The organism is Allorhodopirellula heiligendammensis (genome assembly GCF_007860105.1).
In the GTDB taxonomy this organism is placed as follows: domain Bacteria; phylum Planctomycetota; class Planctomycetia; order Pirellulales; family Pirellulaceae; genus Rhodopirellula; species Rhodopirellula heiligendammensis.
The window spans coordinates 880,090-937,760 of the sequence record NZ_SJPU01000001.1; the positions used below are offsets into that span (position 1 = coordinate 880,090).

Consider the following 57,671-nt stretch of genomic DNA (forward strand, 5'->3'; position numbering starts at 1 on the left):
CCGAGGGGCGTGGCGTTGTCGCAGCGGCAAACTACGAGGCGCGTAAATTTGGCGTGCATAGTGCCATGCCAATGGCGACAGCGTTGCGGCTCTGCCCCGATGTCGTCGTCTTGCCCGTTCGGATGAGCTATTACGCCGAAGTCTCGCGCCAGATCCGGGACATCTTCTTTCGCTACACACCGCTCGTTGAACCGCTATCGCTTGATGAAGCCTTTCTCGACGTTACCGGATGTGAGTCACTGTTTGGCACCGCCGCAAATATCGCTCGCCTGATTAAAGACGAGATCATGGAGGAAACGTCGCTCGTCGCATCTGTCGGTGTTGCCCCGAACAAATTCCTAGCGAAGATCGCCAGTGACGTGAGAAAGCCTGACGGCCTCGTCGTCGTCCCGCCCGATCAAATCCAATCTTTCCTGGATCCGTTGCCGGTGGGACGGATTTGGGGCGTCGGGAAGGTCACCGGTGGCTTGTTCGATCGACTTGGCATTCACACGATCGAGCAACTTCGCCAACGCTCGGTTGAAACACTCAAGCAAGACTTCGGAAGTCAGGGCGAGCACTTTTGGAAGCTGGCTCGCGGGATCGACGATCGTGCCGTTGTGTCAGACCGTGAAGCGAAGTCGATCTCCCACGAGACAACGTTTGCAACAGACATCGCTGACCGAGATCTGTCACGGGCGTGGTTGCTGGATCTGACTGAGCAGATCATGCGACGATTGCGGCGGAAGAACGAGCAAGCGAGAACGGTCCATTTGAAAATCCGCTTTGCCACCCTTCGGACGATTACGCGATCTCGGACGCTCTCGCGTTCTACAGACGTGACGGCCGAGGTTTGGCAAGTTGCGAAAGAGTTGCATGATGCAGCCCTTTCAGGCAATCGTTCGAGCATCCGCTTGATCGGTGTCGGAGTCAGCAATTTCAGCGGCGATCAGTTGGTCCAACAGACCCTGTTTGATGCGGACCCGGAAAGCCAAGAACACGCGAAGCAACGGAAACTGGATGCGGTTAGCGATGCGGTGCGTGATAAGTTCGGCAGTTCATCGCTGAGCAAGGGAAACACGCGGCCGCGAACTCAAGCAGAGAGTCGCTGAACCTAGTGCCGTATCGGCTGTGTCAGGATCCTCTTATGAGAGAAAAAGATCACTTGGGCTCAGATCCCAGGATCTCTGGGTTCTCTGCGACACGGTCGTCCACTCTCGGTTTGAAAGCTGTCCGTTGGACTCCCGCGACCAATTGGGAAGGGGCCTGGAACGCAGGCCGAGTCACCCGTGGCCTCTGAACCGACGCGTCCCCGAGAACACCGTTCCAAATCCGGATTTTAGCAATCTCTTCCAAAGAGTTCCCTGCCCGGGCGACATTGCCCGCCACGCCCTTTGTTCTCCTTCCTGGCTGCATCCCTCAGCGGACCCTGAGTCACACACTCTCCACATGATGTTCGTGCATGCGGTCGCCTGTTCGCCCCTCGCGACCCGTGCCGCTGGATTCTGCTTACAACCGGCCCCCGAACTTGCCATGCTATACCGAGACAGACGGGGGCCTGCGATAAGTTCCCGCCGAACCGGCGAGAGCACGCCTGATCGCTGAAGAAGTCGAAGGCACACCCGGCGATAATTCGTTTCTCTCGCCCTTATCTCCGGTCCAACCGGGGATGATTCCCGACCCGATCCAATACCGAGAACCCACTGGAAGCTCGAGTTGATGTACGCTGCGGCTCAGGCCGTGATACGTGGCGTGTCGCCCATCGGAGACGACGAACATTTCGATCCACGGCAGCGGGCAAGACGCCTCTTTTGAACTTCAAGATTACAATGGCCGCCACGTGATCGGCGGCGTTCCCCGACTGAAGAACCAAGGACATGACGCGATTCGCGACCACTGCTGAGATTCGAGCTGTAAACGATTCGTCGGCGTTCAACTACGCGTTCCGATATGCTGCATTCTATATTGCTGCAATCGCACTCAGCTTTGTTCTCCAGGTATTCAAACTCACTTCCACGAACCCAACGTTCTTTGCCGTGATGGTTGCCTATCTCTGCACAAGGCCCAGTACGAAGCCACGGTTTCGAGCGTTGTCAAGATTTGCAGTTGCAGTCGTTCTCTCTGCAATATTGTCGCTGTTGTCGTGGTTGGTTTACCGCTACCTCGGCAAGACTGAATCGACATCTGCTGCCTGGGTATTTGCTGCCGTGTTCTACACCGTCATCTTCGGCAACATCGAAAGCTTGTCGTATTGGTGGACTTGCCTTGTAACGCCAGGTCGATCACCTGAAACGAAAAACGAAAGATAACGATACTGTTTAACCCGGACGGTTCAGCTGAGCTTGGTTGTTGGGGCGTTGTCGCTAATGAATGAGTGGCCTGAATTGTGTGCATTGGCGAACAGGCGTTTTGCTCATGCCCTGCGGCGAGCCCCAGTGACGCACGAGAAAGCTTGCACTTCCGGGACGATTCAGACGCCCCGGTTCGCGTTCCCAATGATATGATCTTTGGGATTACTCGCGTCAGGCAATCGACCTCAGCGTGAGGTGATCCAATTCGAGATTCAATACAATGCAAAACAACAGAGATGTCGTCAATGGATTCGTCGAAAGTGTGCTGAATCGGGGACAATTCGATGCCACCAGTGAATACTTTTGGGAGGATGTGGTGGAGCAGGCTCCCTTTCCTGGGCAAGCTCCCGGAATCGAAGGGCTCAAGGATGTGGTACGTGGCCTTAGAATCTCCTTTCCTGACATGCATTGGACCATTGACGAGCAGATCACTGAGGGCGAAAAGGTCTTGTCAAGATTTCATTGGAAAGGCACCCACCGAGGCGAATTTCTCGGAGTACCCGCTACCAATCGTCCTGTATCTGTTTGGGGCATGGTAATCGATCGTGTCGAGGACGGACGAATCAAGGAGACACGCATCATCATGGATACCCTTGGCCTCATGACGCAGTTAGGAGTTCTGCTACCGCCTCCCAGGTGACTCGGCCCCAAAAGTGGCTACTCAAATCCATTGGACAGAAGAAATGACGGACTGTAAATCAGCGATGCCAATGAACCAGCGGCGTCGCAGAGAGTTCATCGGTGACCCCGAACCTAAACCTGTTCCTGGGCGCGTGCATCGACCTTGGGCTCGATCCCTCAGCCTGGATTTACGCTGAGGACCGCGGCCATCGCCTTACGTGGCCGGCCGCATCCGGCAAACTCGGCCCCATTGTCGTTCACGAGGACGGCGACGAGTTCATTGTCGATGTTGGCACCATCCACCACACGCACTTTCGCGGATTTCAATACCCGGCCACAACTGACGTTTTCAGGGCAGCGATTGACGCGGCTCGCTTCGTTCTCGCGGTGATGTCTGACGGTGTTTGTGTGACCGTCGACTACCTCGATGGTCGCTGCATTTGCTCCAGTCACTTTTTTCTTGACTCAGAGAATCTAACCCCGGATACTATCGGCAATTCGCCGGTGGGCGTCCGGGGTGGCAACATTCACACCGAACGCTTTCTTTGGTCCGGTCCTGTGTAATGAAAACGAGCGGAGGCGAATGAAAAACGTCGATCGAGAAATAGTATCACCCTACCATCCGCCGCCATCCGATTCGTCATCCGAAGCTCCTCGGTCTCCGGGATTTGGTCTGTATGTGGTGTTGGTGGCCGCACTTGGAGCCGTCATTTCACTGACGCTTCCTGAAGCGGCGAACCACGACAACATTTTTGGCCCTGGTACGAGATACTGGATAGCAGTGATCAACAACCATCGTTGGTTCACTCCGACCGTGATTCTGGGACCGCCTGTGCTGCTGGTGGTCCTGTTTGCATTGACGAAATGGTTTCTGCCTGATCATTGGAGCAGACGATTTCACTGGTGGACGGAACCGATCGAGGTTATCGCCGCCCGCCATCGTGTCTCTCCGAACGTCGCCGACGATGACAACGATAAACGACCACAGTTCTAAAATCCGGAATTTGTCGCGAGCTTCCTCTCGACTGACGAGTCCATTGAGCGAGTGAAAACGATCAGCACGTTCCCCGTCGAAATGTCCACTCGGACTGGAGTTTCTGCACGATTCTGCTGAATTCCTATGCCATCTACACCGATTCTCCCCTACAGTTTAGGCGTCAATGCGAAATGATTCTTCGCGGCACTGGTCTCAGCCACCGTGCAGGGTGTGTAGGGTGTGCCCTGAAACTGTCCGTTCAGCTCACCTGAATCATCCTCCACGCTCATCCCGCACCTGCAGCAACATCGTGCTGATTTTTCGCGCCTATGCCGGACAGGTCAATCCATTCGTGGAAAACTGGGATCACATTTGCTTGACCGACGTTGTGGGATCGCCCATATTCGGTAAGCGCTCAACCGGTGATAGGCCCCGTCAATCCGGCGACAACACTCGACAGGTCACCATAAGCACCGAAGGTCCAACCGCTGGTGACAATCCCTGGACCGACTTGCCTCCGCCTAAGCTGGCAGTGCTTGCCTCATTATTCGACAGAAATCTCCGCTGCGGTAACGTCACGTTGATTCGATCCACGCACCATAGTCTGCTCTTTATCGGCGACGCGATCAATGCTCGCGATTTGCGTCAACTCTACGATCGTGAAGTTGCCGCCGTCGTTGATCTCGCCGCGAATGAACCTCCTGCACAACTTGGGCGTGACCTAATCTATTGCCGATTTCCGTTGCACGATGATGGATCCAACTCGCCGCACTTGTTGCGTGCTGCCATCGATTGCGTGAGGTCACTCTTGCTTAACGACGTTCGTCTTCTTGTTGCCTGTTCCGCAGGCATGAGCCGGTCGCCCGTGGTCGCGTCCGCCGCTGTTTCGTTGCTGACTGGTGCTTCGCTCGACGATTCGCTTTCCACGATCGTTCAGGACTCGCCGCACGATGTTTCGCCAGCGTTCCTGTCATCTGTCGCGGAAATTCACGCTACAATGCTCGGTGCGGACGTGAGCCAAGCCGGCGATTAACGCACCTAAACCGCACTTCGAAGACGACTGATAGCCAAAGTATTGGACTGGAGCGGCGACAACTTCTGTTTTGATTTCAATGAATTGGATCTCCGCCTGGAGAACACACCGTTCGCCAACCGATTGAATGGTCGCACCGCAGACTCGTTCACAAAATGCATGCCGGAGACAACAATTAATAAATTGCTGATACGCCGCAATTTGCGTTTGCTTGGTGCCGTCACATTGATTGCGTTTGCTTGCATGTTTCTTTCGACTGCTGGACCTTTCCGATCCGTGTATGGCCATGGGGTTAGTGCAGAGGAGGCAAACGCGAGGCTGTGGCACTGCCACCTCCCTATGGATGCCAAGAACGTTTGGTTTGAATCAGGGTATCGTATGACGCGTGTCGAATGCGAACTTGGTCAGGATGCGTTCCGTTCATGGTGCGACTCCGTCGACTGGAAGCCAATCGTGATCGTCGATGACGTGCCAGAATGGGTGTTTTCCATGCGTATCAAGTCGTGGGTCGAAGTTCGACGAGGCCTTGAGTTCAGCAACAGGGACGGCGACGTTGGATATCGAGCAACTTTTGATGCTGACACACAAACGGCTTATGCCGTCTATAGCGGCGGGTAACGCTTTTCGAGAATTCCGTCCACGACACGGACGGCGAACCTTGCGATGATGACCGAGCGGCCGTGATTGCCGCTGACAATTGGAAAGCCGTCTTCTGCCCCAGTGATCTCTAACGCTCTGTCACCGACTATTTCTCATGAGTGGAACCTCCAAAAGAAGCCAGGAGTCCCGTGTAGATTTCGACGCGGATGTCAACTGGACCGAAATCCAACTGGTGGAACGCGATATCTGCCTGCTTTATCATCAGCTAGCTGATTACTCATGCATCATGGGGGATCTCTACTACGAAGAGGTGTTTTCGCTACCGTATTGGGAGTACCTTCACCTCGAAGAGTTGACTCCCGATCGCCAGCGATTTATTTGCGACGGCTGCTTGGTCATGCTATATGCCATGGCAGTGGAAGTCCTCGATGGAAGCGGAACCTATCTGACAATGGATCGTAATCGCTATGACGCGGTGCGTGATGCGTTGGCTTGCCTGCAGCCCAGCGGCTGCGATACGGATCGACTTGCTTCCGCTTTAAAGGCATTAATACGGCTGATAGACTGTCCCTCTTCGGACACCCAAGGATCCGTGTATTTGATGGAAGAGGCTGCCGACCTGACATGGGTGCATGAACGCTTTGTTCGCGGCTACTTCACTGACCGGGCAAGTGGATTTTTGCGAAAATGAATGCCGTTACCTCCATTATTGATAGCCAGTGCAAGAAATAACACTCCGCATCATGACAGGTCCATGGTTATTCGGGACCGCTGAATGACCATGAAGCATCAATTATTGAACGATCCAACGATTACCCGATCCGACTGGCGTGGTTTCTTTTGAATAACGCAAGATCCGAGAACGCATTGTAAAATCCGGATTTTAAACCTCTGTTTCGAGAGTCTGTCGGCCACCATCGAGGCGACTCGTCCCGAGCATAACCTGCCCGGAAAGTTGCATGCCAAACGTTCACGAGCTTGGGAATGCGTCGAGTCAAGCTACCGCCTCGTCTGAGGGGAGTGCTATCTCACGTCATTGTTGACGGAGGGGTGGGCGCCAGTGAGAATGGATGTGATCACCTGCGTCGGTGAGACCAGTCTGTTGGATCGATGAGAATACGCGAGGGTCACTCACCACCCCAACGTGAAGCTGGCGAGAATGCTGGGCTGCGGTGTGCTCACCGGATTGACGGCTCAAACGCAAGGTATCGGACTGAAATGAACCGATCTCAACACAATGCCGCCACCACTGGCAGCTCCGCATTGCGTACGAGAGAGTAGCAGACAACCGCTGCGATGAACCGTAGTGATGCGTTCTCAGTTATGCCAGATGGATTCGCTATTTCACCTCCTCTGTTGCAATGCCACGTTCCCAGTGACCTCCACGTGATTCCATGCTATGACGCGTACTGCAGACGCCTTTTCGGACTACGTGCTCCACCCTCGCTACGGGCGGGGGCCACGGATCACCGGCATGACAGTTCAACCCGGCACTTACTCGGAAGTCCGGCTTGGATGGTGGGCATCACCGGAAGACCGCATACCTGAAACTGCTATTGAAGCTCGACCGTCCCAACAAATCAAAGCGACAATCCCGGTCACGCACTACGTCGACCTCAAGCGACGATGTCGCGACTGTTCTCGGCCGTTCATCTTTTTCGCAGAGGAGCAGCAGTACTGGTGCGAGACACTCCACTTTTACGTCGGGGCAGACTGTGTTCGCTGCACCGAGTGCCGTAAGGAACAGCGTCGCGTGAATGGGCTGGCCGAGAAAAAGGTGGCCGGAGCCGAAAAGATCGGTTCCGGCCACCTTTTCAGTCCCCGCGCTCAAGCTCGCCTATCGGCTCGGAGCGTGCGCGGTCGTCCAGCGTGGCGGGCTTCCGGCCCGATTGTTGCGACGACTTCGTGTCGTCGCGGCAGTCGCTTCGCGACCCGCCAAGAACGCAAGCGATCACCAAGCGACGTTGGGGTTCCAACGGCTTGCGAGGGCGCTCGGATGGTGAATCGCTTGGCCGTCGGTCTCAAAATTACTTGCGACGAGCGAAGTTCAACGTAATTTGGCAGTGACTCTGATTTGTCGGACAGTAAACTCCCGGTGGATTGCCGCTCACCTTCGCCGCCTCCGGCGTCAAAGCCACTTGCAACCTCACGCCACATTTCGCACAGATAGGATGCTTGCCTTCCTCGATCAACGGACGAACGTCGAAAAGTTCATCTTCCAACCCATCGAAAACGAACTCGTCAGCTTGGAGCTTAGCTTCAACTGCTTCTCGATGATTCATAACTCAATATCCCAGGTCGATTATTTCTTGAATGATGCTGTAACGCTCCGATTGGCTCGGTCGGCGTCCTTCACGGAAGAAGAACTCGCGAGCACGCGCGGCGTATTCGCCTTTGCGAATACCTCGAAGACCGTTCAAATCGCCGGTAGTGCGAAGGAGATCAACGTGCTTGCTCTCATGCACCAGTGTTTCCAATGCATCTTGGACCGAACCGTTGTAACGACGATTGATATTTACAACACCCTTCAGCGATGTTTGGCCAGCAAGATCATCAGCACGATTTACGATCCTGATATCGAATCCCATTTGCTGTAGCTTCTGATACGCTCGTGCCGCTTGAGGGTTGGAACTGATTGCTTCGCCCAACTCACGCGCCGTAAAACTACCAGGACTTCCGGCATCAATAATCTTGCCTGCACCCTTTGGGGTAACCGCCTTCTTCACATCAGACACGGCATCGACGGCGTCGTCAACCAAGCCGAGAGCGCCCTTGCCAATGATGCCGAGGCCGCCTCCTACGCGGCGGATGGTGGAGCCCATAGGCAGGACTCCCAGGCCTGCCCCGGCGCGGTCAGCAAATGAGAGTTCGCCGAATCGGGCGTCGTAGCCGGTGCCAGCTTCCAGCCCTCCTTTGATGCTGCCGAATATGGGTACTTCATCGGCGACGGCGTTGGCGACCTGGTAGGCTCCTTCGGCCATGAACGCCTTGAAACCCGCCCAGGCGGCGCTGCCGCCACCGTCGTCGTTGTAGGGTACTGGTTCGCTGCCGCCGCCCTCATCGTCGTCATCAGGCGGTGAGTCTTCTTCATCGGGATCGTCAGAGGATTCCTCTTCGCCCGAATCGAACGGGTTGCGTTCGCTCTCCTCAAATTCGACACCGACATAGTGCTCCGGTGTGATGCCGAAGTCGGCCTCGTCCGTCCAGTCCACCAGTTCGTCGCGTTCACGTAGCAGCGGTTCGGAATTCTCATCAGCCGTGAAGTGCCACGTGTAAGTTGACTGCTCGCCTTTCACATACGTTGCCATGCCTGGTTGATCACCGGGAATAATCATCCAGGTATACCCGGCGAACTCGTTGAAACTCTGGCCGATGCCGCGGTCCTCTACCGAGTAGGTATCGATCAGTGAGCTTTCATTTTCGCCTGCCGTCCACTCGAACTTGCTGCGGATCTTTGTCGTGGAGAAGAATACTCCGCCCGAGGTGTCGCCGTTCTGATGAAAATGTTCCTCATCCGATCCGATTGACCGAGCGTCACTGCCGAACAGGTGCAGCAGGGCTTCATCAAATTGATCCTCATCGCTGAGTTTAATTCCGTCATCCGGCGAAACGGAGAATTCGTATTGGCTCGATCCGCTACGCGTTCCAGCAAAGCGTTCGAATTCATTTTCGTGCCCGTGCAGCGAGCTGCGACGGGCTTGACTGGCGAAGATCAGTTTGCTGGCGAAGTCGACGCCCTGATCGGTGCTGTAATGAAGCGTGAAGTCAACGTCGATCGGCAGATCATCATCGCCGTCATCAGGCTCTGCGTCACTGCCGGAATCCTCTTCGGGATCGTCGTCAGATTGCGCCTCCAACTGAGACCTCAGCAGTGCTGCCAGATCGTCCAGCTCGGCAGTGAAACCGACGCCAAAATCGGTTTGACCGTGCCCCTTGGCGAGGTCAGCGAAATACAGCGATTCGTCGCTGTAGTTCGGAGTCAGTTCTCCCTCATCTTCATCCGCCAATGCTCCCTCCAGAGCATCGCGTCCCAATTCCGGGTCGGTGCTGGCGTCGGGCACGCTCGGACCCGCCGCAGGATCGCCTGAGGAGGTCTGGAAAGCGACGAAGAGTGCATCCGACCAGGCTGAGCCTGACTGGACGCGGAAGTCCGACGAGACGGTGAGCGTACCGGATTGCGGCAGCAAGGGTTCATCCTCCTCTTCGCCGCCTTCTTCGCCCTCGTCTGGAAGATTCAGGTCAGTGGTGGGTAACACGAGCGCGACGGTGAGGCTGAGTTTTTCAGAAACAATTTGATAGGACCGAGCCCGGGACGCGAGTTCCAGGTACAGGCCATTGCCGCCCGGTTGGATTCCATTGAGACTGTCTTGCAGGCCTGCCGAGCCAGCCAATGCATTGGCGTTATTGGCTGCACCGTCCCCCTCAGGCTCGTCCCCTGCGTCATCCACAGGTGCGAGCGAGTTGAGATCTCCTTCGCTGACTATGAACGTGAACGAGCCGCCCATCATCAGTGTCGAAACGCGAGAAGTCGCTATCGTGACCGTGCGTGATATACCCGGCGTCCCATCGGGCAGCACGACATCGGATTCCACGACCGTGACGGTCGTCGAGACGTCGATGCGGAATCGCACGCCCGATTGATTTCCGTCATTGCCGCCGATGGGCTGGGGGGCGGGGCCGGGGCCGTCATCGGGCTCAGCGTCGGGGTCGCCACCGCCCGCTGCATCGCCGGTGAACCGTGAGAATGGATCGGACGAACCACTCGATGTATTCGAACCGGCGTTCTGTCCTGACTGCGAACCGCTTTCAATGCTGGCGTCATCCACAGAGCCACCAGCATCGTCAATCCAACTTTCGGGAACCTGCCAGTACGCCGGATCATCGCTGGTTGCATCCGAATCAGGCAGCGTCCCGGTATCGAACGTAAATGTGTCGGCGATGGTGTAGATCGTGGTGGTTTGTTTCCCATCGACGATACTGATGCTCAGAGACTCTGTACCGGTTCGTTGAAACGTGACGGTTTGACCATCCGCATTGGTCGACTGTTCGTTGCTGGAGTAGGTTCGCTGTACCGACTCGTGAATCGACCATTGATCTGGCCCAGTGAATTGCTGGGACGAAGTCGATTGACGATCGCTGCTGACGGTTTTCGTACCAGTACCAAGGTCAGGGTCGGTCGTCGACTCCTGTGGATCGGATGCCTCGTCAGTGACGACGTCAACTGTTTCGTTGTTCTCAGGTGAAACAGTTTGGTGATCGTCACCGAAATCGAGAGTCGGAAGTTGCAGTTCAAATTCCAGTGGCCCGTCGATGAAGTCGAACGCCTCCCAATCAAACCGGGGATCAGTTTCAGCGGGCGATTCCGGATCCGGCGTCGGATCGGAATCCTCTTCGCTGTCGTCGATCGCCTCGTCCGGGTCTTCTTCATCACCGTCCTCGGACTCATCCTCATCATCGGCAGCTTGTTCTTCCTCTTCTTCGGCCTCGTCCCATTCGTTCTCGAAATACTCTGATGCGGAATCTTCAGCGTTGTTAAACTCGTCTTCGTAGTCTTCGATGTCGGACGCCACTGGACTATTCTGGGCAGCATCCCAGTAGTCAGGGTCCTCGAAGCTTTCCGTCATCGCCGCCAATTCATCATCGCTATAGGCATACTCAGCGTCACCGTATCCCGGATCATTTCCGTCGTTGGTTTGTGTGTACTGATCCGCGTAGCCTTGCGCCACCTCTTCGTATTGATCATAGATGTCGGGTTCTTCATCAGGGGGCACTCCTGGTGGAGAATCGGCCGCCATCAATCGACGCGACTCACACCTTTCGACTCTCAGGAGTCGATGACGGCGATGTCGTCGCGTCGCCGAGTGAAGTGGTTGTTCGCAGCGCCAGCTCACGCTTCGCTGGGCGACGCTACAGACCCACTGATAGAGAACTGCGATTGCACGAAATGACATTGATGGTCCTTGCTGACCTCACCGAGAGGATGGGTTTGCAGGACGCTCTGCTGAGCGATGCGGCAGCAATCTACATGTCTACGGAGTCAGTGCAATATCGATCTGGCAAAGTTAACTATAGCTTCACCCATTGAACATATTAGATGAGTCGACGCATAGTTCGCACGCGTCAAGACGCCAGGGTGAGCGCATTTAATTGACGACGGGCACCGAGTTTAGAATTTCCAGCAAGAACTCGAAGTCGTATCCAGCGCGAAGTCGCTTTTGACGGATGTGGATGTTTGGCTCGGGGACAGCATTCAACTCGACGCCCTTTCGGTTCTGAGCGGACTTTCCGTTGAATCTGGTCGCGAAATCGAGCAGTTCGTCGAAGAGCATGCCAGCCGCAAGTGAACCGACGGATGCGAATGATCAATGGATTCCACTCGCCTTTTCCTCCGCGACGCCATGTCGGCTGTGTAGGCCGGCAGGGGCCTCTTATGGGAGCGCACAATATGAACGGGGCTCTGCTCCCGGGAGCCTCCGACTTCACCGTGGCACAATCTGGATGCTGGAATTGCTCGGCCGGACGCTCTCGATGCTATCATGAAGTCGCTTCCAACGCAGTCCGAGTCACCGGTGACCCAACTGACGTTGATTCTTTGATTAAAGATATGTCAGAAAACGTGTTGTAAAATCCGGCTTTTAAACCGCCGTTCTGAAGGTTTGGCGGCCGGCGTCGAGGCTACACGTTAGCGAACATTGCCTGTCGGAAAGATGCATTTCAAACGTTCTGATCATTAAAATGCATCCCACCGACGAAGACACTGCTGAGCCCTCTGTAGCGTCTGACGCGACTGTTCTGAAACCGCAAGACGGCGAATAGCGATTCCGTGTGCACTGGATCAGAGCAGTCAGATCTTTCTGGAAATCGTAATTTCCTTGTCGCGACCTCACGATCGGTGACGGCATTCCCCGGCATGCCCAATGTGAAGATAGCGAGAGCGCTGCTGTCTGCTGTTCTCACACGACCGACCGCTGAAAAGCAAGTTGTTTGACTGAAGCCCATTTACTGCGAGTTTGACACTGCCTGCTGTACTTCGATTATCTGGCAACCGCCAAGCGATCGCAAACATCTTGAGCGACTGCTCGCTTTCGTTCAAGGAATCTCACGCTTCAACACGTAGGCGACGTATTGATCCAACCGGACAATACCCAACTACAACGTTCAACTTGACGATATCGGACGCATCCGGTGACTCTGTTCCGCTTCAACTTGACGAAAGCCTCGCCTTCCTTCGAGCGAACATCGCGGCGATATCGCGATTGGCCGACGTCGCCGCGGACTGCAAACTGACGCTCGATCTGTCTTGGAACTTCCCTCGTGGCACCATCGGGCAATACAATACGCTACCGGCAGAGTTGATGGGCGTGATGTCGTCCCTCGGCATCGACTTGATGCTCTCGGTGTATGACATCGCCTCACGTCCCAAATCCCCAAACAGTGATTAGCGAGGCGATAAACCGGAATAATTTGCTCACCGCTACAGCGGTTGGTTTCGCCATTTTTGACGCGTTCGCTGGGATCACCTTTCTCGGGTATCGCCGACGCACTCCCATGAAGGCGCTGACATTGCTGTGACATCAAACCCATACGCTCCGCCCACGACAGAGTTGACGCTTGTGGCGCCGAACGCGGCGACTCAGCGGGCTCGTCGTGGACCTGCCCTCTATATAGTCGGTTTAGGATTTCTGGGAGGGGTTGGTTCGATACCGTTTCTCGCACTTCAGAATCCGATTGGATTCGTCGTAGTGCTCACCGGGTGCATCCTAGGCGGACTGGTCTATCGCATTCGGTCACGCGATTGGCCGCACGACCCGACAATTCGTCAAAAGCAAATCCTCTACTCGGCACTTGCTGTCGCGTTGCCTCCTGCGGTCTTGTTTCTGTTCGCAGGGCCCAATGGACAAGGACCCGCAATCGTGATGATCGGATTGATTGTTGGCGTGTCGGTTGCCTGTGGTATTTTCATCAGTGGAACACGACGCCTCAACATACCGCTGAAGGCAGCACAATGACGTGCCCAGGCGGAGGGCTTGCGGCGTCTGCTAGAATGGGTGATCAGCTCACTGTCCGCCGTGATTTGCCGGAAACCCTCACAACTGCAATGGAGCGTTCGCATCGACATCCGCTGATGACGTGGCTCATCCGTTTTCTCGGATGGGATGGGCTCGTGCCAGCGGCAATCTGGCTCCTACCATTTGCGGTTAGATTGCTAGTGCCGAAGGTCCCACTACTCATCGAAGTAATGGCTGTCATCCTGCCGATTGTCGCGTTCTTTCTTCGTTTCAAAGTCGGCGTCTGGCACATCTCCATAAACCGATGCGGACGTATCGTTCGATCTGGCCAATTTGTTGCGTTGTGCTGTGCGATACTTGTGCTCGCTTTGGTTGACGCGGTCATCATCCTCACCAACGTGATGCCGGAGGGTGCTTTAACCAGATCGGATCTAGTGTTTCTTGGCTACATCTACGTCTTTTACCTATCGTGTATGATTTTTGCACTTTATCCTGGATTGACAAATAGCCCGAAACCACCACACGAGTACTGCGAATAGAAAAGCCATGCAACGGGACCGCGTGTCAAGGTTTTTTCGCAGTGGATGAACCTGAATCGCTCGTCGCGGCCCGCTGCTGGCGAGCGTCGTCCGACTGAAATCCGACTCCCCACCTATTGAGCTGGAACGATCGATGAGACTCTTGATCTGCATTTGCTTGCTCGCTGTCACTGGCCTCGTTCACGCAGAGGATCCGACATCAGCACCCGAAGCCGAAAAAGCAAGCGATTGATCAGCCTGATAGGAAGCCTGCGGCAATGGGGGCGAGACTGATATGAAACCAGCATTTGCAAATCTTGAAATCGATCTCTGGGTCCATTGTGGAAAGCTCGGCTTCACAGAACCTTCGCTTTGCCTACATCACGATTCACTGGATTCCGGATCACCGATTCTCAATGCCCTGAACGAACTGACGGGCGAGAAGTGCCCAGCACAACGCAAGCTCACAGTCGCCGCTTGTTCTCGCGAACGAGCCATGTCGAACTTGCGGCTGATGGTTGTTCCCAAGCGTGAAGACTTACGGGTCATGAGCGTCCGGCATGACTCTGATACTGCGACAATTGAAATGACTGGCGCGGGCCTGAGATTACTGATTGAAGCGTTCACTTCTTGGCTCAACGGAGCGGAGGATTTTGGCATCTCACCGCGACATTCTAGCATGAAGCCAAAAGCTTTCGGTAAACTGGATCGTGAGTCAGGCGAGCTATGGTTTTGGGGGCCGAGCTTGGCTGGACCGTAGGCGACTTGCAGCAAGCGAAATGGTCGAGATCGCCCCCAAACAATCGTTGGATTGGCGAGCGGAGGAGACGGATCTCTGGACTGCGGTATACTCGAAAACGCTCCTTAAAAGCCGGATTTGAAAAACGCATTTCCGAAGGTCCGTCTGTCATCGCCGAGACCGCACGCTCGCGAGCATTGCCTGCTCGGCAACGTGCAGGAGTCGGTTTACTAAGGTGGAAACTCAGTCGTAACGAGCGATGACCACGGAGGGTGCTTTCCCGGTTCTTGTTGACGGGTGACCCGCTCACCGGCGTTCATGCAACCATCGAAACTCGACTCGGTAAGTACGAGGAGATCGACAGCATTCCGGTGCCAATGGCATTCTCGGCAACATCCGACGGTACAAAAATGCTTGAAGTGGAGATCACGCGCGTGGAATTCAAAGATTCGCTGCCAGCATCAACTTTCGCTAATCCGATGTAGTCGGAACTATGGCAGACACCGGAGGACAGGTGGCCTATTTGCTGCTCAGCATGCAAGCCATTCGCACTTCCTCCGTGATCTCTAGCTTTGGTCCCTGAAATCCATTGAACATGATGCGTCGACTCCTCCTTTGCACTGCCGTTGCGATCGTACTGGGCGTCATCGCGATTGTCGGTGCTGCTATCGCTTCGCTGAACCGTCTTGACGATGCTTACGCTCAATGGGGTGCCGCCGACATGCTCGTTGACTACATGAGCGACCACGATGGCGACTGGCCAAGCCAATGGGCTGACCTAAAACCCTATTTCGACGCTGGTGGAGGCCGTGTCTCTGGCTGGGACTTCAACCGGTTCACCGAACATGTTTGGATCGATTTCACTGCGAACGCCGACGATCTGCGTGCCGCGTCTGCTTCTTCGGACTCCGCTCCGTTTGACGTTGTCGGCTCAACGTCCATTTTCGGCCCATGCTTCGGGGATGGGCCAGATGGTATGCTGCATCGTCATTTTAATCCCGACGCACCTAACCCGAACCCACCAACAACCGCAACCGTCGTGTCGACCGTCCCTCAACGCGGCAGATGACGAGAAGGTTAAACTGCTATCGCTGTGCCGTCAGACTGTTCTCGTCGCAACGACAACTGGCAGATAAGTTAGTCGCTCAAACCTGGAACCAGCACCCCGCATGCCCGATCCCAAGACGCTTCAGGTTGGCGACCGCATTCAGATCCTGCGTGTTCCCGAGAACGACTTGCGACAACGCGAACGAGAACTTGCCGAGAAGACGGACATGGCGGGCTGGACGGCTGACAGTATTGAATGCATCATCGAACAATCGCCGGTCGTCAGGGTTTCACGCATCGATGAATACGGATGCGTCTGGTACGACGCGGCAGTAGTTGGCCCCGACGGTGTCGAGGAAGAGCATTCACTGATCGTGTACGATGATGACACTTGGGAACGCCTGGATCCTTTCAGGGAGTGACGCATCATCGGTTGCATGTGAGTCGCCACGTCAAGTTTCCTGAAGTGTGCAGTCCGGCCCAGCGACCACGTGAGCCGTAGCGTAATCACCAAGAAGCCTAGCTCTTTGGACAGATTTTGCATCGGGTTGATTGTCACCGTATTCCTGGCGGGGTGTAACTCGCAAGGAAAGAGCCTTCAGGGCACGGACGTTTCAGAGAATTGTTCACCATCCGTACTGGCTGACCGCCAGCGAGACCTTTTCAGCTTCTTGCTCACGAAAATCGATGAACCTGAAAAGTACGTGGATAAGGATGAGCCGAACGGCAGAATCTATCTTCTGACGTTGACTCCAATGGATCAATGGGGAGACTCAGGTGACTGGTAAGATCTCCCCAAGGAGTACCTTGCGATAAATCCACGACTGGAAAAGTGGTATTGAAATACACGGATGTCTCAGCACTGACGCTGAACCAGGAATTGCATTTCAAAATCCGGATTTTAAACGCAGTTCTGAAAGCCTGGTAGCCATCATCGAGTCCGTTCGTCACGCACTTCGACTGAGCTTCCTGCTTCTCAATTGAACAATGCAATGAGTCTTGTTCCCGGAGAAGCGATGCCTGGGCGGTTCATGCAGACACACTGCCAGGATGCCCGCAATGAACCCACCGAGCCCCGCTGAGCGGTTCAGGGCCTTCTTGAGCGATTCTCGCTATCGAGCACCAGTGACCTTGCGGGAGCGTCAGGACTGGCAGGCAGTTTTCGTGCGTACCACGTGAGTGAATCGTTCATGTTGACGATGTGATCGTTTTCGATGATCGCGTGAGTGATGCGTGGAGTTTTGGTTGGTTCAGCAAGGAACGATATCCAAACTCCTGTTTGCAGTCGTCGACAGAACATGTGGCTCGAGAAGCCAAAGAAGGATCAGCATCGCACTGTGCAAAGAGCAGTGTGAGGAGGTTGCTGCATCGCTTCTGTCCAGAGTTGATCCCCTGGTGAGTGCTCGTCTTGGCTTTCAGTTCGTGAGGGTCATTGAGGCTCAGAATCCGATTGAATTTCTCTAGCGACGTGGCAGTAGTTCAGTGCCGATGTGACTCACTCGATCGGCTTTCGTTTTGAGAGAGTATTTTTTGCAATCTTGTTGACCACGTAATGCGCCACGGTATATTGAGCACCTACGTTTAATTAGTGCCGCGAAGGCATTGAGGTCACGAGAATTATAACTAAAGGCTGAACGATGAAAACGAACAAAAGCAGCGACGTGAAGAAACCCAATCGATTGATGAAAGTCTTATTCACACCGGACGAACAGACATTCGTGAAACTCGTGGCGAGCATGAATAGAATACCGGCAAACCAGTACATGCGAGCAACCGTTATCGCCCAAGCAAAATTGGATATCCAGGCGATGGAAGGCAAGATCAGCAAGTTGGTCGACTCCATTTAAAATCCGGCTTTTAGAACTGGAGTGAAAGTTAAAGCAGGAGTGAAACAGATTTTACATTTTGACTGAAGCATGCATCTGATTCGAAACACTTCTCCATGAATTGTTCAAGTGCTGATCCAGAGATGGACCGGCCAAGGTTAGCGAGAGCAACCGGAGAACAGTTACTTCTTTCCACTGACACAGAAACGAAAAAGCGATTTGGAAACAGAGACAGGGAAACGAAGGAGAGAGGACAATGAAGCAATGCATAACCAACAACGAGAAACAAAGAGGAGGTGGTAAACGTTCCCGTAACAGCGAGGGAATCCAGAACAAATTTGAAGACGTACCTTTTACGTCGCTGTTAGATTTTCAATCGGCCCTTAGAACGCTGAAGAGAGCACAGTTGATCTTTCCTTTTACTAGGGGATCAATAGAGATCTCGGAATTCGTCTTGGTCGGTTGAAGGGAGGAAGCATCAGAGGCTTTTCGGGCCTTGGCTCCGCCGTAAGACCCATTGCAAAATTTTATGGCCTTACCTCCGCCGTAAGGCCAATCGCAGATTTCTTGCCCACGCCTTGAACGCAGTGATTTTCTGTCCGCGTTCAGTCCGGGTACCACAAATCGTTTTCAACACTGCAGCATACGCATGCCAAAGCAAACGATAGGACCTCCATTCAACCCGCTCGCTCTCGCCAAAGAGACACAGGTAGCGGTCGAGCTATTACTGCTGGAGGATCAGACAAAATCCCAGGCTCAGACTTCGGAGCCTGCTGCAGAGTTCGAGGCGAAGCGACAGTACTCGCGTTTGCAAAGCTGCTATCTCAGCAATCGTGTCCGAGGACTTTATGGGCCACTCGAGGCTTATAGGCTGGCCGTCAAGGAATGGGCTTTGGTTTCCGCTGACAAAAAACATGAGCACTGTCAGACGTTGCTTGCGGCGGTCGCCAATCCGATGATGCTCAATATCTCGCTGGAAAAGCTGATGCCCAAGCTGATCCGTCGTGATGCAGATTTGGAACTGTTTCTTCACGATTCTTCCGCGAAGTGGAACTGGCTTCGTGGACTTCAGCGTGACCTGACTGAGAACCGTTTTCGCCGAGGCAAGTACGAAAAGTACAAGATCGCCAAGCCGGGCAATTCTGGATTCCGCACGATCGAAGTGCCCAACTCCGAAGCCCGCATTGTCGCCCGCACCTTGGCGAGTGTCTTGCAGCCGCTAGTTGATCCATTGTTTTACCCACTGAGCGTCGGTTTCCGCCCAGGTCGCTCCGTTTTGCACGGCATCGCTGCTGCCGAGCAACTGTTGCAAAGAGGTTTAACCCACTGGGTGGCATGTGACATTCGCGATGCTTTTGGCCAGGTGCCCAAGCAACCGCTGCTGGACGTACTCACCTCTCGCCTGCACGGTTCATCAGTGATGTGCTTAGTGCGAGAAATCCTGGACACTCATCGTAAACGAGGGATCCCCCAAGGGATCGCGATTAGCCCGCTGGCAATGAACGTGTACCTCGATCATTTCCTGGATCGTTGGTGGACTGAACGTTTCCCTCACACCTGCCTGGTCCGATACGCTGACGACATCATGATCGCGTGCCCCAGCCGTCAGTTGGCCATCGCTGCCTTCGAGGCATTGGAAACACGAGGCACAGCAATCGGGATGCCCATAAAGGAGACGCAGACGGATGCCGTCTTGGATCTGACGAAAGGCGACGTGGTGGATTGGCTGGGATTTCGGATTCGGCTGTGCGGCGACGATATGAAGGTGACGCTTGGCACCAAGAGCTGGGAAAATCTGGAATTCAAACTCAAAGAAGTGCAGTCTCGTAAATGCAGGGGCGAAACCTATTCGCGCGAAGATATCGCCTCGATTGGATTTGGACGCATGCTGGAAAAGGCAATTGCCTTCGGCGAGCAGCAAGTGCCAGCAGCCGCAGTTAAGATCCGCGATCTTGCCAATGAATTGAATCTCGACATGTCAGCGTTTACCAACGAGCGAGCTCAGTCAGCATGGTCGGTCGGTCAGCAAAAGTGGCAGGAGGCACGTGAGAAAGTCACTGACTGGCTGCCATTGAATTGATCAATCTATCGGACGTGCTCAAGCGAGAGACGGCGTGCTTTGTGATCCACCCGGTGGCCTACCGCGTACGACTTTCCGAGCGAGACGGACCGTCAGGCCCAGGCTTTGACTTCAGTCACGAAGCGGCGATCGGCATCGTTGCGATAGAAACCGTGAACGCCTTTGAATTTCACGTTTCCTATAGTAGTACCCGACACACCCTGCACACCCGACACGCCCGTCACACGCCCACGCTCTGCCTCAAACCAAAATCCCGCCAACTGCGAATGATCGCAGCCAGCGGGCCGACAGATGTGGCCTGGGCCATCATTCAGGTGATGATGGCACCGACACGCGATCGGCTTGTGACGAGGCATCACAGCGGTGAATATCAGCGGCAACTACACCACCCAAGCCAGAGACGACATCGCGACTTTGGATTGGTTGATGGACGCCACCGCCGTCGAAGCGGCATCGCTGATCGCTTTTGCACCCCCAACGACGTTGACTATCCCTTCAGGCCCCGTCAGGCCGGGCTCCTGGCCGCGGGAAGCCGAACGGAGCAAAGAGGCCCGGCCACGAGAAGTCCCCTGGCGGCCTCAGGGAGGCGATGGATCGGCCATTGTCGAGGAATGCACTTTCGGCCCATCAGGCCTGACGCCTCCATGTTCGCCCAGGCCTCCTGATTCAGTGTCCAATCAAAAAGGGCACTCAGCGTCCAGAACAGTTGCTCCGGGCTTGTCGAGTCCTTCGGAAACGGGGGTGAGTCAATCTCCATGGAGATATCCTTAGGGTTTGTATCGGCTGATCCGCAGTAGTTGCTTCCGCGGGTACATGTCGAGTAAGTCAATGAAGTGAGGGAAGTTGTCAGGCTCGTACAGATCCATCCAAGGGATCCGCGATGAGGCCTTAAGTGCCATCAAGATGCCAGCATGGGTACACGAAGGTGCCTCCTTAACGTGCAACGGCGGTCCGTCGTTCTTATGGTTCACCTTGTCGATGACGCCGGTAGTGGTTTTCGGGACCACCTGAATCCCAACGTGGGATAGGTAGAACGACTGAGTATGAGGGTTGAAGGTCGGTATCATCAGCTGAGCGGTCGCCAAGGCTTTACACCGTTGGTGTGGTCCACGGGTCGAAGGGAGGAACGGGAGTTCGTCAGTCAACGGAAGGCTACGCTTCCAGATCACCATCTTGCTCACCTTCCGGACTCTAAGTGAAGGCTCGGTCAGTACTCTGAACACATCAAACATCCGACGAGAGAAGCACCAAGGGCACACCCGAGAGTTCCCGCACAGCTTGGTGTACGGGGTGACGTCGAACCCGCTAGGCGGGCAGTTCATGTCGTACGTGTACTTCTTCGCCAGTTTGTAGTTGTACGTTATGGCCTTGAGGTAGTGACCGCGAATCGCGAACTGCAATGCCAGCGTCGCCCCGAGATGCTTGTGAATCCAGCGTAACTCAGGGTTGGCTATCATCGCGTCAGTAACGCAAGATCGTGTGACCTGAGCGAGAGCCGGGTACGAGGATTTAGCGAACGCGTGTCTGACGACCCCTTTCAAGGGAGTAGGGTCGACAAGGCGAGGGGACTCAACCATAGGAACCTTCAGGGTTAGAGGGATAGTTTTGTAGAATTAGCGTAGTATGTCATTTATAATGACATAGTGGGGCACGTTAAGATGCCCATACGATTGTGTTGGTATTGATAGACGTCGTCAAACAGAGTTCAAGATTGGGTGTTTCAAAAGCCGGAATTTAAACGGCTTTCAGTACTCCAAGTTTGACCGCCTGAAAGTTAGGTTAAATGGCACGCCTCTAAAAAACGTGTCATCTAACCTAACTTTCAGGCCAGACGACACGGGTTAAAAGCCGGAATTGAAAGAGGTATCTGAAAGCGACTCACTATCAATACCAACACAATCGTATGGGCATCTTAACGTGCCCCACTATGTCATTGTAAATGACATACTACGCTAATTCTACATAACCCGGCGGCAGGACCCGTGAAAGTCAGGTCCTGCCGCTCAGCGGTTAGTCTTAGCGTTTCACGATGATGCGAAAGCCGTCCTGATCGTAGTCACCTGGGGCTTGGTGGGCGTACTGAACGCCGTGAGTGGAGAAGTGCTCTCCTGACTCCACCTCGACAACGTCACCGAGTGCGGCGGCCGTGGTCTCGGCGAGTCCACCCCAGCAGCTCTTCGTGATTATTGCGATGTCATCGATGCCGACCTCGTCAGTGTGACTCCAGGCCAGACATTGGTTCGGACTGACGAGGCATCCAGGGGCCTCCAGTGCGACGGGATTCGCGTGTTCGCTGGACGACGGATGATGATGACGACCACGCCATAATCCGTGACGACGTGCTGTCGAGATGCAGTCGCTCGACGATTGCCGTAGTTGATCAGCGAGTTGTTGCTGATGCATTAAAACTACCTTCGTTTAATGAGGGTTTGAAACGTCCATCAGGTTTGGACGGCGTAGCGTGACACGCTTGATTTCCGCGTCTGGCCAGTCGTCTTCGCCTGCGACACCCAATACCTATCGCAGGGGCGTAACACGAAGTGCCAGAATTTTCCAAGGGTGCCGTGCTGGCAGAGCTAGAGAGGCGGGTTAAAAGGCCTGCAATGGCTTCATCTAGCCTATTTCCTTTGATTCTGATCGCCGACTTCGGATTGCCTGGTTAGTAGCAGTGCCGAAGCCCCTGAGACGCAGTTGAGAGCTTCAGGGCCGTGATTGGCTCCAACTGGCGGAATCTGCTGCCTCGGGGCAGTCTCAGTACTCACAGAAGCTCCAGCGGCCTCAGACGGGATAAGGACACCCTTAGCGATGGGAGCCAACTAAGCTGACGCCAACTTCGCAATTGATAATGACGAAATGCAAGCTTTGTCCGGATTCGCCGCTGCTGCATTCGCGGTGAACGAGGCAGCAACGGCTACAGCAACTGGAAATCGAAAAGGAAGCCGAGTCGAGCGAACTACATGAGTTGGTCGAGGAGCACGCGGGCGAAGAGGGCTTGATGGCTGAAGTGACGGGCGACAACGGCAAGTTCAGCAAAGGGAATGTCGACAGGCGAGCCAAAGCACTCATTAAGGCAATCCGTGCTGAAGATCTCCGGGACCGGCCGGTGTGTCCGGGCTCCTCAGAGCAAACGAAAACTCAGGTATCTTTACCGCCTGCTTGCCGGACGGTTTCCCGAATGCACGCCGCGTCGGATTGAGGCAAGACTGGTCCCCACGATTGCCTTCGATCCGGGTTTAAAAGCCAGGTTTTGAAGTGCCGTCTCAGATTAAAATCCGCCGACAGGCAGCCGAGCAGTCAAAGCGTCACTGAGCCCAATCCGGCTGCGTGACGTCGGTGGGCGCCGAACACTTTACCTCGAAGCACCCTGCTTCCGGACGCGAGGCGTAGTCGATGTATGCGACGGGATATTTGCAGACGAGGCCGAAGTGATGGCTGACGGGCATGCGGCGGCAATACAAGGACTCCCTGGGATTCGGGCCTCAGGTACTGGAGGGCCGGCCCTTCCTTGCTGTGTTCCTCCGCAGACTCTGTTACCCTTTGGGGGGCAGAAACCACGACGGTCTCACTCCACTGACGGGGGAAGAGATGAGCGAGAAACTGAGCGATTACTTGATGACGGCAGAGGCGGCGGAATTCCTGGGCGTCTCGTAGAACACGCTACGGGCCTGGGTCAAGCAGGGAAAGATTGCAGTGCAGGTCAATCCAGTGAACAACTACCGGTTGTTTCGTCGCAGGGACCTGCAGACATTCCTCGACTCAGTGGCCAAACCGGTGACGCGAAAAGCGAAGTGATGGCAATTGTGCCGCAGGCCGTGGCACAATTGCCCGCCCAGCCGGATCAGCCGTCTTCCTCGTTCTTGCTTGGCATTCCTTGGTATCACAATGTCGTTTTGATTGAGAAAATCATCGACGCGATGGATGTGCAGGTCGACCTGAGCGGCAATGCATTGAACTCAGCGGAAGTCCACGAAAGCCTGTAAGGTCTGATGCTGAATCAACTGGGGCTGTACGAGAAACTCAAATCCCGAGCGACAGGAGCGTGAGCATGACGAGAAGCGAGAGACCAGGGAAAGATGAACTTAGTGGGGTTCCGATGCGACTTGATGACCATTCCACGCCGTCATCGCACTCTCAATCTCAGTCCAGATTGGCAACTCGATCCAGCATGATCGTTGACTTGAAGGGGCTTTCGCCAGAGCGGTGGAATGAGTTTGTTGCGGTCTACTCGAAATGGCTGAGGTATTACATTCGGCACGAGGGGGTGCCACGCGAGGCAGTCGACGATGTGCTACAGGACGTTTTGAACTCACTTTACGGGAGTATCGGTAAATTCGAACGAGATCCCAAGCTGGGCAAGTTTCGGGGCTGGATGCGGAACATCATCCGTTGGAAGGCTGCCGATTACCGCCGAAAACGGCCCGAGGGCAAACTCGAGTTTGACCCTGCTTACTTTGACGCGGTGGAGGATCCCTTGGTCGAATCCATGCTGGACCATTCCGCTGGCGAAGAGGGCCAAAGCAACGACGAGGATTTGAAGATACTCAGAGAGGCGGTCAGTGCCGCGATGAACATCGTTCGGAGCAAGGTCAAACCCAAGACCTGGGAGATGTTTGAGCGACGAGAGTTGAATGATGAGGATCCTGCCGACATTGCATCGGATCTGGGCGTGACGCTGGAAAACATCCGCATGAGCGTGAGTCGAGTCAAAGCGAAACTGCGAGAAATCCTCAGGGATGATTTTGCCCCGAAGTCATAGTTTGCTCAATTTCGTGTTACGGTCACGCGATAGGCATGTGCTAGGGCATTTCCTCGAAGACTGAAAACTCAAACACGTTGTCTGCAAATGATCGCATCACCAACTTGCCCTGAGCGGGAGCACTTGATTCGCCTTAGCAGGGGAGAAATCTACGGCGATGAAATTGACCAGTTGTATGACCATTTGGATTCTTGCCCGGAATGCCAGCAGATCTTCTTTGGAATCGAGAAACCAGACGATAACTTTCGCAACTTGATCGCTGGGATCACCCCGGAAGACCTGAAACAAGCGAAAGTCTTCACTGATAGGGAGTTACTCAACGAAACAGCAGTTTCGGTCGTTGATTTCTTCTCGAACAAGGTCAATGCGTCCCGGCGAGAACCTGTCCTCCAATTGCCGTGCACGATTCGGCAATACAACGTCACTCGGCTGATTGGCATGGGCGGCATGGGTGAGGTGTACGAGGCACAGCACACGAAGCTGAAACGGCGGGCCGCCGTCAAAGTCATTCGCAGTTTCCGACAGGAAGATCCGGCGGCCTACGACCAGTTCATTAAAGAGATTGAGACCGCTGGCCAATTGGGTCATCCCAACCTGGTGCTGGCCCACGATGCCTGGGAGGACAAAGGGTGTCACTACCTGATCCAGGAATACTTAGAAGGCGAGTCGCTTCACGAGTTAGGGCAGCACCAGAAGATCGGCGCGACTGCCGAGGTCATTGAGATTCTGCTCGGTACTTGCCGGGGTCTGGATCAACTTCACGCACAGGGCTTCGTGCATCGGGACGTCACGCCGCGAAACGTCATGCGGCTCCATGACGGCACGATCAAGCTGATTGATTTCGGACTGACTTTGGCGACTGAATCCGGAAAGACGGTCCCGCGATCTCGGGCCGGGACCCCGGGGTACATGTCGCCCGAACAGACGCTGGGGAATGTTTCGATCGACCACCGGTCAGATATTTACTCAGTGGGCCGCGTGCTGATGTATTTACTCAGTAAGTTGCCTGAAGTTGTCGCAGAAACGAGGCGAACCGAGCCCGTCCAGAAGCTCACCACACTCGCGGAGCGATTGACGCAGCAGAAACCGAAGGATCGCCTTCAAAGCGTCTACGCCGTCATCGTGCTGCTGGAGCAACTCGAGTATCCGGACCTGCCAGCGCACGCGCCGTTGAAAGTGGACGCTCCTCCGATCGTTCCGCCACCTCCGCCGGTTTCACGTACTCAAGAGACCGAGCGGGCATTCCCTCGCATACGCACAGCTGTACCGGCAGACGCTGCAAAACCGAAACCGAAACCGAAACCGAAGCCAAAACGTCGCGGCATCGGCGGGCTAATTTTGGTCGCGTTGATGCTCGCAGCGGGTGGATTCGCCGCGTTTCAGATCATCTTCAAGACTGACCGCCAAGCCACCGTTTTTGTCGAGAATCACCAACCCGGTGACGTCGTTCGGATCACCAGCGAGGATGGGGAAGTTCGATCGGTTGAACTTGGGGATCAGGCGAAGTTCGTCGTTGATCGAGGTACTTACAAGCTGTCACTCAAGGGCCCCGACAATCGTCGACTCAGCCCCGCCAGCATCACGGTCACAGGCCAAGACCAGCTGACGGTACGAATCGAGGACCGCATCGCCAAAAACAACGATATCGAGCCGACCATTGCTGCGCCGATGGTTGCTGAGAATACCGCGCAGACCCCGAATGAGCAGGAGCCGATCAGCCAAGGGACCAGCACCGGTTCGGCTCCGTTAACGGCACCTCTCACCGCGACGGACATTCCAACCGTTCGCCAGGCTTGGAGCAACGACCGAAAGCTTCCCGAGATGATCACGGTTGGGATGCCCAACGATCGAGCCTTTCAGCTTGAGTTCGTTCTCATTCCGCCGGGCACTTTTGAAATGGGCATGCCGGCAACGCTGCCGATGATGCCAGGAAACAAGCAGGAATGGGCTGCCGCCAGTCGACCGGTTCATCAGGTCACGATCACGCAGCCGTTCTACCTGAGCCCCTACGAAGTGACGCAAAAGCAGTTCCGTGATGTCATGGGAGGCGGATTGACACCCGTCACGGGCGACGGAACCAAATTTCCCGCCACACAGATTCCGTGGGACGCCTGCGTCGACTTTTGCGATCGCTTATCAAATTCCGGAACGAACATCCCGGAGGGCGGTAAAGTCCGTCTGCCCACCGAAGCCGAATGGGAGTATGCCTGCCGAGCCGGCACGACGACTCGATTTTGGAGCGGTGACGAGATCGGGCCGCATCAGGCCACCCTCAGGATCAGCGGTCGCGAGATGAAGTTGGAACCCGTTAACTCATTCCAACCCAATCCGTTCGGCCTCTACCAGGTGCACGGGAACGTTGCCGAATGGTGCTCAGACTGGTTTTCCCCGGGTTTCTACGCCTCATCCGGCAAAGCCGACCCCAGAGGCCCAACCGATGGCTCCCGCAAGGTGATCCGCGGCGGCGGCTATTCCAACCCGCCATTCTCTGCGACGTCTTATTGGCGGCAAAGTTCCGAGCCCGACACCCGCAGCGGCAACATCGGTCTGCGGCCCGTCATTGAGCTGCCTGCCCGGTAACCGTCTGCCCTCGGTGGCACCGGATTTCGCTAAATTTCAGGGCGATTCCCATTTTCTGCAGTCTCCGTGTTACGCGTTTGAGATAGGTAGACACCCTGCCTTCAAACGCGATGCTCGATAGGCAGCACCGCACGTCGACCGGTCCACGCTTGAGGTCGTCAATCAGGGAGGTAGCTTCGCCAAACGATATGTTTTCGAGACGGTCGACGTTCAATCGTTCGCGAACCAGACGTGAGGGATCGACTTTTTACACTCTGTTAAAGGCGAAGATACTTGAAATATAAGATGGAATTTTCATTCCCTGGACGGGCGCAACCGCCGGTGCATCTGCGTTCCCAAAGTGGTCACCAGTTCATGCCGGTACTAGAATCCCGCGGATACTATGCAATAGAATGATATTCGTCGCAGCTGCTGCATTACTCGTCACACAGGCCAGAGTGTGGTGCGAAAGTTCAATGCTCGATCTATCCGCAAGTCAGGCGGCCAGTCCAACCAGCAAGTTGGCTTTTTTATCACGTGACCAGCGGATAGATCGCAATTCGTCACGCATGGCAATCCGCTACGCATGACGGGATCCAGGACTCGATCAGTCAATGTTCCGCAGTCTAGGTCACGTCCGTCTAGGCAGACGGTCGCCTGCAATCGATCTTTTAAAATCCGGCTTTTACCGCGCTCTTCGATACGCCTGGCAGCGGAGAGGGGAGCCACACCTCTTACTTGGAATTTGGCTTGCTCGCCCCGATGTCGGGTCCAACCTGGAGACCTGTGGCAACCTTTTTGACCAGCAGTAAGTCTTGCTGCTTGATCTTCGAGAGGCGGAAGTGGGGCATGTCCACTGACGCCAAGTCGATGGGTTCATCACTGGCGGCATCCTCGCGAAGCAGTGGTGCGAGGTGTCGTGCGCACAGATTCAGTTACTCGAGGTTGGTGCTGTCGTAATCGACGATTTGAGACAGGAATTCGTAGTAGCGAGTGAACGAGATGAGATCGGCGCGGAAGATCACCAAGGGGCGTTGTTCACGAGCACCGAGAGGCAGCACGTCGGAACTCGTATCGGTGCCACTGCGGCAGAGCCTAACGCGATCGATGCGGAAAACTGGAGATGCAGACGATTGGCGATAGTTGCCGAGAATATTCAGAAGGCTGATTCGGACGACGAACGTCTTGAGTACGTCGCGACACAATCATGGCTTCCTCAATAGAGACCGGAGCGAATGCCTCTCTCGCCAGGAGATGCACCGGTCGAATCGGAACGGGGCGAGGAGCCCTTGCTTGCCGAGCTGCTTCGGCCAGCGGGAATCGGGCCCAACGATTGGCAACAGATGGCCAAGGACTCGACGACGATGACGGCGAAGACGACGAGTTCATTTTTGCGGCGATGCGGAACGTTTTTCACATCGGATACCTGGAAGGGCTCAGCGCACGCGACCGAGAGTGACCATACACAATCGCAAAAGCTCTGCCGGAACTACCTCCTAGTCATCGACGCGATGCCGCAGTCGGTCCCGTGGATCGTCATCGCCGTGGCCCGTCATTTCTTGGTTGCTGATTCCCGCGACGAAGCCGCAACGATGATCATGGAAGCCGTCACAGAGCGTTTCGGTGAAGATCATCGCCATGGACCGATTCCATCACGGAGACGTGACGCTGGCCCGCTCCTTGGCTGTCTCATCTAGATTGACAGCGGTGATGTTGACGAGATCACCGGGGATGTTCGCACTGCCTATCCGTCATAAATGGTCGATAATCAACGACCATCGTACACAGCCAGTTCACTGAAAAAGTCTTTCCAATCGTCCGCGGTAGACTCCATCGACCAGTGTGACGCGAGCCAATTCCGGGCTTCACGAATCATCGCTTTCCGCTCCTCGACCTCGTAAGCGGCTCGCGAAGCGTAGTACACGAAGTCGCGTTGGTCCGAACAGAGGAATCCAGTCTTGCCGTGTTGAACTAAGTCGCGCCAGCCACCGCGGTCGTCCACGATCAGCAGGCATCCGCTCGCCATCGCTTCGAAGCCCACGCGAGGAAGGTTCTCGTAAGTCTCGGTGGCTTGGATGATGCAGTGAGACTGTTTGTAGACAGCCTGCGGCGTCAGTTCTCCTGGCGGATAGGCACGGATCCAGTCTGGTTCTTGTCCGATTTTTGCACGCACGCCCGCGTCGACGCCCAACATGATCCCGCTTTTCAGCACAGGTGCCACCATCGTTTCATAAATCCACAACTGAGCCGGATGAAACTTCCCCGGATCTGCGCGAGAAAGACGGGCGAACCGAAAGGTCTCTTCGTCGCGATCTTCGATAAATGGAAAGGCATCCAAGTGAAAGTGTGGCCGCACCTTAATCGGCCGGTAGGTGTCGTTGATCGACCTCAACTCAGAGGAGACCTTCTCCATGGCGTGGTCCGTTTGGTAGAGAAAGAAGTCAATCATGCCACGGGCGTGCATCGCTTTTTCCTTTTCAAACAACCACGTCATGCAGTTGACGAAAGTGGTTGACTTGGCATGTGACCGGATCGCATCGAGGTTATCCAAGAACCCTGCATTGCAATAGGAAATGACGTGTTTCCCCGCACACGCGTTCCAGTCGCAGGGCTCGTGGACGATGCAACCGCGTTCGCTCATCCCCATCAGGTGGCAATTGTGATCCATCGGGCCGGTGTGAACCAGGTGCACCTTCACGCCCAGTTTCTGCCAAACATGGATCTGATGATCTAGTTCTGTATCAGCCCCGCCAAGGCGGGATGGATACCCAATCACGCAAATTTCATCGATCAACGAATCTTCCCTGGCTTTCAGATGAGCTAACGCGGGTAGAGAAAGAATGGCTTTGTGGGGTCGCGATAGGCAGATGTGGAGTCCTTGCGAACGAGAACCTCTGGCGCCCACCGATCCCAGAAAAGCGCTATTCCATGGTCCTCGATTTTCTCGTAGCGTCCTTCGTCAACGCCCGGCCTGCTCATCCGCCCGTCCGAGAAAAAATGGACGGGACCTGACCAACTCGGATGCTCACCATGGTAGACAACCACTGAGTCGTCGGTGAAATCTAGATTCACATTGAACATCGGAAATTCATCAGCCAAGTCTGCGATTCTACGTCGTTCAGATGGTTCGCTATAGGAGCCTTCGGAGCGATGGCTATAGTTACTTGAGGACGGCTGGCGGTTCCAGTAAGGATAAATCTGGTTTAAGAGAGTCTCGGGGGATTTGGGAACCGGAAGCTGCAAAGGCCCGAAACTCACTTTTTGCAATGGCAGCACAGCCGATTTCTCGACGACAGCGAAGAAACGATGGTACATATACTCGATGATGATCGTCGACGAAGTTTCATCATAGAGAGTGATATCAGCAAACGGCCAGCTCCAATCGGCCCCGGTCTGGTACATGGCAGCTCGTGGATTCCAGATCTTTGCAAGGAAGGGCCCTAGGCGACGGAATTCCCAGCCGTTCGCTGCTGCCGTCGCTTGCAATTCAGAGATTCTTTCGCGAGGAAATGCTACGTCCAAGTCGTCATCCCAGGGAATGACATCGTGATGTCGCCACGCTCCGAGTAGCGTCCCGTGAGAGAGCCACCATGGATAACCGAGAGCATCAAGCAGGCTACCCGCCTGCGTCACAGTCTCGTAAAGACACTGTTTTTCAGTATCACTCATTCGGGTAGTGAACATGGTCGACTCTGCCTGTATTAGTAGTGTCACGATACGCAACCGCCTCAGTACATCTGCGGCGACTAGGTGATTTCACGAGGGTTCGATTTTGCAATTAGTTCTTCAATTACGAAATGATACTCGGCACTCTTCCATTGATTACTTTCGTCGTCATGGAACAGCGTTTCCGCCGGCCAATCGTCCCACAGAAGGCTCAACACGTTCTGATCGGACCATTCGTAACGTCCTCGGTCGCCGTGGCACGCCTGCATCGTGCCATCAGGATACAAGGAAATCTTTCCGGCCCAGTCCTTATGCGAGACGGAAAAATGCCTGACCTCACGGTCTGCTGCCCGGCTGTCTACAAAGGCATGGAAATCGCTTTGCGGCGGGTTTTGATAGTTCTCGTGTCGACAGCGTTCTGGATGCCACTGGTGATAGAAGCCAGCTCCCTCGTCACGGCGAATATTCGCGATCCTGCGTACTCGCTCGTAAAAGATGTCGTCCTCGCCGCCCCAGCTTTGGAACTCGGGAACCCCTCCAGACGCGGCGAACATTTGTTTGGATAGAAACACATTACCGAAGCTCGCGTGCTCCAAGTCGAGCAAGCCTCCGTGAATGTTCAGATAGCGGAAAACGGGGAAATACGCCGTCGCCTGATCGATCGCTTCGATTCCATCACGCATCAACTGGGCCGTCACCAGCATGTCAGCATCCAGGAATAACAATCGATCGCTCGAAGCATGCATCGCAGCCATATTGAGACCACGCCCCCGGGAAAAGCCTTCCGTCAAGTTGAAGTGCTTTAGCGTCAAGCTATCTGCGGTATTTGCAAGCCACTGAGAAAGTGGCCAGTCGTCTGAGTTGAAATCTGCGACTACCAACTCCACGGCCGCACGATGTGAAGGCAGCGATCCCTGCGGACTGGGCTCATCCCAAGTTTCCATAAGCTCTCGGGACGCTGCGACGATCGCCTCCACACACTTTGGAAATAGCTCCAACAGATGATCCTGATGGGCAATCCGAGAACGGTTTTTGAGGCTGACGCATACCGATAACGCTGGAAGATTCGAACAGAGCGAATCTTTGGTGGACAGCTCCCCCGATTTCGTAGCGGCTTCAGTGTGAGTTGCGATAATAGACTCAGCGGCCTGGCGAAGACATGTGTCCGCGATGGGTATTGGGCGAACGTTGAACTCCCCAGGTGCCGAATCGAGTGATTTTTGGCCGCCGTTGATCGAGAGATGCTGGTAGGGCGACGCACCCCGCAAAATCCCTGGTCGCTTGTACTTCAGTACCGGCATCGTAATGAACGGCAGCCCGAGAAACTCGTGTATCCGCTTAAAGAATACCGCATCTTCACCCAAACTCTGTTGCGGATATCCCCCAACGGTCTCCCAGAGTTTCTTCGTAAAGCAACAAAATCCATGACTTACCCAGCCGGGCGTGGATTGATTGTCGTGCAAATTGGCGTCACCCCAGTACGCCCAAAATTCGCTCGGTCGGTAGAAGGCTGCTTGGCGGGACAACATTTCGCGCACTGCATCTGAGAATCTCCACGGCAGATAAACGTCATCGTCGTCCCATACGGCAATGACCTCCCCCACGGCGAGTTCGATGCAAGCATTGCGTTTCTCGCCCAGTGTTGCATACCGTTGAGACTGGTTGACGACGCGCACCTGCGGATGGTCAAAGCGAAAGATCTGTCCGTCACAATCGTTCAGGATGATGAGCTCTTTTTGCGGATAGTCTTGAGCCAAAAACATCGCAACGGATTCACTGACTAACTCAGGGCGTCCAAACGTTGGCATGATTGCCGACACCACTGGTTTGTTGCCCGTGGACAGGCATGCAGCCGATTTCTGAGAATCCGACAGATCCGAAATTGGCGCGAGAGAGTGGTCAGTCTGTCGTGGTTGCATGCTAAGAACACGTAATGGCACGGACGCGATATTGGCTCAGGGATCACGAGGTCAATGAGCAACGGTGCCCCTGTGCCTGGTGTTACGCATGGCTTCGCCACGTCGAGCCAGAAGGGCGTCTACTCTCGCAGTCGCCAAGCCGAGTGTCAATCTCATCAGAGCAAGTCTTCGATCACCGATCACCGCGAACCGTATGGCTATCTCGTTAAGTTGGTGGCCCGTTATTGAATGCGATTCTCACAGGCGATTGCGTCTTCGGCACAAGTGTCCAGAAACATTGGTTGTGAATTAAAACGCTATTTGCGGAAAAACGCACCCCCCATTAGCTTTAGCGTTTGACACTGCTCCTTCACGATTCAACACTGGCTTCAACTCACGCCTTCCCCGCATCGAAAGAGTCGATCGATGAGTACTAGTAGCAGCAGTGGTTTTTCGAGTTCCAGCAGTTCTTCGTCTGGATCTTCGTCGTCGAGTAGCTCTCATTCGACGAGCAGCTCATCCTCCAGCAACTCGCTCAGTTCATCTTCATCGGGTTCGCACTCGAGCTCTTCTTCGGGTGGTAACTCGTCGAGCAGTTCAACAGGATCCTCGTCGTCCAGTAGCTCGCTCAGTTCTTCGTCTTCGAGCGGGGGCTCGTCAAGCAGTTCGTGGCCATCGAGTTCATCATCCAGTCCCTGGCAAGGCCCGGGTCCTTTGCCCGATCCAGGACCACCCGACGAGCCCTGCGATCTCCCTCCAAGTGATTCGATGACATCGTCCGGCGGCGGGGCGAGTATGGCAAGATCGGCAGGTAGTGGTTCTGACGATGCTGGCACGTGTCCGCTACCGCCAGAGAACCCGTGTTCAACAGACGTTGATGGCGTGCCGAACCAGAGTGGTGCCCCTGTCCGCTACTTCAACGGCGAGTTGCAGCTGGCTGTCACGGACCTGCAGGCGTTTGGAGCCGGTGGCCCCTGGGCGCAGCGACGCCAGTACAGCAATCAACTCCAAGGTCAGAACGAAGTGGGTCTGGGCTATAACTGGCTCGTTGAAGCCTGGCCTTACTTGCTCAAAGGGCCGGACGGGACGATCGCGTTTGTTCGCAGTACCCGCAATGCGATGTGGTTCGACCGCGTCGAATCCGGTGGTGACGTCTCGTTCGTAGCACGCTACGGCGGTAAATCCACACTGACGCACGACTGCGATTCGCGTCGATACGTCCTCACGCAGCCCTCCGGTGAGATTTGGTTCTTCAAAGACTTTGGTGACGAACCCTGCGGCTCAACATCATCCTCGAGCGCTTCGGGTGCCCAGCCGCTGCCAGGTCAGTTGACCAGCATGATCGACGTATCAGGACAGCAGACCGATGTGGTTGCCTACTCTGCCTCGGGGCGGATCCAGACCATTCAGCGTGAAACGGTTGTGGGCAGCGACACTACCACGACTCAATTTGAATATGAATTCAACGGCATGGGACTCACCACCTCGGTGACCTACCGCCGCCAGGTCAACACGGACGGCTGGGTCAACATCCGCCGCGTGACGTACGAATACTACGATGGCTCGAACAGCTTCGGCTCTTCGGGTGACCTGATGCGTGTGCGTATTCAGGTGCCTTCGGGGGCCACCTGGGTCAATGTCAAGCAGAGCTACTATCGCTACTACAAAACGGGTGACGCCAAAGGCTTTCAGCATGGTTTGCGATATGTCGTCGAGCCAGATGGTTACGAAGACCTGCTGGCTGATTCGCTCGATCCAACCACGGTCAGCAACGGAGTGCTCCTGCAATACGCCAAGTACTGCTTTGAGTATGACGCTCAGCACCGAGTGACGAAAGAGATTGTTGATCGGGGATCACTCACATACACCTTTGCTTATGAGCAGAGCCTGAATGCCGATGGCTACAACAACTGGAGCCGCAAGACCACCGAGACGCGTCCGGGAGGTTCCGTCAATACGGTTTACACCAACTTCATCGGACAGGGCCTGCTCAGTGAGCTCACCTCTGGGGCCGATCAGTGGCTACGTGCTAACGCGTACGATGACGCGGGGCGACTTCTGCAAGTGGCATTGCCCTCGGCCGTGATCAGTTTTGATGAGGGTGAGGCAGACCTCGGGATCACGCTGCGATCCACAGAGGGTCTGATCAAGCTGCGTAGTTACTACTCGACCACGGGAAGCGGTGCAGTTGAAGGTTACCTGGAGTCGACATCACTGAAGCAGGGCAGCGGCGGCACCCCAGTACTCCAAAGCGAATTGGAATACACCCAACGAACCGGTGGCGGGGCGACGATCTATCCGGTCGCCAAGCAGACTCGGTACCGTGACGATGCCGGGGCCGAACCACTTGAAACGACCTACGCCTACCAGTGGTACACCGACACGGTCCAAGTCAAGCAGCGAACGGTCACGCTGCCAGTAGTGACAACAGCCCAGAACGGTCCCAATACCGCGACCACTCAAAAGCAGTTTTATGATGAACGGGGTAACCTGACGTGGTCGATGGACGCCCGCGGGTTCATCACGCGAATGTTCTACGACCAAGTTCTCGGAGCGATGCTGCAGCAAATTGACGATGCCGACACCTCGTTGCTCTCCGGCGTGCCAGCGGGCTGGAGCACACCGAGCGGCGGTGGAAAACACTTGATTTCTGATTACGAGATCGATTCACGGGGGCGCACCACCCAGCAACTGGGTCCTGTCCACACGGTCGACATCGGCGGTACAGCCACTGCGGTGCGACGTGCCCACTGGACAGTTTACAAAGATGCCGAGCACGCGACTTGGACCGCCAGTGGCTACGCCACCGGAACGGCACCTGCTTACACTTACACGCTGATCAACCCGGTCAACATCCAGCAACGGGATGCACGCGGGAATATTCTGGATCAGATCCAAGTGCCGCGTGGATCGACCTCGGGCCGTCTGCAGCCCACCGATACGTTCTCGCAAGCGTCGTTCACGAGCTGGACGACTTGGCAGTACACCGATTGCTGCTTGGTTTCGTCGACACGCGTCTACCACACCATCCCGGCCTCTGGCGAAGGAACCAGTGGGACCAACTACGACCAGACAACCTACGGCTACGACAGCCAGAAGCGGCAGAACCTGCAGATTTCGCCCGGCGGCACCATTAGCCAACGCGTTCATGACGTTCGCGACAACGTCATCGCGATCTTTGTGGGCACCAATGACACTGGGTCTACCGAGTCCGACCCAACCGGCGGCGGTGCCTCGGGCAACAACATGGTGCAGGTCAGTGGCTATGTCTTCGACAACGGCAATGACGGGGGCGATAACAACCTCACCAGCCAGATCGCTTACGTCGATGGCGTCAACACCCGCACCACCGCGTTCACCTATGACTGGCGCAATCGCCGCGTGGACACCAACGGGGAGCTCGATCTCTTCCTGCGAGTTACCTATGACAACCTGAACCGGGTGATCCAGTCCGACCGCTATGATACTTCAGCAAGTGGTAATCTGGTCTCCCGAAATTTGACCAAGTACGACAACCTGGGACGGGTTTACCAGTCCATCGGCTATGCAGTCGATCCCAACACGGGCACGGTCGGCAACCCGATCACCGGCAATACCTGGTTCGATGCGGTCGGCAACCCGGTCAAATCGATGCCGGGAGGTTCGAGCCGCTTTACCAAACAGGTCTTCGACAGCACGGGCTGGATGATTCATTCGTACGTCGGCTATGGCAACGACACGACCTATGCCGACGCCTTGAACGTCACCGGCGACGTGATTCTCTCGCAATCGGACATGGCTTACGATGATGCGGGAAACTCGATCCAATCCACCACACGGCAGCGATACCACAATGCCCCGGCCGCCCAGACCGGTGAGTTGGGCTCGCCCTCGGCGACGCCCAATGCACGCGTTCAGTACTCAGCGAGCTACCCGGACGCCGTGGGCCGCATGATCGCCTCGGCCGAGTATGGAACGAACGGTGGCACCGCCCTGACCCGTTCGGCCACGATTCCCGCCAGCAGCGATACGATCCTGGTCTCCCGGCAAGTCTACGATAACGCGGGTCGACTGCGCGACAATATCGACCCTGCCGGCAAGATTTCGCGGACAATTTACGATGCGGCCAGTCGTCAAATCGAGACGATCGATAACGTGGTCGATCCTCCGGCCAGTTCGAGCACCGGCACTGCTTGCACTGCATCAGACGATCAGAACCAAACCGTGCAGTTCACCTACACACCCGATGGTGATCTCAAAACACTCACCGCCGTAAACGCCTCCACCGGCAATCAGGTGACGCAGTACATCTACGGCACCACGCTTTCAGACAGCGCGATCGCCTCGAGCAGCCTGCTGCGTCGAGAGATCTATCCGGATTCAACCGGCACGTCCGATAGCGTCAGCTACACGTATAACCGCCAGTCCCAGCGGACCAGCCTCACGGATCAAAACGGTTCGACCCGCCAGTACGACTTCGACGCCCTCGGTCGTCAGACGCAAGACCGGGTGACGACCTTGGGTGCAGGCGTCGACGGAACCATTCGCCGCGTAGAGCAAACCTACGATGTTCGCGGGAATGTCTCGGCGGTGACTTGCTATAATAACCCGTCGGTCGGCAGCGGCTCGATCGTAAATCAAATCACCCGACAGTTCGATGGGTTCGGACAAGTGACCAACACGTTCCAATCGCACAGCGGCGCGGTCAACCCCGCCTCGACACCCAGCGTGGGACGGTCGTATACCGACGGCAGCGGCAACGTGCTGCGTCCCACCGCCACGCTCTATCCCAACGGGCGAGAAGTCACGCTCGACTACGGCAGCAGTGGATCGATCACCGATAAAATGAACCAGGTGTCCAGCCTGATCGATGATGATGCGACCGTCTTGGCCGCCTACGAATACCTGGGTTTAGGCACCTTCGTCCAACAGGACAGCACACAGGCCGATCTCCGTTACACGCTGATCTCGCCAACCCTGTCGACCGACCCCGACACTGGCGACATCTACAGCGGTCTAGATCGCTTCGGTCGGGTAAAAGACGTTCGCTGGCGAGATGTCTCGGCAGGCACCGATCTATCCCGGATCGAGTACGGCTACGATCGGGCCAGCAACCGCACTTGGCGAGAGAACCCGTCGGATCCCAACCGGGAACACGACTGGCTGTATCAGTATGACGGGCTCAATCGCCTGCAGTCTGCCCAACGTGGCCAGCTCAGTGGCACGCACACCGCGATCACTTCGCTCGACGCCGCCCAGTGCTGGACACTCGATCCGACGGGTAACTGGAAAGAATTCCGGCAGGACAAGAACGGCGACGGTACCTGGGATTTCAATCAAACTCGTACTGCGAACGAAGTCAACGAGATCACCGACATCAGCAACACGCCGAGCGACATCTGGGCGACACCCGTTTACGACAGGAACGGGAACACGACAACGAACCCGCGTCCGGACCTGGGCACCGATGCGACAATGACGGCGACGTTTGACGCCTGGAACCGAATGACGAAGCTGGTTGATGACGCGACTTCGAACGTGCTCCTAGAAAACCAGTTCGACGGCCGCAACTTCCGCGTCGCTGCCAAGGAATGCACCTCGGGAACACTCGCGAGGACGCGTGAGTACTACTTCACCGACGACTGGCAGTGTGTCGAAGAACACGTCGACACGTCGAACACGCCTCGCCGACAGTATGTGTGGGGCATGCGTTACATCGACGATCTCGTACTCCGCGACCGTGACATCTCGCCGTCGGGTGGACTCTTGACTGAGCGACTGTATTACCTGGCCGACGCGAACTGGAATACGACGGCGGTGGTGAGTGATTCGGGGAGCGTTCAAGAACGCTATGAGTACGACCCCTACGGCAACCTAAGTATCTTCGCGGCCAACTTCACACCGCGAGCGGTCAGTAATTACGCCGTCCACTACACGTATACCAGTCGCGAGTGGACACCGAATGCCGGACTGTATTACTTCCGTAACCGCTGGTACGATGCTCAACTGGGCAGGTTTAGCTCCAGAGATCCTATCGGGTATGAGGGAAGTCCTTGGAACTTATCTGAATTCCTGGATTCATCACCGTTGTTATACATAGACCCTTTAGGTGCCAAAGTTCATTTTGCTGCGGGCGAAGCGTGCAATAAATCAAAAGATCAATGCGCAATTGTCTGGAGCGACCAATTTGGCTTTAGGATCCTTGGCCCGGAAAAGTGTATAACTCGTGGCAATACTGGCCCCGATCCGGTCGACTGGATTTACGTTGATGGAGAATGGTATAAGATTCCGGCACTTCTTTTCGACACGCGGGTCTATTTGGATGACCAGCTAGTGTGCACCAAATGGAAGTCGACCCCTTATAAAACAAGCCGAGGTACCCGCTACAAAAAGACTTGCGTTTCTTGGGGAATTCGACCTTACTACGATGGAAGGAAAGCACGAATAAGCTTGCCCCCTGGCCCCTACAAGAGATTCCCTTGGTCAGATCCCTGGAAACCGGGTGGCCCAAATAACGAAACTCCGACACTTGAATTGTGCGAGGAATACTGTCAGTGCTCGTTCGCAAGTTCAGTTGTGGAGCAACGTCGAGACTGCACAAGCATGTCGGACTGTCTTCTGCGATGTCAGCAGTAGAATCACTCCTGCTTAATACTGATAAGATTGATATATGAAATCAAAAATCGCGAAACAATTCTGGTTTGCAAACGCTCTCCTGTTCGTGCTTTCTGGCATGATATGGTACACACATGTAGCCGCCGAGCCCATTTTTGGTTTCTTTGATATCGTCGACTGTGTGATCTTTGTCGGTGGAACATCGATCTTGATAATGTGGTGGGCGATCCTGGATTGTTGCATTGCTGTCAACATTTGCAGCCGGCGAGTGAGCTTTGTTCACAGCGTGGTTCTTTTGTTTTCGTTTCTGGGTATCGCTATGAATATCTATACGATTCAGGAATATGCTGATGATCGAACGAATTTTGAGCGCTCGCTCGATCCCGAAACCGCTAAGGCTAGGAACTCAGAATGGGGGCGCACTTCAGGTAATCTTTAAAGCGGCCCAAATGGGTCAGGGCTCTTTGTTGAGTGAACAGCCCTCTGCACCGGAGTGAACGACGCTTGACGAGGCCACCTCAGGGTGGCCTTTCTTGTTGACGGACAGGAAGTCTGCCACACTTGCGGCACGAAGCCGCCCAGGCGTCGGTTCTTCCGGCAACCGCCCCGGCAGACTATGGCATCGACTTAGCCGTGATCCTCGACGAAGTTCGTCTGTTACCGGCCTTTTTGATGTCGCATTTTTGGCCGAATTGAGACTGTAGGGATTTGGCGGTGATTTTGGCGTGTTGGCCGAATTGTTGCGAATTTTGGAGAAGGATTTCGCCTCTCTCCTCTTGGCCGATTTGGCGTCAGGGAATTGGATAATCCGGAACGTCCCGACGGGCTGCGCGAAGGATGGTGCCCCCCCGTGAATCTGCTCGGCGATTCGGACTCTTGATCGAAATCCGATTGCGATCGCTAGGGAACGATCAATGCCAACTGCGCAGCAAAAAGCTAACTGCGCAGCAAAAATGCGATCGTTCTGAGCGAACGATCGCATGGACGTGGGTTCCAATTCGATGATGCTGAACCGATGCTCGGACTCAACTCACGATGTCAGCATTCGCGCACAGTGACTGCCATCACTCACGATGTCTGCAAGGAATCGGAGTTGGCCGGTGGCGTCGGATCGCCGAGGTCATCTCGGTAGTCTTCCAACCAACGACGCAGAATCGTGACCGCTGGGACGAAGTCGTGACCCTGCAGTAGCATCAGGTCGATGTTGTTGGTGTTCTTCTGACAACAGAAGCAATGGGCCAAGTTGTTCTTCGGATTCACGGTCGCTCGCAACTCTTTGCAATGGGGACACTGAAAACGAAAGTAGCCATCGCTCTGCTTTGAAATCGGACCGTGCTGACCAAGTCGAGTGACCGTCAATTTCATCGGTAAGTCATTGCGAATCGCTCGCAGCAGTTCCTGCGTTATCATAGTATTTCCTGGGTGTGTGTAAAGGTGTTTGAGTTGATTTTCAATCGTTAGAAGTCCGTTAGGTCGACTTCTTTTTGCCAGTGCGGTTGAAGTAACACTCGGTTGACCACGTCGATGTCGATCGTGGTTCCAGAGGCGCTACGGACCGCTTCGAGCATCGAAGCCAAACACAGATTGCGGCAACGGCGCAGCACGCCATCTGCGGTGCGGACAATCAGTTCGGTCGCTCCGGTGGTGAACGTGTTGTGGGCTAAGCCGATCCGATCCAACTGGCCTTCGATGAACTCTCGCATCGCATCGTCGTTCAGACGCTTGGTGATGACGGAGTACGTCACGCGGCTTTTGATGTCTTGATTGACCGCCAGATCCAAGCTGGCCATCAGTTCGACTTGACCGACCAGAATCAAGTTGTGGTTCTTCGGAAAATCCTCCAACAACAGTCGCAATCGACGAAGATTTTCCATTTCCATAAGATGGGCGTCGTCGATCACTGTGACCAACATCTTGCCGCTGCGATTCAGAGCGAAGGCTTGCTGGATCAGTTTGCGTTCGCACTTGAACGCTGAACTTTCGAACTCGATTTTGAATGCTTCGCAGAGGATTTTTACCGTGTTGGTGTAGGTATGCAGGGTGCGGGCGACGGTGGCGACCAAGTAATCTTTGTCGGGCAGAACCCGCAGAGATTCTTTGATAACACTCTTGCCGGTGCCGGGGCGTCCGACGACCAAACACAAGCCGCCTTGTTGGCTGTGAACGCGAAGCGTGTCATGGATCTCTTGTTGATGGCTCAGAAGCCGGATGTCACGCAGAGTGAATGGGTCTTCGCTGAGACCGAAGTAGGAACGAATCATGCTTGGAAGTTTGAAGGGTGAAGGGTGAAGGGTGAAGTTTGAAAAGATGAGGCGTGAGGTTTGGTTGGCTAACAGCTAACCAACTACGATTCCGTTCGCCTCAACAGGCCGTTGGCGACGGCATCCAATGGGCGCGCTTTGCCGATCCGGCGACCGCCTTGGTAGACGATCACGGCACCGTCGCGATGACGTTCGTAACGCAAGTCAATCTTGCGACCGCGGAGGTCGATGGGCGTTTCGTAGCGTTGGCCTCGGAAGCTGAACGTGTTGTCTTTTTTGACCTGACGTTCCGCTTCGGCATAGAACAACTCGTCAGTGTCTTCACTGGGTGTGAGAAAACGAATTCGTGAAAGATCGACGCCGAAGCGGTCGATCGGTTTCATGCCCAGGGTTGAGTGAACGGTCGAGTTGTAGTCGCCTTCGACCCAGGCACTGAACTGTTTGTTAAGGCTTTCGATCGAAGAGAGATCCAGGTTGCGGATCAAGAACTGGTCACGGACTCGGCGGAAGAAGCGTTCAATTTTCCCTTTCGCCGCCGCGTCTCGCACCGCCGTGTGACGCAGGATGCAGCCTACACGCGCCGCTATCAGCGTGATTTCCTGGCAACAGTAGATCGAGCCGTTATCAACGTAGAGCTGTTCGGGAAGACCGCGTTTGTAAAACGCACAGCGGATTGCCTTGACCATCGAGTCGACGTTCTCTTCAAAGAAGAACTCGCCGTGGCACAGCACACGGCTGGCGTCATCAATGAACGCAATCAGCTTGGCTTGTCGGCCGACGATGTGCGGCCCGAACATCGTGTCGGCCTGCCAAAGCTGGTTAGCGTACTGCATGCTGAAGGCCCGACGCTGACGGCTCTCGCCGGAGTCCTCTTTGAGGAACTCGTACTTGCCCACCATCCGGCTGAACGTGTTTCGTGCGATTTGGTTTGCGTTGAGCAAGCCTTTCTCGATACAGAAACGATAGATAGCGGTTTTGCCCGGTGTTTTCCCATGAAAATGAGGCAGCGCCGCATTGATCGCTTCGAGAACTTCTTCGGGGGTGACTTTCCGCGTGCGTCCCTTGTCGGACCGTGATTGGTTTTGCATCGCGGTGATACCGTGATTCTTGTAGCGGTAGTGCCACGTTTGGATGGTTCGCCAGGTGAACTGGTATGGCTTTCCTTCTTCGTCGGTGAATGTCATTTCGGCGACATTCTTGATGCGTGCGTCACTCGTTTTCCCTTCGGCGATGTCGATCGCTCCGAGGACTTTCATTTTGAGATAGATCGATGGACGTTTCATGCAGACGCTCCGGTGATGAGGGTGAGGACTTCGGTGCCAATGGCAGCGGTCGGAAGTTCGACCGGCATCGAATTTAGAAGGGTCTGGCGGTGACTCAATCGTCGGGTTGTGTTGCTGGGTGGAAATCGAGTTTTCGTCGCGATCCGGTGCGACATCAAATCGGCCCAGTCGGCGTCGGCGGCGCGCCGACCGTGCCGACTTTGCCGGTGGTGGGGGCACCGCGTCAAATCATGGCGCGAGATTTCCGTTGTCTCAGCGGGATGTCCGTCAGAGCAGAACTGCCATCAGATGAAGAAACGCTGTGTCGCGTTCTGGAAGGCGGCGATCGGGTTGATGGAAGAATCCTGGAAGGCTGCTTTGAGGTGGGCGATGGTCCCTTGGGCAGCGGACTGGGCAGGCGACGGCACTCCGTCTTGATGGACATGCTTAGGCGGCGGCCCGATCGCCGTCAGAGCGGTTCGTATCGCCGCCTGGGCTTGCAGAAATCGTTTCCAGATCCGGTAGGGTGCCGAGTCGCTCAGTGAGCTTTGCAGGTCTCTGAAAGCCTGGGACTTACTTCCCGTCGTAGCGGCTTGTTCAAGAAATTGCCACAGGCTGTCGGCATCGAGGAAGAGCCTTTTGACTTTGTCGGCGATCCAGACACTGAAGGTTCTGCCGCAGCCGCCAGCGTTTGCACGATCGGAGCAGAAGACGCGAATCGCCCGGATGGCTTTTTGCTTGAAGTTCAGCTCGTCGTAACCTTTGAGGAATCCATGTCGCTTCAGTGCCCCAGTGTGTTTGCAGTGAGGACAGGGCAGGCACTTTAGCAGGGCGAGTCGCCGGTCACGCTGCTCCTTGGAGGCGAAAATCCACACGATACTGCTGAAGTTCCCGAGGCTCTGGATCGAAATGGCAGGGCATCAGCGCCAGCCTACCGGGTTTCAGTTTGGAGCACTGCGCGCATCCAAAGGGGCGGGGTCGAGGCGAGGTACGATTGATTTTTGAGAACGGCGGGTTGCGAGTTGCGGGTTACGAGGGCGGGCGAGACTGTACCGAATTAGCGGTGTAACCATCACTGCCACTTGCGACAACAATTCGGCCCAAAACCGGCGGAAAGTGCGACCAAAGCGAGGCCGGTAACAGTTCGTCCACACCTGGCAGGCAAAACCAACGCCGAAGTCGGTGAACTCGCTGGAATGAATCCCGTGGTAGTCAGCCAGATGTTCACACGAACGAAACCGGCATCCCTGGGAGCCGTCGCCGCGAATACCGGAGCCTGGGGACATAGCTCCTTTTCAGGTGTTGACTTGCCGCTCTTCAGGGTAATGATGATTTGGTTGAGTTTTCCGAGTTCGAAGCCGATCGAGGTGAGTGATGGCCCGGATGTGTCGAGCGGAAGTTTTTGATCCCGCCGAAGTTGCTGTCGCTCATGTCTTCAGCCGGACCGTCAGACGCTGTTTTCTGATGGGAGATGACCTGATCTCTGGCAAGAAGTTCGACCATCGCAAACGCTGGATTGAAGAGTATTTGCAACAATTCGCAGCCTATTTCGGGATCGACCTGCTGTGCTTCAGTTTACTCTCAAATCATTTTCACTTGATCCTCCGATCACGCCCCGACGTGGGACGACGCGGAAGTCGCTCGCCGGTGGTTGAGGCTGTGCCCGCATCGCCGCAAGCCGGATGGTACGGCCATGGAACCAACCCAGCCGGAGATTAACTCGATCGCGGGTTGCCCGATCAAACGGGAGGAAATTCGTAGCAGGCTGAGTGATATCAGCTGGTGGATGCGGTTGCTGTGCCAGCGTGTGGCCATGCGGGCGAATCGTGAAGACGACGAACACGGCCGATTTTTCCAAGATCGTTACAAAGCCACCCGGTTGACCGATGAAGCCTCGTTGCTGGCATGTGCGGCGTACGTGGATTTGAACCCCATTCGAGCCGCGATCTGCGAGCGACTCGAAGAGAGCGACTTCACTTCAGTGCAGTGCCGAATCGAGGCAGCGCAAGAGCGAGCCCAAGACGAATCATTTGCTAACATTCAGTCGCAGCGAACGCCTGCGGCGAAATTGCGTCATCGGCGTGATTCGTTCCTGTCTCCGGTTTCGATCGACGAGCTACTCGATCCGGTAGGCCCCTGTGCGAGTGAGTCGGAAGAACGCTGCAGTGAGAAAGGTTTTCTGGCCATGTCGCTGGCGAGCTACTTGGAATTGCTGGACTGGACCGCCCGCCAGACGGCCTCAGGCAAACGAGGCAAAACGCCTGCGAGTGTCCCACCCATACTGCAGCGTCTGGGCTTGGACCGGGCTTCGTGGTGTGAACTGGTTAGCGATTTTGGCAAGCTGTTTTGTACGGTAGCGGGCCGCCCCGGTTGTGTTGACGCGATGCGTAGTCACCGCACGCATCGCCGCTACCACATGCGTCGGCGGGCAAGAGAGCTATTCGCGGACGCTGGTTAAACGGGACGATCGCATCTTCTTCGCTCCAGCGGATCACCTTCCCGGGTCGATAACGCTTGAGGTGCACACTTTCGGGCTGCCAAGACGGCAAAGTAGCTCGTTTCGGTACCTGAGCGGCTGGAGAGATCTCAGGGATTGCCGTCTACTCCCCAACGGGCCGCTTGCCAGGGGTCAACAAAGTGTCGTGTCCCCAGGTTTTCCCGCTGGGTGTGAGAAAACGAATTCGTGAAAGATCGACGCCGAAGCGGTCGATCGGTTTCATGCCCAGGGTTGAGTGAACGGTCGAGTTGTAGTCGCCTTCGACCCATGCACTGAACTGTTTGTTAAGGCTTTCGATCGAAGAGAGATCCAGGTTGCGGATCAAGAACTGGTCACGGACTCGGCGGAAGAAGCGTTCAATTTTCCCTTTCGCTGCCGCGTCGCGCACCGCCGTGTGACGCAGGATGCAGCCTACACGCGCCGCTATCAGCGTGATTTCCTGGCAACAGTAGATCGAGCCGTTATCAACGTAGAGCTGTTCGGGAAGACCGCGTTTGTAAAACGCACAGCGGATTGCCTTGACCATCGAGTCGACGTTCTCTTCAAAGAAGAACTCGCCGTGGCACAGCACACGGCTGGCGTCATCAATGAACGCAATCAGCTTGGCTTGTCGGCCGACGATGTGCGGCCCGAACATCGTGTCGGCCTGCCAAAGCTGGTTAGCGTACTGCATGCTGAAGGCCCGACGCTGATCCACACGATACTGCTGGAGTTCCCGAGGCTCTAGATCGATATGGCAGGGCATCAGCGCCAGCCTACCGGGTTTCAGTTTGGAGCACTGCGCGCATCCAAAGGGGCGGGGTCGAGGCGAGGTACGATTGATTTTTGAGAAAGGCGGGTTGCGAGTTGCGGGTTACGAGGGCGGGCGAGACTGTACCGAATTAGCGGTGTAACAATCGCTGCCACTTGCGACAACAATTCGGCCCAAAACCGGCGGGAAGTGCGACCAAAGCGAGGCCGGTAACAGATAATGCATGCTAGCAATGCGATCGTCGACAGGCGGGCAAATGGGACACTCGTCGTAACGTGAGTGAGGTTCGCAAACGCCAAACCGCATATGACGCCCGCGGCAACCTTCGCGAGCGCCGTCACCCGCAGCGGCAACATCGGCCTCCGTCACGGTCTCCATATGCCCTCTTCGTAGCCCTCCCGGCATCGAAATCTTCGCTTTACACGGCGTTTTCTAGCTTTCAGGAATTAATTTCGCATTCCGTGTTGCGCCCTCGCGATAGGTATGAGTGTCAACGGCAGGAGCGGTTTGAAACGACTGGTCCGTACGCTACTGAAGCGACGCCGTACCCCAAAACCCTGTAGAAGAGATACGTGATGACGAAAAAGAAACGTCAAAATCCAAGTTCAACGCCATCAGAAGGTGAAGAACAATCGGCGCGGGCAGCACTCAGCAAAGACGAAATCGTTCGCCGTTGGCGAAAAATCAAATCCAGTTTCCCCGATATGAGTGAAGCTGAACGAGTCGACGAATTTCGGAGGTTCTGGGAGTTTGAACTCGAAGCCACGGAGCTGGACCCAGCGGCAGACTGCCTTTACAGCAGTACTCCCATCATGCGGGTGTTCACAATCTGCCACGATGAACTGGCAAAAGGCTATCTCAGCTTTAAAGGAGAGAAGCTCTCGACGCATGAAGAAACCATGGTTGCCGTGCAGGACGTGAAAGACTCCATCGCGGCGACGATTTGTCGTCTTGGCGGAGTCGTCAAAGAGGGCGACGGACCTGACTTTGGATACCTGCCATTAGACAAGCCATCCAGTCGCTTCCACGGATTCCAGGAAGGATTCGGGAGCGACGATCATCTGGTCGGCATGTTCTTCTCAGAAGTAAGTCGCACCGCAGCGATCCAGAAGGTGACAGCTGAATGGGGCCAATATGGAGTCAGGTCCGAACCCTATCGCGAAGGAGGTGACGTGCACTACGCGAAAAAAGAAATTCGGAATTTCAATTTCGACAAGAAAGAATTTCGAAAACAGTTTGCCAAACTCTCCCATGAAGATCGATTGACCGCAATCGATGACCTGTCGGCGAATGGCATCCAGTTTAAGAGCAAAGATCGAAAGACTCATTTTGACTACAAGACTCGCTCGATCCCTTTTGGCGAGGGAAAGAATTCACGCTGCTTCTCCTATGAATTCCAACTCGGACACTCGAAAGGAAGTCTTCCGCCCGCACATGAAAAACGTGACGGAGTCGATCGAATCGAACGCACCTTGCTAGGCATTATCGCCAAACACGATGGATTTGTAACACGAATCCAACGCGATATCTTGGGCCTACCAAAACCGTGCATGAAACTTCAAGACTCCGAAAACTCATATGGCTACGGGAATATTCAAGTCCAGTTTCCCAACGAAACTGCGAGAAGGCGCGCCTCAGAGGAAGTGTTTGAAACCTTGGCCAGCGACGGGGTTCGTTTTGAATCGGAAGCAGGAGAAACGCTCTCCGTTGATGAGCAGATTGCCAAAGCACACCAAGAGCTTGCCTCCAAACGCAAGGAGCTCGATTCATCTTGGAGTTCCCTGAGATCGATGCAAGAATTCCATCGGGACGGAGTAGCCGAATGCTTAGATGACGAAGCCAGGCTGAATCAACGAGAAATCGAATTCAAGGATTTTGAAAGTGAGGTAGCCGAACGCTTGGAAGAGCTAAGTCGTGAGCAGACGGATTCCAGCGACGGTGAATCGATGTGCACGTAATCGAGCACGCGTCGCAATAGGATTGGTGAAGCGATCGATGGTAACGGCAAGAGTTCCACGAGCACCCCGCCTTCAAACGCGATGCTCGAGGGGCTATGCCGTACTTTCGAAGCGCGTGCTGCCAGCACACCTGGAACCGGGAAGATGCTTGCAGTCGAACGGTCTGAGCGGAAGTCTCTAATAGCCAATGAAAGTCTGCGATCCCCATCGGGGTCGCAGGCTTTTGCTGTTGCCCCATCCCGGCCATGCAGCGCATTGACTCCGGCGACCAGCGGCGATTCAACAGCCGAAGGCGTGCCCAGTAACGCATGACGGGATCCAGGACTTGATTAGTCTCGCGTACGCTGTCTGAGTCACGTAGGTCTCGGCATACGTAACCTGCAATTGGCTTTATAAAATCCGGCTTTTAAACCGCTCTTCGATACGCCTGGCAGCGAAGAGGGGAGCATCCCCAAGGGGCGTTGTTCACCAGTTCCCAGAAACAGCACAGCGGAACTCGGAGCAACACCGACAGATTGGGTGTACCTTGAGGCAGGCGACAGCGACGAATCGTGAGCAAGTGCGGCACGGCCGCCACCGGTTCGCATGACTCGCTACACTGAGTGTGAAGTTCACCATTGCGAGGTTGCCCATGGGTTGGCGGCAGCAGTTCGTTTGGCAATAACTTCGATATTCTCACGCCAGTTCGACTGGCAAACTTCTCCAAGATTTGATTGGATTGATTCGATGAAACTGACTGATTTTTACAACGAAGTGTCACGCCGAGTGGACACTGACAAGACCGCTATCTCGGTTGCGGAAACAAAACGAGTGCTCAGCGAAGCATTCATGGTGCTAGCTGGCATGGACGCAACGGAGTCAGCGGACACAATCTCCAAAGGGTTAACCACGGCCAAGAAGAAGCTTTCGAAGTAGTCGGATGTTTCGACAACGGATCTCGCAGCGAGATGACCCATGAACGAAACAGATGTTTGCAAGCACAATCAAGGTGCGTGGGATCAGCTAGTCAATCAAGCGGATCGTTGGACCAAGCCGGTGGATCGAGAGACTGTCGAAAGAGCGAGAACTGGCGATTTCACCATCGTGCTGACTCCCACCAAACCGGTCCCTGCCGATTGGTTCCCACCGCTCAATGGATCGGACACTCTTTGTCTCGCTTCAGCCGGTGGTCAGCAGGCTCCGATCCTTGCCGCAGCTGGTGCGAAAGTGACCGTGTTCGACAACTCCCCGAAGCAGTTGGACCAAGACAGATTCGTAGCAGACCGAGACGGACTCGAAATGAAGTTTGTCGAAGGCGATATGGCCGACTTGTCAATGTTTTCTGACGAGTCGTTCGACTTCATCTTTCATCCCTGCTCTAACACGTTTGTGCCGAAGGTGATTCCAGTCTGGCAAGAATGCCATCGTGTACTCCGCAGTGGTGGCGTTCTGATGGCTGGCTTCACCAACGCAATGCGATTCATATTTGATGATGAACGCAAAGAGAACGGCAATCTGGAAGTCAGATACGCTCTTCCGTATTCAGATTTGGACCACGTCGATGAAGAACACATACGGGCGACGATACGTGCCGGAAAACCGCTTGAGTTCGGTCACACTCTGGAAGATCAGATCGGAGGGCAGTTGCGAGCAGGTCTGCTGCTGACGGGACTATATGAAGATCGGTTTGGTAAACCCGACAACGACCCTCTGTCCGCATTTCTCGACACGTTCATTGCCACTCGTGCAGTCAAGCCATGAGCAGTGGATTGGGGTGTTCACTGGCTCAGTGGTCATACTCGTGATTTCCCGCCTAGCGATTTGATGGATCGGGGCGCAACGACCAAATGAACTGCCGCTCGTCGGCTTGATCTGGCTCCTGGTTCCTGTTGAAGGCTTTGTCGCAGGGCTGTCTTGGGAACGGATTTCTTCCGGTTACAAAATCGCCCATGGTGGGTTGACGCCGTTGGGAATGCTTCTCGCTCTTCAACCATATGATTGCGGGGAATATGCATGGGAAAAGGTAGCGAAATCTTGGCTACCTGAAGTCAGGCAATTCAGTAAGCCATAGCCCATCTCCTGTTCGCCGATTCTCCGCCGTGGCTCGTAGACAATGACCGAAGTTTTCGACACTGGGTGCATGACCCGGAGAATTGAAACCTGCGGCAAGCTTTGCAGGCGGTGTCACTTGACATTCATCAGGCCGAGACATAGTTTTCTGCGATTATCTTAAATATTACCTCGAAAGAAATGAACATGGCAAAGAAAAAGACAGCGACGAAGAAGACGACTGCGGCGCCAGCGAAGGCGATGACCAAGGCTGAGATCGTCACGGCTTTGGCGGAGGGCACGGGGCTGACCAAGAAAGAGATCGTGAGTGTGTTCGATGAGCTTTCGACGTTAATGGGGAAGAACCTTGGAAAACGAGGCCCAGGTGTTTTCAATCTCCCTAGCCTGTTGAAAGTGAAAGTGATCCGCAAACCAGCGACAAAAGCCCGCAAGGGAATTAACCCGTTCACCAAAGAGGAAACGGTTTTCCAGGCCAAGCCTGCTCGAAATGTGGTCAAAGTGCTGCCCCTCAAGGCTCTGAAAGACATGGTTTGATCCGACCAATTATCAATGCAGAATGGGCTCAGTCTGAGGGACGCAGTAGACTTGCAAAGTGCTGACGCTCGTAGGCGGCCATCCGGTCGGCGAGTTCGCTTCGTCGTTTTCGATCCATTACCAGGGCAGGATCCTGGTCCCGAGTTCATCTTGATGGACCAAGCATCGTCAGGATGTCTGCGACGGTAGCGGTTCGGTCTGCTGGCGATTTGCGGAGCGTGGCAGCGAGAATGTTGCGAAGTGCGTCGGAAATTGCTTCACTTGGCAGGACTTCCGAATCGTAGCTCGAGAGCGTTGACGCTAGCGATTCTTCGAGACTTGTGCCGTGATTTGGTGGCCTTCGGAAGATGAGCCAGTGAAGGAGACCGCCGATCGCATAGATGTCGGTCTTAGGGCCGATTGAACCGAACGCTGGGTCGATTTGCTCTGGAGCCGCGAAGCCCGGTGTTCCACCCAGTAGTCGAGGCTTGTCGATTGCGGACGCTGTTGTTTCGATGGTTGCTTGTGAAAAACCAAAGTCGGTGATCGTGATTCGATTGTCCGCATCGACAAGGACGTTGCCCGGTGTAAGGTCGCCGTGGACCAGGCCGGCGCGATGCACGGCTTGGACAGCATCGCAGATCTGTCGGAACCAATGGATGATCTGCTTCGGCGTGACGTCGGTATCTATCATCCGCTTTTGATCCAACGAGTCCAGTTGCTATTCGATCCCAAGATTCCCGAATTCACGATCCTCGACGCAGATCATGAATTGGAACTGTACTCATCTCTCTTTCAAACGATCTCGGAAGTTGATCCTCGCAAGCTTGGGAAGTGTCGTGAGGAATTGGCCGATTCCGTGCTCCACCCGCTTGATGAAGAGGCTTCGGCATATCTGAAGCGGCTCGCGATGACATTGTCGTCGAAGGGCGAACTAGTCGAGAAACGTCGGCCCGCGGTGATACACGAGCAACCTGTGATCGGAAGGTCACCTGTCTTGTTTCTGCGATCGCGTAGCATAGGACTGACCAGTGCGATCGAACAGACCATCACCCGCCTTTCGCAAAGAGATCACTTTTGCGAAGCACTCAACCGGATTGTCGGCGACAAGTCTATGGCGAGGATCGATGAGGATCTCAGCGAAGCAGAACACGAAGATAGATCGGCACGAGTCCGCAGCGAGCAGACAGTACTTTTTGGAAAAAAATCAAACGCCGAGCAGCTGAAGATCGCGCAAAGGTTAAATCAACATGGTGCGGTGCTAGTTCAAGGTCCACCGGGCACCGGCAAGAGTCACACGATCGCGAACTTGATCGGGCATTTGCTCGCTCATGGGAAAAGCGTTCTCGTGACCAGTCACACAACGAAGGCGTTGCGAGTTCTCCGGGACCATGTGGTGCCCGACCTGCAACCATTATGCGTCAGCGTACTGGACAACGACAACACCAGCCGGCGACAACTGGAGGAGTCCGTCGCTGTGATTAGCTCACGTCTGTCCGAATCTGACGTGCGCACGCTACAGCGGGAATCAGAAGAGTTTGCGCAGCAACGAGAGCGATTTCTTGCGGCTCGACAACGATTAGTCGACACTCTCTTCCTCGCCAGAACAAACGAGTATCGAGAAATTGTGTTCGCTGGAGATTCGATTTCACCATCAAACGCCGCCCGTGAAGTTCATTGGGGCGTTGGTGAGCATGACTGGATACCGGGACCCGTTGCAGCGGGGGTGCCAATGCCGTTGTCAGTTCAAGAAGTCAGCGAACTGTACGCGACGAACTCCACGACGGCGATTCACGACGAACAGTTTGTCGAAGAGCCGTTCCCCGAACTAGCGAGTATTCTGACGCCGCAAGCGTTTTCAACGTGCGTCGTTTCAATGAGAAACGCGGAGCAACAACAATTGCATCTCGCTGGTCGTCGGTATTGGGGATCAACCCGTTTCACAACCAATCACATTCAGCAGTCAGCTCAGCTTGCTGACCAGTTTGAAACGTGTGTTGCGGATTTCATGGCTTTGGAGCTTTGGCAAATCGCTGCTTTGGAAGCGGGGCGTGAAGGTGGCTCCGAACGACAAGCTTGGCGATTGCTGCAGTCAAAGATCGCCGAGACCGTGCAGTTTGCCGCCGAATCCAAGCTCGACATGCTTCAGCACGATCCTACGATCGACGACGAGACTCCGGTCGGTACTCAGTTGGCGATCGCTCAGCAGCTTGTGCAGCACACGAGCGTGAGCGGCAAGATTGGGTTTTGGGCTGGTTTGACTAACAGAAGTTGGAACGACATGATCGCGAAGTGGAAAGTGAGATCGGGCCAACCGACCGAATCCATCCACTTTCTTGCGATCAGCAAACGATTGCGATTGCAGGACTCTCGCGAGTCGCTGGCAGTATTGTGGGACGGTTTGATGCACCGGAATGGCTCGCTCGCGTTTGCCGAACTCGGCGACCGTCCCGAAGAGTATTGTGAGCAGTTCGAGACAGGAATCGAAACGGCTCTTGCTCGCTGGCAGTCTTCATGGGGAGTAAGTCTGGAGGGACTCTCGGGATTAGGCTTCGACTGGGACGCATTCCTGGCGAATGCTCCCCCCACTGCCGGATCGTTCGGAACGCTCAAACGAATTGTCGGCACCGTCCAGGGTCAACTCGTTCCCTTTCTACGATCGACCAACGCGGCGCTGACGTCGACATATCAACACAATCGCCTAAAAACGCTCTCGTCTGAACTGCAAAAGTTTGGTCGACCGGAGATTGGCACGCTCCGAGCAGCGATCGCGAGTAAAGACATCGCTGCCTACGAGATAGCTTATCAAGCTATCCAGGTTGCCAGAACACGCCAACACAATGCGATCGTAAGGCGTCGACTGCTCGGGAAGCTCGATCAAGTTTCCGGTGATGGGGTTTCCGTTGCGGGTGCATGGGCCGCGGCCATTTGCGATCGCGATGGGGTTCATGGAAAGTCAACTCCACCTGGCGATCCAGGCAAAGCGTGGCGTTGGCGTCAACTCGATGACGAAATCCAGCGTCGCAACGACACAGACATCGAACAGTTACAACAGCAGATCGAGACCACCTCGGCGCAAATTGATCGCGCCACCGTCGAACTCATCGAACGCCGAGCTTGGGCGACCCAGGTCAAACAGGCGGGCGCCTATCAACAAGATCTTGTCGGTTGGCTGGATATCGTTCGCAGAATCGGAAAAGGGTACGGAAAACGAGTCGCACGATTGCAAACCGAGGCCAGGCTAAAGATGCGCAATTGTCGGGCCGCAGTTCCTGTTTGGATCATGCCCATCTCGCGACTAGTCGACAACTTTGACTTCGCCAAAACGAAGTTCGATGTCGTCATTATCGACGAGGCGAGCCAATGTGATGTGATGGGCTTGCTCGCCATTGCCCTTGCGAAACAAGTTGTCGTCGTTGGTGACCACGAACAGGTGAGTCCATCGGATGTCGGGCAAAACGCAGGCCAAGTCGACAACCTCATTAAATTGCACCTCGACGGCATTCCCAACAGTGTGCTGTATGATGGGAAGATGTCGATCTACGATCTTGCCCGGCAATCGTTTGGCGGCTTGATCTGCTTGTTGGAACACTTTCGCTGCACAACCGACATTATCCAGTTCAGCAATTACCTGTCCTACAACGGTGAAATCAAACCTCTTCGTGACGACGCGAAGTTTCAACAGCAGGTCGTCGAATACCGTGTGGAGTCGGTATCGCTTCGCAAGCATGTCAACTCAGCGGAGGCGGACGCAATTGTGTCGCTGATCGTCGCGGCGACCGAGTTTGCTGAATATGACGGAATGACGTTTGGTGTGATCGAGCTTGTTGGCAAACAACAAGCATTGGAAATTGAACAGCAACTTCGCCGGAGACTCAGTCCGGAGGTTTACGAGGCCCGCCGCGTCATCTGCGGAAACTCGGCTCAGTTTCAAGGTGATGAGCGAGATGTCATGTTCCTCTCAATGATCGACGTACCCAATGGTGGACCACTCACCATGAAAGCTGCCGCTACCTTCCAACAACGCTACAACGTGGCAGCCAGCCGTGCCAAGAATCAGATGTGGGTGGTGCATTCGCTCAACCCGCAAACCGATTTGAAAGCGGGCGATCTGCGAAAGCGACTGATTGACCATGCTCGAGACCCAAAGGCCGTCACGCGAGAACTGGAAAAAGCCGAAGCGAGATCAGAGTCACCTTTTGAAGAAGCCGTCATCAAGCGGTTGGTCGCCGCTCGATTCAAGGTCACGCCACAATGGAAAGTAGGACGCTACCGCATCGACATGGTTGTACAAGATGGGAGTCGCAAGCTGGCCGTCGAGTGTGACGGTGATCGCTATCACGGTCCCGAAAAGATGGCGGATGACATGAATCGCCAAGCCATTTTAGAACGGCTCGGCTGGAAGTTTCATCGTATTCGTGGCACCGAGTTTTTTCGTGATCCCGACTCCGCCATGCAGCGTTTGTTCGCAAGATTTCTCGAGTTAGATATCCATCCCGTTGCTGATGACCAAGCCGACACTGCGGAGACGTACGACGAAGAATTGACGCAAAGGCTCATTCGCCGTGCTGCTGAAATCCGCCGATCGTGGGATGACCCTGGTGCTGACGAATCACCTGCATTGTTAGCGTTTGATACCACGCAAGAACAAGCTGTTTTGACCGAAGACTCGGACGCGGATGACGAATTCCTCGTTGTGACTGAGCCCGTGGAGGTCGCCCCGCCAACAATATCCCCACCCAATTCGGTAACCCAAAGTAGACAGACTGTATTGACGTTCACTGATCTCGATGATGATGAATCGCTCGAAACTACAAGCGAGAATTCGGATGTCGGTTTAGTCTCGCTTGATCAATTTGACGGAACAGAGGCTGAGATTATCGCCCTTTTGTCCGCTCAACCAGGACTTGGTGCCAAGCAACTCGCCACAAAGCTGAACCTGACCAAGACGGAAGTCAATCGCGTCCTCTATGGACCGCTCAGCGACCACGTTGCCTGCGATGAACAATACCGTTGGAGTCTCTCGGTGGGCTAGTTCCGCATTTTAGCGGACCACATCACCATACGTAAACAACCTGTGACGTCGATGGTATTATTGAAGCACTCCCAATTCGGAGGAACGACGAGCCCCCTGACAAATTCGCTCAGCTTTCCAAGCTGACAGCGATTTCGCGTTGGTTTTCGGAACGGGAAAGTCCTCCGTCGTTCGATTGGCGTCACCCACGTTCCTCGTCTGACAGCGTTTCAGGCGATGCTTCTTGGTGCTCGTATTGCTCAAGCAGCCTGAGCATCGCCACACCCGAAGCAACGGTTCGAGAAGTCAACGTACCCACCGGAGCACGGAAACATCCGCCGAAAGTCACGTCGGTCTCCGCCACCGACAGCAGATCAGAGACCTTGAAAGTGACGCCGGTTTGTCCAACTTCGCGGAGTTGCCTGTGGAGTAATCTCGCATCGGTGTTGCTTTGCGCAGGTCCACACAACGAATAGGGTGCGATCCGCTCGATGCGCTGACTGAGTCGTACATTACGCGGCTTTCATGTTGATAAGGTCGCTGACGGTTGGTTTTGTGGCGAGCCATTTCTCATAGACCGTGTCCCAGATTCCGCTCAGCAACAGACAGCGGAGCGTCATTGTTCGCTGCCCGCCTCCCTTCTTCCAACGCATGCCAGACAACTTCATTCGTTCACTGACGATCTGCTTGCAAGCCGACTCCACCACACCGCTGCCGATTGGATAGCCACGCGACTTCATGCCAGCGTAGTCCATGAAGCGATGATAACGGCGAAGGTACCGCTCCGCTTTTTCCGCATCGTCGCGGGCCGACGCTTTGTAACCGTGAAGCTCTCGCATGGTCGCAATGCTGCGAAGCAGCCGCCCATGGCCACCACGCTGCAGAAGCAGCCATCTCGCATGCTCCAACCACTCCTTCCGCTTCACCTTGTCCTTGCCAAACTTCAACGCGTCGGCGATCGTCGTCAAACGCTCGGCGGCATGGTAGTAATCCACCACTCGAGTGATCTTGATCCGCCTGCCGTTGACGAAGAACTTGCTCAGCGTGTTTCTCCAGTAGGCAGTTTCGATTTTCCCGGCGTCACTGACATACACGATATCGGGAACACAATCGCCGCAGCAACGAATCGTCGCCCTCAAAAGATCAGAAAGCTGATTGGAAAGCGTGACTTGGTTGGTTTCGGGAACACAGCCCAGGTAGACCGTGCCAAGCTTGTTGCCGCCAGCGAGCACGCTGATGCAAGCGACACTCGCCATCTCAAAGAAGCTCCAGGGTGCCAGCCCGAGTGCCACGCCGTCACGACTGACCGACAACACGGGCGTTTGCTTGTTTTTGCGGGCCGTGTCGATCAACGCCATCAGCTTGCTGACCTGCGCCTCCTGGCGAAATGGTTCCATGCCGCCGGCGAGCGTTCCGACGAGCTTACGCAGTTTCTCGGTGCCTATCTTGGCACCCATCTGATCGGCGATCATCTCGAGCGTCCGGCCCTGAGAACTTCCGCAAGCGGCGAACTGTTTGCCGATGCGAGTCGCTGCCGCTGGCGTGAACCCGTCTTCGATCCCAAGCAAGATCTCCAACGGAAAGATCGTCCGGCCGGAGCGGCCGCGTCGGTAGCGCCCGCGCCGCAGCGAGATCTTGCCGAACCGTGTGAGGAGATCCGAGCGAAGTGTCTTGTCGGGCAGTCGACGATGGGATTGCTCACGATGCGACACGGTCCCGGGCATGTCCTCGAGTTTGGGCTCCAAGTGCAAAAAGATCCACTCGATCAATCGTCTCCCAAGTTCGCGAAGTTGTTCATGAAGATTGTTCTCCAAATCGTTGGTCTTCTGAGGCGTCGGCGGGTCATTGGCGAAGCGTTCGATCAGCGCGGTAGCCTGCTGGCCAAACGAGTCAGTCAATTCGTTGATCTGAGACGCAATTTCGCAATCTGCGATTGCTCGGGAGAGGCTTCCGGCGTTAACTTTGACATCCATGAGGCTTCCTTTCCTGCGGTGTTAGCTTAGTAACCAACATTTTGCGGGAGGAAGCCTCTTTTCATGAATACCAATTCAGCCCAATCAAGGGCGCACTACGCGGATCGCACCCAACGAATAGTTTATGATGCCCAGAACGCC

Annotated in this window: 50 protein-coding genes; 31 read left to right on the forward strand and 19 right to left on the reverse strand. The window is 55.1% G+C overall.

The genetic code is table 11. The features are described 5' to 3' along the window. From dinB to Poly21_RS28190, 9 genes are all read left to right on the forward strand, one after another. A partial coding sequence (dinB, locus tag Poly21_RS03335; protein WP_146406828.1) for a DNA polymerase IV occupies positions 1-1,091 on the forward strand: 1,091 nt, incomplete at its 5' end. A 765-nt stretch (positions 1,092-1,856) separates the two neighbouring features. Next, entirely contained in the window at positions 1,857-2,288 is a 432-nt protein-coding gene (locus tag Poly21_RS03340; RefSeq protein WP_146405572.1) for a hypothetical protein, read from the forward strand. 262 nt (positions 2,289-2,550) lie between these two features. Then, a complete protein-coding gene (locus Poly21_RS03345) occupies positions 2,551-2,970 on the forward strand; it encodes an ester cyclase (protein WP_146405573.1) in 420 nt (139 codons plus the stop codon). Positions 2,971-3,071: 101 nt separating this feature from the next. Beyond that, on the forward strand, positions 3,072-3,515 hold the full coding sequence (locus Poly21_RS03350; protein WP_146405574.1) for a hypothetical protein: 444 nt from the start codon (positions 3,072-3,074) through the stop codon (positions 3,513-3,515). Positions 3,516-3,534: 19 nt separating this feature from the next. Beyond that, on the forward strand, positions 3,535-3,945 hold the full coding sequence (locus Poly21_RS03355) for a hypothetical protein (protein ID WP_146405575.1): 411 nt from the start codon (positions 3,535-3,537) through the stop codon (positions 3,943-3,945). A 292-nt stretch (positions 3,946-4,237) separates the two neighbouring features. After that, the gene (locus tag Poly21_RS03360) at positions 4,238-4,960 is read left to right on the forward strand and encodes a dual specificity protein phosphatase family protein (protein ID WP_146405576.1); all 723 of its coding nucleotides are present in this window, start codon (positions 4,238-4,240) and stop codon (positions 4,958-4,960) included. Between the two features lie 378 nt (positions 4,961-5,338). Beyond that, positions 5,339-5,578 (forward strand): hypothetical protein, encoded by a 240-nt coding sequence (locus Poly21_RS03365; RefSeq protein WP_146405577.1) that lies wholly within the window; start codon positions 5,339-5,341, stop codon positions 5,576-5,578. Positions 5,579-5,714: 136 nt separating this feature from the next. Next, positions 5,715-6,251, forward strand: a complete 537-nt coding sequence (locus Poly21_RS03370) for a hypothetical protein (RefSeq protein ID WP_146405578.1) — start codon at positions 5,715-5,717, stop codon at positions 6,249-6,251. Between the two features lie 783 nt (positions 6,252-7,034). After that, positions 7,035-7,616: a zinc-ribbon domain containing protein gene (locus Poly21_RS28190; protein WP_146406829.1), complete on the forward strand. Its 582-nt coding sequence runs from the start codon at positions 7,035-7,037 to the stop codon at positions 7,614-7,616. Here the strand turns inward: Poly21_RS28190 and Poly21_RS03380 are convergent. Together Poly21_RS03380 and Poly21_RS03385 are read right to left on the reverse strand one after the other, a co-directional pair. After that, a complete protein-coding gene (locus Poly21_RS03380) occupies positions 7,588-7,842 on the reverse strand; it encodes a hypothetical protein (RefSeq protein WP_146405579.1) in 255 nt (84 codons plus the stop codon). The two genes, Poly21_RS28190 and Poly21_RS03380, sit on opposite strands and share 29 nt — an antisense overlap. A gap of 3 nt (positions 7,843-7,845) precedes the next feature. Continuing rightward, complete coding sequence (locus Poly21_RS03385) at positions 7,846-11,355, reverse strand: hypothetical protein (protein ID WP_146405580.1); 3,510 nt, start codon at positions 11,353-11,355, stop codon at positions 7,846-7,848. Between the two features lie 149 nt (positions 11,356-11,504). On the opposite strand from Poly21_RS03385, the gene Poly21_RS26975 reads away from it, so the two are divergent. Then, entirely contained in the window at positions 11,505-11,645 is a 141-nt protein-coding gene (locus Poly21_RS26975; protein ID WP_302117395.1) for a hypothetical protein, read from the forward strand. 58 nt (positions 11,646-11,703) lie between these two features. Here the strand turns inward: Poly21_RS26975 and Poly21_RS03390 are convergent, their stop codons facing one another. Next, entirely contained in the window at positions 11,704-11,889 is a 186-nt protein-coding gene (locus Poly21_RS03390) for a hypothetical protein (RefSeq protein ID WP_146405581.1), read from the reverse strand. Between the two features lie 834 nt (positions 11,890-12,723). Here Poly21_RS03390 and Poly21_RS03395 point away from each other — a divergent pair. The 8 genes from Poly21_RS03395 to Poly21_RS03430 all read left to right on the forward strand — a co-directional run bounded on the left by Poly21_RS03395 (position 12,724) and on the right by Poly21_RS03430 (position 19,779). Continuing rightward, positions 12,724-13,002, forward strand: a complete 279-nt coding sequence (locus tag Poly21_RS03395) for a hypothetical protein (RefSeq protein ID WP_146405582.1) — start codon at positions 12,724-12,726, stop codon at positions 13,000-13,002. 126 nt (positions 13,003-13,128) lie between these two features. Continuing rightward, positions 13,129-13,569: a hypothetical protein gene (locus tag Poly21_RS03400; RefSeq protein ID WP_146405583.1), complete on the forward strand. Its 441-nt coding sequence runs from the start codon at positions 13,129-13,131 to the stop codon at positions 13,567-13,569. An 813-nt stretch (positions 13,570-14,382) separates the two neighbouring features. Further along, positions 14,383-14,847 (forward strand): hypothetical protein, encoded by a 465-nt coding sequence (locus Poly21_RS03405; protein ID WP_146405584.1) that lies wholly within the window; start codon positions 14,383-14,385, stop codon positions 14,845-14,847. Positions 14,848-15,098: 251 nt separating this feature from the next. Then, positions 15,099-15,311, forward strand: a complete 213-nt coding sequence (locus Poly21_RS03410) for a hypothetical protein (protein ID WP_146405585.1) — start codon at positions 15,099-15,101, stop codon at positions 15,309-15,311. A gap of 110 nt (positions 15,312-15,421) precedes the next feature. After that, positions 15,422-15,895: a hypothetical protein gene (locus tag Poly21_RS03415; protein ID WP_146405586.1), complete on the forward strand. Its 474-nt coding sequence runs from the start codon at positions 15,422-15,424 to the stop codon at positions 15,893-15,895. A 100-nt stretch (positions 15,896-15,995) separates the two neighbouring features. Beyond that, positions 15,996-16,295, forward strand: a complete 300-nt coding sequence (locus tag Poly21_RS03420) for a hypothetical protein (protein WP_146405587.1) — start codon at positions 15,996-15,998, stop codon at positions 16,293-16,295. Between the two features lie 1,215 nt (positions 16,296-17,510). Beyond that, positions 17,511-17,720: a hypothetical protein gene (locus tag Poly21_RS03425; protein WP_146405588.1), complete on the forward strand. Its 210-nt coding sequence runs from the start codon at positions 17,511-17,513 to the stop codon at positions 17,718-17,720. 628 nt (positions 17,721-18,348) lie between these two features. After that, complete coding sequence (locus Poly21_RS03430) at positions 18,349-19,779, forward strand: reverse transcriptase/maturase family protein (RefSeq protein ID WP_146405589.1); 1,431 nt, start codon at positions 18,349-18,351, stop codon at positions 19,777-19,779. A 92-nt stretch (positions 19,780-19,871) separates the two neighbouring features. Here the strand turns inward: Poly21_RS03430 and Poly21_RS03435 are convergent, their stop codons facing one another. The 3 genes from Poly21_RS03435 to Poly21_RS03445 all read right to left on the reverse strand — a co-directional run bounded on the left by Poly21_RS03435 (position 19,872) and on the right by Poly21_RS03445 (position 22,182). Next, a complete protein-coding gene (locus Poly21_RS03435) occupies positions 19,872-20,135 on the reverse strand; it encodes a hypothetical protein (RefSeq protein ID WP_146405590.1) in 264 nt (87 codons plus the stop codon). Between the two features lie 411 nt (positions 20,136-20,546). Beyond that, entirely contained in the window at positions 20,547-21,236 is a 690-nt protein-coding gene (locus Poly21_RS03440) for a hypothetical protein (protein WP_146405591.1), read from the reverse strand. A 559-nt stretch (positions 21,237-21,795) separates the two neighbouring features. Then, positions 21,796-22,182: a hypothetical protein gene (locus Poly21_RS03445; protein ID WP_146405592.1), complete on the reverse strand. Its 387-nt coding sequence runs from the start codon at positions 22,180-22,182 to the stop codon at positions 21,796-21,798. A 1,388-nt stretch (positions 22,183-23,570) separates the two neighbouring features. Between Poly21_RS03445 and Poly21_RS03455 the strand changes: the two genes are divergently transcribed. The 3 genes from Poly21_RS03455 (at position 23,571) to Poly21_RS03465 (ending at position 27,115) form a co-directional block, all read left to right on the forward strand. After that, positions 23,571-23,759, forward strand: a complete 189-nt coding sequence (locus tag Poly21_RS03455; protein ID WP_146405593.1) for a hypothetical protein — start codon at positions 23,571-23,573, stop codon at positions 23,757-23,759. Between the two features lie 167 nt (positions 23,760-23,926). After that, positions 23,927-24,535 carry an RNA polymerase sigma factor gene (locus Poly21_RS03460; RefSeq protein ID WP_302117399.1) on the forward strand — a complete coding sequence of 203 codons (609 nt, stop codon included), beginning with the start codon at positions 23,927-23,929 and terminating at the stop codon, positions 24,533-24,535. A gap of 87 nt (positions 24,536-24,622) precedes the next feature. Further along, the gene (locus Poly21_RS03465; protein ID WP_146405595.1) at positions 24,623-27,115 is read left to right on the forward strand and encodes a bifunctional serine/threonine-protein kinase/formylglycine-generating enzyme family protein; all 2,493 of its coding nucleotides are present in this window, start codon (positions 24,623-24,625) and stop codon (positions 27,113-27,115) included. A 914-nt stretch (positions 27,116-28,029) separates the two neighbouring features. Here the strand turns inward: Poly21_RS03465 and Poly21_RS26980 are convergent. After that, a complete protein-coding gene (locus Poly21_RS26980; protein WP_302117401.1) occupies positions 28,030-28,299 on the reverse strand; it encodes a hypothetical protein in 270 nt (89 codons plus the stop codon). Between the two features lie 30 nt (positions 28,300-28,329). Between Poly21_RS26980 and Poly21_RS03475 the strand changes: the two genes are divergently transcribed. Then, positions 28,330-28,791 carry a hypothetical protein gene (locus Poly21_RS03475; RefSeq protein ID WP_146405596.1) on the forward strand — a complete coding sequence of 154 codons (462 nt, stop codon included), beginning with the start codon at positions 28,330-28,332 and terminating at the stop codon, positions 28,789-28,791. Between the two features lie 71 nt (positions 28,792-28,862). Here the strand turns inward: Poly21_RS03475 and Poly21_RS03480 are convergent, their stop codons facing one another. The 4 genes from Poly21_RS03480 to Poly21_RS03495 form a co-directional block, all read right to left on the reverse strand. After that, positions 28,863-29,888 carry a glycosyltransferase gene (locus Poly21_RS03480; protein ID WP_146405597.1) on the reverse strand — a complete coding sequence of 342 codons (1,026 nt, stop codon included), beginning with the start codon at positions 29,886-29,888 and terminating at the stop codon, positions 28,863-28,865. Positions 29,889-29,914: 26 nt separating this feature from the next. After that, positions 29,915-30,778, reverse strand: a complete 864-nt coding sequence (locus Poly21_RS03485) for a LicD family protein (protein ID WP_146405598.1) — start codon at positions 30,776-30,778, stop codon at positions 29,915-29,917. Between the two features lie 62 nt (positions 30,779-30,840). Continuing rightward, positions 30,841-32,679: a glycosyltransferase family 2 protein gene (locus tag Poly21_RS03490; RefSeq protein ID WP_146405599.1), complete on the reverse strand. Its 1,839-nt coding sequence runs from the start codon at positions 32,677-32,679 to the stop codon at positions 30,841-30,843. Between the two features lie 479 nt (positions 32,680-33,158). Continuing rightward, positions 33,159-33,494, reverse strand: a complete 336-nt coding sequence (locus Poly21_RS03495; protein WP_146405600.1) for a hypothetical protein — start codon at positions 33,492-33,494, stop codon at positions 33,159-33,161. 46 nt (positions 33,495-33,540) lie between these two features. Here Poly21_RS03495 and Poly21_RS03500 point away from each other — a divergent pair, with 46 nt between their 5' ends. Further along, on the forward strand, positions 33,541-39,273 hold the full coding sequence (locus tag Poly21_RS03500; RefSeq protein WP_302117403.1) for an RHS repeat domain-containing protein: 5,733 nt from the start codon (positions 33,541-33,543) through the stop codon (positions 39,271-39,273). Positions 39,274-39,307: 34 nt separating this feature from the next. Further along, a complete protein-coding gene (locus tag Poly21_RS03505; RefSeq protein WP_146405602.1) occupies positions 39,308-39,691 on the forward strand; it encodes a hypothetical protein in 384 nt (127 codons plus the stop codon). 629 nt (positions 39,692-40,320) lie between these two features. Here the strand turns inward: Poly21_RS03505 and Poly21_RS03510 are convergent. The 4 genes from Poly21_RS03510 to Poly21_RS03525 form a co-directional block, all read right to left on the reverse strand. Then, the gene (locus tag Poly21_RS03510; RefSeq protein ID WP_146405603.1) at positions 40,321-40,662 is read right to left on the reverse strand and encodes a hypothetical protein; all 342 of its coding nucleotides are present in this window, start codon (positions 40,660-40,662) and stop codon (positions 40,321-40,323) included. Between the two features lie 47 nt (positions 40,663-40,709). Beyond that, the gene (locus tag Poly21_RS03515; RefSeq protein ID WP_146405604.1) at positions 40,710-41,513 is read right to left on the reverse strand and encodes an AAA family ATPase; all 804 of its coding nucleotides are present in this window, start codon (positions 41,511-41,513) and stop codon (positions 40,710-40,712) included. An 83-nt stretch (positions 41,514-41,596) separates the two neighbouring features. Further along, a complete protein-coding gene (locus Poly21_RS03520) occupies positions 41,597-42,796 on the reverse strand; it encodes a DDE-type integrase/transposase/recombinase (RefSeq protein ID WP_146405605.1) in 1,200 nt (399 codons plus the stop codon). Between the two features lie 284 nt (positions 42,797-43,080). Continuing rightward, positions 43,081-43,650, reverse strand: coding sequence for a hypothetical protein (locus tag Poly21_RS03525; protein WP_146405606.1), 570 nt, complete (start codon positions 43,648-43,650; stop codon positions 43,081-43,083). 499 nt (positions 43,651-44,149) lie between these two features. On the opposite strand from Poly21_RS03525, the gene Poly21_RS03530 reads away from it, so the two are divergent. Continuing rightward, the gene (locus Poly21_RS03530) at positions 44,150-44,494 is read left to right on the forward strand and encodes a hypothetical protein (RefSeq protein WP_146405607.1); all 345 of its coding nucleotides are present in this window, start codon (positions 44,150-44,152) and stop codon (positions 44,492-44,494) included. Further along, a complete protein-coding gene (locus tag Poly21_RS03535; protein WP_146405608.1) occupies positions 44,469-45,233 on the forward strand; it encodes a hypothetical protein in 765 nt (254 codons plus the stop codon). The genes Poly21_RS03530 and Poly21_RS03535 overlap by 26 nt, the downstream gene beginning before the upstream one ends. A 142-nt stretch (positions 45,234-45,375) precedes the next feature. Here the strand turns inward: Poly21_RS03535 and Poly21_RS03540 are convergent, their stop codons facing one another. Then, the gene (locus Poly21_RS03540; RefSeq protein ID WP_146405609.1) at positions 45,376-46,017 is read right to left on the reverse strand and encodes a DDE-type integrase/transposase/recombinase; all 642 of its coding nucleotides are present in this window, start codon (positions 46,015-46,017) and stop codon (positions 45,376-45,378) included. A 108-nt stretch (positions 46,018-46,125) separates the two neighbouring features. Next, positions 46,126-46,401 (reverse strand): hypothetical protein, encoded by a 276-nt coding sequence (locus Poly21_RS03545; RefSeq protein ID WP_146405610.1) that lies wholly within the window; start codon positions 46,399-46,401, stop codon positions 46,126-46,128. 197 nt (positions 46,402-46,598) lie between these two features. On the opposite strand from Poly21_RS03545, the gene Poly21_RS03550 reads away from it, so the two are divergent. From Poly21_RS03550 to Poly21_RS03565, 4 genes are all read left to right on the forward strand, one after another. Then, positions 46,599-47,981, forward strand: coding sequence for a hypothetical protein (locus Poly21_RS03550; RefSeq protein WP_146405611.1), 1,383 nt, complete (start codon positions 46,599-46,601; stop codon positions 47,979-47,981). Between the two features lie 726 nt (positions 47,982-48,707). Continuing rightward, complete coding sequence (locus Poly21_RS03555) at positions 48,708-48,896, forward strand: hypothetical protein (RefSeq protein ID WP_146405612.1); 189 nt, start codon at positions 48,708-48,710, stop codon at positions 48,894-48,896. Positions 48,897-48,935: 39 nt separating this feature from the next. After that, positions 48,936-49,721: a class I SAM-dependent methyltransferase gene (locus tag Poly21_RS03560; protein WP_146405613.1), complete on the forward strand. Its 786-nt coding sequence runs from the start codon at positions 48,936-48,938 to the stop codon at positions 49,719-49,721. A 495-nt stretch (positions 49,722-50,216) separates the two neighbouring features. Then, the gene (locus Poly21_RS03565; RefSeq protein WP_146405614.1) at positions 50,217-50,564 is read left to right on the forward strand and encodes an HU family DNA-binding protein; all 348 of its coding nucleotides are present in this window, start codon (positions 50,217-50,219) and stop codon (positions 50,562-50,564) included. Positions 50,565-50,709: 145 nt separating this feature from the next. Here Poly21_RS03565 and Poly21_RS03570 read toward each other — a convergent pair whose 3' ends face one another. After that, positions 50,710-51,237, reverse strand: a complete 528-nt coding sequence (locus Poly21_RS03570; RefSeq protein ID WP_146405615.1) for a protein kinase domain-containing protein — start codon at positions 51,235-51,237, stop codon at positions 50,710-50,712. Here Poly21_RS03570 and Poly21_RS03575 point away from each other — a divergent pair. Further along, positions 51,199-55,578 carry a PDDEXK-like endonuclease domain-containing protein gene (locus Poly21_RS03575; protein WP_302117408.1) on the forward strand — a complete coding sequence of 1,460 codons (4,380 nt, stop codon included), beginning with the start codon at positions 51,199-51,201 and terminating at the stop codon, positions 55,576-55,578. The genes Poly21_RS03570 and Poly21_RS03575 overlap by 39 nt on opposite strands. A 491-nt stretch (positions 55,579-56,069) precedes the next feature. Here the strand turns inward: Poly21_RS03575 and Poly21_RS03580 are convergent, their stop codons facing one another. Then, positions 56,070-57,530 (reverse strand): hypothetical protein, encoded by a 1,461-nt coding sequence (locus Poly21_RS03580; RefSeq protein ID WP_146405617.1) that lies wholly within the window; start codon positions 57,528-57,530, stop codon positions 56,070-56,072. Between the last annotated feature and the right edge of the window lie 141 nt (positions 57,531-57,671).

Bases quoted from the DNA above. Each gene is read 5' to 3' on its own strand.
- Poly21_RS03340 (WP_146405572.1), top strand. From the start codon at position 1,857: ATGACGCGATTCGCGACCACTGCTGAGATTCGAGCTGTAAACGATTCG.
- Poly21_RS03345 (WP_146405573.1), top strand. From the start codon at position 2,551: ATGCAAAACAACAGAGATGTCGTCAATGGATTCGTCGAAAGTGTGCTG.
- Poly21_RS03355 (WP_146405575.1), top strand. From the start codon at position 3,535: ATGAAAAACGTCGATCGAGAAATAGTATCACCCTACCATCCGCCGCCA.
- Poly21_RS03365 (WP_146405577.1), top strand. From the start codon at position 5,339: ATGACGCGTGTCGAATGCGAACTTGGTCAGGATGCGTTCCGTTCATGG.
- Poly21_RS03370 (WP_146405578.1), top strand. From the start codon at position 5,715: ATGAGTGGAACCTCCAAAAGAAGCCAGGAGTCCCGTGTAGATTTCGAC.
- Poly21_RS28190 (WP_146406829.1), top strand. From the start codon at position 7,035: ATGACAGTTCAACCCGGCACTTACTCGGAAGTCCGGCTTGGATGGTGG.
- Poly21_RS03380 (WP_146405579.1), bottom strand. From the start codon at position 7,842: ATGAATCATCGAGAAGCAGTTGAAGCTAAGCTCCAAGCTGACGAGTTC.
- Poly21_RS03385 (WP_146405580.1), bottom strand. From the start codon at position 11,355: ATGGCGGCCGATTCTCCACCAGGAGTGCCCCCTGATGAAGAACCCGAC.
- Poly21_RS26975 (WP_302117395.1), top strand. From the start codon at position 11,505: ATGACATTGATGGTCCTTGCTGACCTCACCGAGAGGATGGGTTTGCAG.
- Poly21_RS03390 (WP_146405581.1), bottom strand. From the start codon at position 11,889: ATGCTCTTCGACGAACTGCTCGATTTCGCGACCAGATTCAACGGAAAG.
- Poly21_RS03405 (WP_146405584.1), top strand. From the start codon at position 14,383: ATGAAACCAGCATTTGCAAATCTTGAAATCGATCTCTGGGTCCATTGT.
- Poly21_RS03415 (WP_146405586.1), top strand. From the start codon at position 15,422: ATGATGCGTCGACTCCTCCTTTGCACTGCCGTTGCGATCGTACTGGGC.
- Poly21_RS03420 (WP_146405587.1), top strand. From the start codon at position 15,996: ATGCCCGATCCCAAGACGCTTCAGGTTGGCGACCGCATTCAGATCCTG.
- Poly21_RS03425 (WP_146405588.1), top strand. From the start codon at position 17,511: ATGAAAACGAACAAAAGCAGCGACGTGAAGAAACCCAATCGATTGATG.
- Poly21_RS03430 (WP_146405589.1), top strand. From the start codon at position 18,349: ATGCCAAAGCAAACGATAGGACCTCCATTCAACCCGCTCGCTCTCGCC.
- Poly21_RS03435 (WP_146405590.1), bottom strand. From the start codon at position 20,135: ATGCCTCGTCACAAGCCGATCGCGTGTCGGTGCCATCATCACCTGAAT.
- Poly21_RS03440 (WP_146405591.1), bottom strand. From the start codon at position 21,236: ATGATAGCCAACCCTGAGTTACGCTGGATTCACAAGCATCTCGGGGCG.
- Poly21_RS03445 (WP_146405592.1), bottom strand. From the start codon at position 22,182: ATGCATCAGCAACAACTCGCTGATCAACTACGGCAATCGTCGAGCGAC.
- Poly21_RS03455 (WP_146405593.1), top strand. From the start codon at position 23,571: ATGGCAATTGTGCCGCAGGCCGTGGCACAATTGCCCGCCCAGCCGGAT.
- Poly21_RS03465 (WP_146405595.1), top strand. From the start codon at position 24,623: ATGATCGCATCACCAACTTGCCCTGAGCGGGAGCACTTGATTCGCCTT.
- Poly21_RS03475 (WP_146405596.1), top strand. From the start codon at position 28,330: ATGCCTCTCTCGCCAGGAGATGCACCGGTCGAATCGGAACGGGGCGAG.
- Poly21_RS03485 (WP_146405598.1), bottom strand. From the start codon at position 30,778: ATGTTCACTACCCGAATGAGTGATACTGAAAAACAGTGTCTTTACGAG.
- Poly21_RS03490 (WP_146405599.1), bottom strand. From the start codon at position 32,679: ATGCAACCACGACAGACTGACCACTCTCTCGCGCCAATTTCGGATCTG.
- Poly21_RS03505 (WP_146405602.1), top strand. From the start codon at position 39,308: ATGAAATCAAAAATCGCGAAACAATTCTGGTTTGCAAACGCTCTCCTG.
- Poly21_RS03510 (WP_146405603.1), bottom strand. From the start codon at position 40,662: ATGATAACGCAGGAACTGCTGCGAGCGATTCGCAATGACTTACCGATG.
- Poly21_RS03515 (WP_146405604.1), bottom strand. From the start codon at position 41,513: ATGATTCGTTCCTACTTCGGTCTCAGCGAAGACCCATTCACTCTGCGT.
- Poly21_RS03520 (WP_146405605.1), bottom strand. From the start codon at position 42,796: ATGAAACGTCCATCGATCTATCTCAAAATGAAAGTCCTCGGAGCGATC.
- Poly21_RS03530 (WP_146405607.1), top strand. From the start codon at position 44,150: ATGGCCCGGATGTGTCGAGCGGAAGTTTTTGATCCCGCCGAAGTTGCT.
- Poly21_RS03535 (WP_146405608.1), top strand. From the start codon at position 44,469: ATGGAACCAACCCAGCCGGAGATTAACTCGATCGCGGGTTGCCCGATC.
- Poly21_RS03540 (WP_146405609.1), bottom strand. From the start codon at position 46,017: ATGCCCTGCCATATCGATCTAGAGCCTCGGGAACTCCAGCAGTATCGT.
- Poly21_RS03545 (WP_146405610.1), bottom strand. From the start codon at position 46,401: ATGGAGACCGTGACGGAGGCCGATGTTGCCGCTGCGGGTGACGGCGCT.
- Poly21_RS03550 (WP_146405611.1), top strand. From the start codon at position 46,599: ATGACGAAAAAGAAACGTCAAAATCCAAGTTCAACGCCATCAGAAGGT.
- Poly21_RS03555 (WP_146405612.1), top strand. From the start codon at position 48,708: ATGAAACTGACTGATTTTTACAACGAAGTGTCACGCCGAGTGGACACT.
- Poly21_RS03560 (WP_146405613.1), top strand. From the start codon at position 48,936: ATGAACGAAACAGATGTTTGCAAGCACAATCAAGGTGCGTGGGATCAG.
- Poly21_RS03565 (WP_146405614.1), top strand. From the start codon at position 50,217: ATGGCAAAGAAAAAGACAGCGACGAAGAAGACGACTGCGGCGCCAGCG.
- Poly21_RS03575 (WP_302117408.1), top strand. From the start codon at position 51,199: ATGGATGATCTGCTTCGGCGTGACGTCGGTATCTATCATCCGCTTTTG.
- Poly21_RS03570 (WP_146405615.1), bottom strand. From the start codon at position 51,237: ATGATAGATACCGACGTCACGCCGAAGCAGATCATCCATTGGTTCCGA.
- Poly21_RS03580 (WP_146405617.1), bottom strand. From the start codon at position 57,530: ATGGATGTCAAAGTTAACGCCGGAAGCCTCTCCCGAGCAATCGCAGAT.